At 70.6% G+C, this 49,381-nt stretch carries 43 protein-coding genes; 12 read left to right on the top strand and 31 right to left on the bottom strand.

Annotated features, from left to right (window positions below; genetic code table 11):
• Positions 1 to 110: 110 nt before the first annotated feature.
• On the top strand, positions 111 to 536 hold the full coding sequence (locus JLI01S_RS10590; RefSeq protein ID WP_068264249.1) for a DUF4870 domain-containing protein: 426 nt from the start codon (positions 111 to 113) through the stop codon (positions 534 to 536).
• Positions 533 to 985 (top strand): hypothetical protein, encoded by a 453-nt coding sequence (locus JLI01S_RS10585; RefSeq protein ID WP_068264247.1) that lies wholly within the window; start codon positions 533 to 535, stop codon positions 983 to 985. The genes JLI01S_RS10590 and JLI01S_RS10585 overlap by 4 nt, the downstream gene beginning before the upstream one ends.
• Here the strand turns inward: JLI01S_RS10585 and JLI01S_RS10580 are convergent.
• From JLI01S_RS10580 to JLI01S_RS10560, 5 genes are read right to left on the bottom strand one after another with little or no spacing between them, the layout of a single operon-like run.
• Positions 975 to 1,625, bottom strand: a complete 651-nt coding sequence (locus JLI01S_RS10580) for a biliverdin-producing heme oxygenase (RefSeq protein WP_068264245.1) — start codon at positions 1,623 to 1,625, stop codon at positions 975 to 977. The genes JLI01S_RS10585 and JLI01S_RS10580 overlap by 11 nt on opposite strands.
• Complete coding sequence (locus JLI01S_RS10575) at positions 1,622 to 2,422, bottom strand: heme ABC transporter ATP-binding protein (RefSeq protein ID WP_068264243.1); 801 nt, start codon at positions 2,420 to 2,422, stop codon at positions 1,622 to 1,624. Before JLI01S_RS10575 ends, JLI01S_RS10580 begins: the two co-directional genes overlap by 4 nt.
• Positions 2,419 to 3,447, bottom strand: coding sequence for a FecCD family ABC transporter permease (locus JLI01S_RS10570; protein WP_068264241.1), 1,029 nt, complete (start codon positions 3,445 to 3,447; stop codon positions 2,419 to 2,421). Before JLI01S_RS10570 ends, JLI01S_RS10575 begins: the two co-directional genes overlap by 4 nt.
• Positions 3,447 to 4,571: a heme/hemin ABC transporter substrate-binding protein gene (locus JLI01S_RS10565; protein WP_245634588.1), complete on the bottom strand. Its 1,125-nt coding sequence runs from the start codon at positions 4,569 to 4,571 to the stop codon at positions 3,447 to 3,449. Before JLI01S_RS10565 ends, JLI01S_RS10570 begins: the two co-directional genes overlap by 1 nt.
• Entirely contained in the window at positions 4,568 to 7,273 is a 2,706-nt protein-coding gene (locus tag JLI01S_RS10560; RefSeq protein WP_157074914.1) for an HtaA domain-containing protein, read from the bottom strand. The genes JLI01S_RS10565 and JLI01S_RS10560 overlap by 4 nt, the downstream gene beginning before the upstream one ends.
• Positions 7,274 to 7,406: 133 nt before the next feature.
• On the opposite strand from JLI01S_RS10560, the gene JLI01S_RS10555 reads away from it, so the two are divergent.
• The 3 genes from JLI01S_RS10555 (at position 7,407) to JLI01S_RS10545 (ending at position 11,928) form a co-directional block, all read left to right on the top strand.
• Positions 7,407 to 8,756: an HtaA domain-containing protein gene (locus JLI01S_RS10555; protein ID WP_068264235.1), complete on the top strand. Its 1,350-nt coding sequence runs from the start codon at positions 7,407 to 7,409 to the stop codon at positions 8,754 to 8,756.
• Between the two features lie 193 nt (positions 8,757 to 8,949).
• A complete protein-coding gene (locus JLI01S_RS10550) occupies positions 8,950 to 10,821 on the top strand; it encodes a 2-oxoacid:acceptor oxidoreductase subunit alpha (protein ID WP_157074913.1) in 1,872 nt (623 codons plus the stop codon).
• A gap of 3 nt (positions 10,822 to 10,824) precedes the next feature.
• The gene (locus JLI01S_RS10545; RefSeq protein ID WP_068264231.1) at positions 10,825 to 11,928 is read left to right on the top strand and encodes a 2-oxoacid:ferredoxin oxidoreductase subunit beta; all 1,104 of its coding nucleotides are present in this window, start codon (positions 10,825 to 10,827) and stop codon (positions 11,926 to 11,928) included.
• A 78-nt stretch (positions 11,929 to 12,006) separates the two neighbouring features.
• On the opposite strand, the gene JLI01S_RS10540 is transcribed toward JLI01S_RS10545, so the two are convergent.
• Both JLI01S_RS10540 and JLI01S_RS10535 read right to left on the bottom strand, forming a co-directional pair.
• A complete protein-coding gene (locus JLI01S_RS10540) occupies positions 12,007 to 13,296 on the bottom strand; it encodes a D-arabinono-1,4-lactone oxidase (protein ID WP_068264229.1) in 1,290 nt (429 codons plus the stop codon).
• Positions 13,297 to 13,584: 288 nt separating this feature from the next.
• Positions 13,585 to 14,742, bottom strand: a complete 1,158-nt coding sequence (locus JLI01S_RS10535; protein WP_245634587.1) for an alanine racemase — start codon at positions 14,740 to 14,742, stop codon at positions 13,585 to 13,587.
• A gap of 159 nt (positions 14,743 to 14,901) precedes the next feature.
• Here JLI01S_RS10535 and JLI01S_RS10530 point away from each other — a divergent pair, with 159 nt between their 5' ends.
• The 3 genes from JLI01S_RS10530 (at position 14,902) to rarD (ending at position 18,805) form a co-directional block, all read left to right on the top strand.
• A complete protein-coding gene (locus JLI01S_RS10530) occupies positions 14,902 to 17,013 on the top strand; it encodes a PhoX family protein (RefSeq protein WP_245634586.1) in 2,112 nt (703 codons plus the stop codon).
• 67 nt (positions 17,014 to 17,080) lie between these two features.
• Positions 17,081 to 17,836, top strand: coding sequence for a class F sortase (locus JLI01S_RS10525; protein WP_068264225.1), 756 nt, complete (start codon positions 17,081 to 17,083; stop codon positions 17,834 to 17,836).
• A gap of 30 nt (positions 17,837 to 17,866) precedes the next feature.
• Positions 17,867 to 18,805 (top strand): EamA family transporter RarD, encoded by a 939-nt coding sequence (gene rarD, locus JLI01S_RS10520; protein WP_068264223.1) that lies wholly within the window; start codon positions 17,867 to 17,869, stop codon positions 18,803 to 18,805.
• 34 nt (positions 18,806 to 18,839) lie between these two features.
• On the opposite strand, the gene JLI01S_RS10515 is transcribed toward rarD, so the two are convergent.
• The 17 genes from JLI01S_RS10515 to JLI01S_RS10435 form a co-directional block, all read right to left on the bottom strand.
• Complete coding sequence (locus JLI01S_RS10515) at positions 18,840 to 19,844, bottom strand: polyprenyl synthetase family protein (protein WP_068264221.1); 1,005 nt, start codon at positions 19,842 to 19,844, stop codon at positions 18,840 to 18,842.
• A 4-nt stretch (positions 19,845 to 19,848) separates the two neighbouring features.
• On the bottom strand, positions 19,849 to 21,414 hold the full coding sequence (nuoN, locus tag JLI01S_RS10510) for an NADH-quinone oxidoreductase subunit NuoN (protein WP_068264219.1): 1,566 nt from the start codon (positions 21,412 to 21,414) through the stop codon (positions 19,849 to 19,851).
• Positions 21,414 to 23,066 (bottom strand): NADH-quinone oxidoreductase subunit M, encoded by a 1,653-nt coding sequence (locus tag JLI01S_RS10505; protein WP_068264217.1) that lies wholly within the window; start codon positions 23,064 to 23,066, stop codon positions 21,414 to 21,416. The genes nuoN and JLI01S_RS10505 overlap by 1 nt, the downstream gene beginning before the upstream one ends.
• Complete coding sequence (nuoL, locus tag JLI01S_RS10500; RefSeq protein WP_068264215.1) at positions 23,066 to 24,949, bottom strand: NADH-quinone oxidoreductase subunit L; 1,884 nt, start codon at positions 24,947 to 24,949, stop codon at positions 23,066 to 23,068. The genes JLI01S_RS10505 and nuoL overlap by 1 nt, the downstream gene beginning before the upstream one ends.
• Positions 24,950 to 24,958: 9 nt before the next feature.
• Positions 24,959 to 25,258, bottom strand: a complete 300-nt coding sequence (gene nuoK, locus JLI01S_RS10495; protein ID WP_068264214.1) for an NADH-quinone oxidoreductase subunit NuoK — start codon at positions 25,256 to 25,258, stop codon at positions 24,959 to 24,961.
• Positions 25,255 to 26,022, bottom strand: a complete 768-nt coding sequence (locus JLI01S_RS10490) for an NADH-quinone oxidoreductase subunit J (protein WP_068264212.1) — start codon at positions 26,020 to 26,022, stop codon at positions 25,255 to 25,257. The genes nuoK and JLI01S_RS10490 overlap by 4 nt, the downstream gene beginning before the upstream one ends.
• Positions 26,019 to 26,642 (bottom strand): NADH-quinone oxidoreductase subunit NuoI, encoded by a 624-nt coding sequence (nuoI, locus tag JLI01S_RS10485; RefSeq protein ID WP_068264210.1) that lies wholly within the window; start codon positions 26,640 to 26,642, stop codon positions 26,019 to 26,021. The genes JLI01S_RS10490 and nuoI overlap by 4 nt, the downstream gene beginning before the upstream one ends.
• Positions 26,635 to 28,032: an NADH-quinone oxidoreductase subunit NuoH gene (nuoH, locus tag JLI01S_RS10480; RefSeq protein WP_068264208.1), complete on the bottom strand. Its 1,398-nt coding sequence runs from the start codon at positions 28,030 to 28,032 to the stop codon at positions 26,635 to 26,637. The genes nuoI and nuoH overlap by 8 nt, the downstream gene beginning before the upstream one ends.
• Positions 28,029 to 30,407 carry an NADH-quinone oxidoreductase subunit G gene (locus JLI01S_RS10475; protein ID WP_068264206.1) on the bottom strand — a complete coding sequence of 793 codons (2,379 nt, stop codon included), beginning with the start codon at positions 30,405 to 30,407 and terminating at the stop codon, positions 28,029 to 28,031. The genes nuoH and JLI01S_RS10475 overlap by 4 nt, the downstream gene beginning before the upstream one ends.
• On the bottom strand, positions 30,404 to 31,669 hold the full coding sequence (gene nuoF, locus JLI01S_RS10470) for an NADH-quinone oxidoreductase subunit NuoF (protein ID WP_068264256.1): 1,266 nt from the start codon (positions 31,667 to 31,669) through the stop codon (positions 30,404 to 30,406). Before nuoF ends, JLI01S_RS10475 begins: the two co-directional genes overlap by 4 nt.
• Positions 31,670 to 31,722: 53 nt before the next feature.
• Entirely contained in the window at positions 31,723 to 32,592 is an 870-nt protein-coding gene (nuoE, locus tag JLI01S_RS10465; protein WP_068264204.1) for an NADH-quinone oxidoreductase subunit NuoE, read from the bottom strand.
• On the bottom strand, positions 32,589 to 33,944 hold the full coding sequence (locus tag JLI01S_RS10460; protein WP_068264202.1) for an NADH-quinone oxidoreductase subunit D: 1,356 nt from the start codon (positions 33,942 to 33,944) through the stop codon (positions 32,589 to 32,591). Before JLI01S_RS10460 ends, nuoE begins: the two co-directional genes overlap by 4 nt.
• Positions 33,944 to 34,774 (bottom strand): NADH-quinone oxidoreductase subunit C, encoded by an 831-nt coding sequence (locus tag JLI01S_RS10455; protein ID WP_157074912.1) that lies wholly within the window; start codon positions 34,772 to 34,774, stop codon positions 33,944 to 33,946. Before JLI01S_RS10455 ends, JLI01S_RS10460 begins: the two co-directional genes overlap by 1 nt.
• The gene (locus tag JLI01S_RS10450) at positions 34,771 to 35,358 is read right to left on the bottom strand and encodes a NuoB/complex I 20 kDa subunit family protein (RefSeq protein ID WP_068264200.1); all 588 of its coding nucleotides are present in this window, start codon (positions 35,356 to 35,358) and stop codon (positions 34,771 to 34,773) included. The genes JLI01S_RS10455 and JLI01S_RS10450 overlap by 4 nt, the downstream gene beginning before the upstream one ends.
• Positions 35,359 to 35,374: 16 nt before the next feature.
• On the bottom strand, positions 35,375 to 35,737 hold the full coding sequence (locus tag JLI01S_RS10445; protein ID WP_068264198.1) for an NADH-quinone oxidoreductase subunit A: 363 nt from the start codon (positions 35,735 to 35,737) through the stop codon (positions 35,375 to 35,377).
• Positions 35,738 to 35,821: 84 nt separating this feature from the next.
• Positions 35,822 to 37,132 (bottom strand): geranylgeranyl reductase family protein, encoded by a 1,311-nt coding sequence (locus JLI01S_RS10440; RefSeq protein WP_068264196.1) that lies wholly within the window; start codon positions 37,130 to 37,132, stop codon positions 35,822 to 35,824.
• A gap of 111 nt (positions 37,133 to 37,243) precedes the next feature.
• Positions 37,244 to 37,939, bottom strand: a complete 696-nt coding sequence (locus JLI01S_RS10435; protein ID WP_068264194.1) for a demethylmenaquinone methyltransferase — start codon at positions 37,937 to 37,939, stop codon at positions 37,244 to 37,246.
• Between the two features lie 41 nt (positions 37,940 to 37,980).
• Here JLI01S_RS10435 and JLI01S_RS10430 point away from each other — a divergent pair, with 41 nt between their 5' ends.
• Positions 37,981 to 39,282, top strand: coding sequence for an isochorismate synthase (locus tag JLI01S_RS10430; RefSeq protein ID WP_068264192.1), 1,302 nt, complete (start codon positions 37,981 to 37,983; stop codon positions 39,280 to 39,282).
• Between the two features lie 13 nt (positions 39,283 to 39,295).
• On the opposite strand, the gene menD is transcribed toward JLI01S_RS10430, so the two are convergent.
• From menD to JLI01S_RS10395, 7 genes are all read right to left on the bottom strand, one after another.
• A complete protein-coding gene (gene menD, locus JLI01S_RS10425) occupies positions 39,296 to 41,005 on the bottom strand; it encodes a 2-succinyl-5-enolpyruvyl-6-hydroxy-3-cyclohexene-1-carboxylic-acid synthase (RefSeq protein WP_068264190.1) in 1,710 nt (569 codons plus the stop codon).
• 29 nt (positions 41,006 to 41,034) lie between these two features.
• A complete protein-coding gene (locus JLI01S_RS10420; RefSeq protein WP_068264188.1) occupies positions 41,035 to 42,486 on the bottom strand; it encodes a hypothetical protein in 1,452 nt (483 codons plus the stop codon).
• Positions 42,483 to 42,779 carry a hypothetical protein gene (locus tag JLI01S_RS10415; protein WP_157074911.1) on the bottom strand — a complete coding sequence of 99 codons (297 nt, stop codon included), beginning with the start codon at positions 42,777 to 42,779 and terminating at the stop codon, positions 42,483 to 42,485. The genes JLI01S_RS10420 and JLI01S_RS10415 overlap by 4 nt, the downstream gene beginning before the upstream one ends.
• Positions 42,780 to 42,871: 92 nt before the next feature.
• Complete coding sequence (locus JLI01S_RS10410) at positions 42,872 to 43,879, bottom strand: o-succinylbenzoate synthase (protein ID WP_439645569.1); 1,008 nt, start codon at positions 43,877 to 43,879, stop codon at positions 42,872 to 42,874.
• Positions 43,876 to 44,280 carry a VOC family protein gene (locus JLI01S_RS10405; protein ID WP_068264184.1) on the bottom strand — a complete coding sequence of 135 codons (405 nt, stop codon included), beginning with the start codon at positions 44,278 to 44,280 and terminating at the stop codon, positions 43,876 to 43,878. Before JLI01S_RS10405 ends, JLI01S_RS10410 begins: the two co-directional genes overlap by 4 nt.
• Before the next feature lie 33 nt (positions 44,281 to 44,313).
• Entirely contained in the window at positions 44,314 to 45,306 is a 993-nt protein-coding gene (locus JLI01S_RS10400; protein WP_068264182.1) for a GTP pyrophosphokinase, read from the bottom strand.
• 39 nt (positions 45,307 to 45,345) lie between these two features.
• The gene (locus JLI01S_RS10395; RefSeq protein ID WP_157074910.1) at positions 45,346 to 46,152 is read right to left on the bottom strand and encodes a hypothetical protein; all 807 of its coding nucleotides are present in this window, start codon (positions 46,150 to 46,152) and stop codon (positions 45,346 to 45,348) included.
• Between the two features lie 171 nt (positions 46,153 to 46,323).
• On the opposite strand from JLI01S_RS10395, the gene JLI01S_RS10390 reads away from it, so the two are divergent.
• The 3 genes from JLI01S_RS10390 to JLI01S_RS10380 all read left to right on the top strand — a co-directional run.
• Positions 46,324 to 47,748: a GntP family permease gene (locus JLI01S_RS10390; RefSeq protein ID WP_068264178.1), complete on the top strand. Its 1,425-nt coding sequence runs from the start codon at positions 46,324 to 46,326 to the stop codon at positions 47,746 to 47,748.
• Positions 47,749 to 47,791: 43 nt separating this feature from the next.
• Positions 47,792 to 48,748 (top strand): 1,4-dihydroxy-2-naphthoyl-CoA synthase, encoded by a 957-nt coding sequence (locus tag JLI01S_RS10385; RefSeq protein ID WP_068264176.1) that lies wholly within the window; start codon positions 47,792 to 47,794, stop codon positions 48,746 to 48,748.
• 342 nt (positions 48,749 to 49,090) lie between these two features.
• Positions 49,091 to 49,381: AMP-binding protein (locus JLI01S_RS10380; RefSeq protein ID WP_157074909.1), on the top strand; the 291-nt coding region annotated here is incomplete at its 3' end.

Below are 49,381 nucleotides of genomic sequence, written 5' to 3'. Positions count from 1 at the left end.
CCCCGCCGGGTCGAAGGGGGGGATGTCCCCCCTTCGACCCGGCGGGGTCCCGCATTGGCCCGGCGGCGCAGACAGGGCAGAGTCGTGGCAGGACCTGAGGAGGACCCACCATGACCGAGCACCCACAGCTCCCGCCCGACACCCAGCAGACCGGTAGCGCGCTGCCGCCCGGCTACACGCCGGCATCGCTCTCCCCCACCGAGGAGCGCAACCTCGGGACCATCGCCCACGTCGTCCCCGCGATCCTGCTGCCGCTGAGCGCCGGGACCCTGGGCTTCGTCGGGTCGCTGGTCATCTATCTCATGTACAAGGACCGCGGGCCCTTCGTGCGCCAGCACGCGGCCAACAGCCTCAACGTGCAGATCATCACCGCGATCCTGCTGCTGGTCTCGAGCGTGCTGATGCTCGTGCTCATCGGCTTCCTCGCCTACCCGCTCGTCATCGTCGTCGCGACGGTCATCCACATCCTGGGGGCGGTCAAGGCCAACAACGGTGAGTGGTGGACCCCGCCGCTCACCCCGCAGATCGTCCGGTGAGCACGAGGGCGCAGGGGGTCGTCGTCGCCGGCCACGGGGTCGCCTCGGGCCGGGCGAGCGCCTCCCCCTTCGCCGCGGGGACGATCGCTCTGCAGGCCCCGCACTTCGCGGCCCGCGGACTGGACCTGGCCCCCTTCGTCATGGCGACGGTCAACCTCGACATTGCTCCGCTGACCCTCGTGCTGCGGGCGCCGCGGTGGACCTTCGTCGACGTCGAGTGGACGGACGTGCACGGGCCGGAGACCTTTTCCTTCGTCGAGTGCACGCTCGCCCGAGGCGACGAGGAGGTCACCGGACTCGTCTACCGGCCGCACCCGGAGACCAAGCCGATGCACCACCAGCCCTCGACGGTGATCGAGCTGCTGCTGCCGCGTCTGGCGGGCCTGGCCCCGGGCGACCGGCTCGATCTCCGGGTCGCCGAAGGCCAGGCCGAGCTGCTCAGGTCCTGACGAGCGCCTCCGTCAGCTCGGCGAAGAGCGCGCCGTTGAGCGCGAAGACGTCCTTGACCTCCGCGAGCACCGCTGCCCGCTCGGCCTCGTCGAGCGGCAGCGCGTCCAGGCGTGCCCGGTAGTCGTCCTTGTACGGCTTGGGCTTGGGGATCGCGACGAAGTCGTAGAACTGCACGCCCTGCGGCTGCTCCAGGGCGTAGGTGCGCGCGAGGATCCGGCCGATGGCCTGGCCGCCGGAGAGGTCCCCGAGGTAGCGCGTGTAGTGGTGCGCGACAAACAGCTTGGGGTCTGCCCGGGTGGCTTCGATGCGGGCGACGTAGGCGTCGGCGGCGGGGCTGATCACGGCCAGGCCCGCCCCCTTCGTCCAGAAGGCGAGGTCCGCGTCGAGGGCTGCCAGGCGCTCGAGGTCCGGGTCGACGAGACCGCCGGCGATGGGGTCGTCGGCGAGCTCGCGCCCCACTGCTTCGAGGGCGACGTACACGGGACGCAGGACGGCGAGGTAGTGCGCGTAACCGGCGGCGTCGATCCGGCCGGCGAGCAGCTCGCTCATGAAGCTCGAGCCCTCGGCGGCCTCGTGCTCTGCCTTGGACCCGTCTCGGACGAGGGTGGACAGCGGGGTGTCCGGGGCGATGGTGGTCATGGGATGTCCTCCGGTGTGGTGGTGGCGGTGCTGGGGCGAAGGGGGACGACGACCCGGTGGCCGTCGGGTGTGGTGAGCAGGTGCGTCTCGACGCCGTAGACGGCGCGGACCATCTCGGGAGTGAGGACCCGGTCGGGCGGGCCGAGGGCACCGAGCGTGCCGTCGGCGATGACGGCGATCTCGTCGGCGTAGGCGGCGGCGAGCGAGAGGTCGTGGAGGACCACGACGACCGCTCGTCCGGCGTGGGCCAGCGAGCGCGCGACGGTCATGACCTCCTCCTGGTGGCGCAGGTCCAGCGCTGCGGTCGGCTCGTCGAGCAGGACGACCGGGGTGCGCTGGGCGAGCACGCGCGCGAGCGAGACCCGGGCGCGTTCGCCCCCGGACAGCGCGGAGTAGGGACGGTCGGCGAGATGCGTGACATCGGCGACGCGCAGCGCATCGGCGACCGCGCTCTCGTCGTCGTCGGACTCGGGCCGGCCCGACCACGGGTTGCGGCCCATCTCGACGACCTCGCGAGCGGTGAAGCTGAAGCTCACCTCGTTGCTCTGCAGGAGCACCGAGCGCACCCGCGAGAGGTCCCCTGGCGACCACTGCTGCAGGGGGGTCCCGTCGACGAGCACCTCACCGCGGGCGAGCGGCAGGTCACCGCACATCAGTGACAGGAGGGTCGACTTGCCGGCTCCGTTGGGCCCGACGAGGGCGAGCAGGCGACCGGGCCGCACGGAGAGCGAGACATCGGTGAGCACCCGCCGGCCACCCCGGACACACCCGACGCCCGTGATCGTGATGGCGCTCATGCCCAGCCTCCGGACCGACGACGCGAGCGGAGGATCAGGTGGAGGAAGAAGGGACCACCGATGAGCGAGGTGAGCATGCCGATCGGCAGGTCGGCACCGCTCACGACGGTCCGGGCCACCGTGTCCGCCCAGGTGAGCAGCACCGCGCCACCGAGCATGCTCGCGGGGACGAGCAGGCGGTGCCCCGGGCCGAGGACCATGCGCAGCAGGTGCGGCACCACGAGGCCGACGAAGGCGATGATCCCGGCGAAGGCCACGCCCACCGCGGTGAGCAGCGCGACGAGGACGATCGAGATGCCGCGCAGGCGCTCGACGCGCACCCCGAGGTGGGCAGCGGTGCGCTCACCGAGAGCGAGCAGGTCGTACTGACGGGCCATCGCCCAGCACCCGAGGACTGCCGGCACGGTGACGACGAGCACGGCGAGGACCTCGGGCCACCGCGACCCGTTGAGGGAGCCGAGCTGGAAGAAGACGATCTGCTCGCGGCTGGCGGTGCTGCCGGCGAACATCACCAGGGCCATGCCTGCCCCGGCGAAGGCGTTGACGGCGATGCCGGTGAGCAGCAGGGTGACGACCTCGGTGCGTCCCTGGCTGCGGGAGACGAGGTAGACGAGCAGGGTCGAGGTGAAGCCCCCGGCGAAGGCCGCCGCGGCAATCCCCCACACGCCGAGGAAGGTCGCGCCCGTCGCGATGGCGATGGCGGCGCCGAGGGCAGCACCGGCGGAGACCCCGACGACGCCGGGCTCCGCGAGCGGGTTGCCGAAGATCGCCTGCATGACCGTGCCGGCCACGGCCAGGCCGGCACCGACGAGCACACTCATCACGGCGCGCGGGAAGCGGATCTGCTGCATCGAGGCGTTGAGGATCTCGGGCTGCGGGGTCCACGAGGTCTGCAGACCGACCGCGTCGAGCAGGCTGCCGATGGCTCCCTTCGGTCCCACCCCGAGCTGTCCGACCGACACCGAGACCAGGACTCCGGCGGCGAGCAGCAGGAGCAGGACGAAGGGGGTCGACACCCGGCTCATCACCCGGTCTCCTCGGGTGCATAGACGGCCCGCGCGAGGGCCTCGAGGATCCGGGCGCTGCGCGGACCGAAGGACAGGACGTCCCCGTCGGCCATGTCGACGAAGCGACGCTGCTGGCCCGCGGTGGTCAGCCCGAGCGCCGGCTTGTCACGGAGCAGCTGGTCGATGCCCCCGGCCGACTCGAGGCCACCGGTCATGACGATGACGAGGTCCGGGTTGGCCGAGGTGATCGCCTCGTCGGTCATCGGCTGCTGGCCCTTCCAGCCCTGCTCCGAGGCGACGTCGACGCCACCGAGCGCGTCGATGAGGTCGTCCGCGCCCGACTCCTTGCCGAAGAGGTAGTAGACGCCCGAGCTGCCACGCACGTAGAGGAAGATCATCCGGACCCTGTCCCCCTTCGCGGTGGGGGCGAGGCGGGCGATCTGCGCCGTGGTCTCGGAGATCTCGGAGCTGATCCGCTCGGAGAGCTGCGTGCCCGCCGCGGGCGCGCCGTAGACGGCCGCGACGTCGGTGGCCAGCTGCGCTGCTCCGTCGAAGGACGCCTCGTTGTCGACGAAGACGACGCTCACCTCGGCGTCGCGCAGCTGCTCGACGACGTCACGCGGACCGATCGACCCGTCGGTGATGACGAGGGTCGGCTCGAGCGCGAGGAGCGCCTCGGCGTTGACGGAGTGACCGCCGGAGGTGACCAGGGGCAGGTCCTGCGCCTCCGGGAAGGTCGTCGACTGGTCCCGACCGACGAGGGTGTCCCCGAGCCCGAGCCCGTGGATCGTCGCGGCGATCGAGCCGGAGAGGTCCATGGCGACGACCCGCGAGGTGTCGGTGATCTCGACCCTGCGGGGGCCGGCCTTGTCATGACTGGTCACGGTGGTGGGCAGCGACTGCTGCGGTGCCTCCCCGACCGGCTCGACGTGCGCGTCGGCGAGGGTCGCAGTGCTCGGTCCCTCGTGGGTGCGCGGGGCGTCGACCGCCTCGACCTGGGACAGGGGCACGACGGGAGCGCCGCCCGCCGTCGACGTCCCCGAGGCATGTCCGCTGCCTCCGCAGCCCGCGAGCCCGAGGACTGCGACGGTCAGCACGGCAGCCACCCGCGCCCGTGCGTCCCGGCCAGTCATGCCGCTCATGCCGTGACCTCGGGCCGGCGACGGCCGAGGAGCAGGATGGTGCCGGCCGCGGTGGCGGCGCCGAGACCGGCGCCCCCGATCCACGGCGTCCAGCCGGACAGGCTGTCCGAGCCGGACGGCCCCGACATCGCGGCGGCCGCGGTGTTGCTGCCCGAGGGTGCGCCGGTCGCGGTCTTCATCGGGGCCAGGCAGCTGGACTTCGCGGTGATCGTGAAGGAGACCGGGTCGAAGCTCGTGCCCGCGGTGTAGGTGGAGAAGGCGGCCTCGCCCTGGGAGGTGAGGGCCGTCGGGGCGTCGGTCGCCGTGATCGTCGTCCGTCCGCCCTTCGTCTCGACCGTCGCCTGGGAGAGGTCCACCTCGACGAAGGGGACGTCGGGGACGCTCTTCGAGTCGTCCCGGCCCTCCATGGCAGCGTCCATCGAGGCGCCCTCCACGTCGAGGACGATCAGGGCCCGGTCGCCCTCGATCTGGACCTGCGGGTCGCTGATCGTCGTGTTGAGCGCGCCGTCGTGACCGGAGAAGGCCACGGTGCCCGGGAAGTCGACCGAGCCCGTCCGGGTCCTCTCGTCGAAGCTGCCCGTGCCCTTGGCCCAGGTGAAGCTCGGCGTCGAGTAGCTCGCGCCACGGCTCGCCGACCAGTCGCCGCCCGCGATGCTCCCCGACACGTAGGAGCGGAAGGACTCCTTGAAGCCCCAGGTGAGGTTGCTCCCGGTCGCGACGCACGCGTCGGGGGCGACCTTGGCCCTGCGCGCCGTCGTGGACCGGCTCACGGCGGTCGACGCGCTCGACGAGGACGTGCCGGTCGCGGAGGCGACCGTCTGCGGGGCAGCCGAGGAGCCGCCGGCGGCCGCGGACGACGCCGAGCCGACGGTGAAGGACACCGGGTCCATCGCGGTACCCGCCGGGTAGAAGGAGCTGCCGTTGTAGACGAACATCGTCGAGCCCTGCGCGGTGAGCGTCGCCGGCACGGCCGAGTACGTCGTCGCCCCGCCCGACTGCGCCGTGGCGCTGGCGGCCAGGTTGAGCGTCGCGATCGTCATCCGCTGACCGGAGACCTGCGCGGTGAGCGCTGCGCTGCGCGTGGAGTCGATCCGGACCGAGGGGTTGGACAGCGACATGCTGAGGATGCCGCCGTGGCCGCGGAAGGTCACCGCTCCGCGGTAGTCGGCCCCGCCGTCCCCCTTCGCGCCGCCGGACTGGGGGAAGGTGAAGGCGCTGCCGGAGGAGCCGGCACCGCCCGAGACGGAGATCGAGCCGTGGGCGATCGGACCGGTGATGTAGTCACGGAAGGACGTGCGCACGCCCCAGGTGAGGGACCCGGCGCCGACCGAGCTGCCCGTCGTGGCCGGCGCCGCAGCACCCGCCGAGGGAGTGCCGGCGGACGTGGAACTGCCGTCGGTCGTGCCGGAGCTCGAGGTGGAGGACCCCTTGGGCTGCGTCGTCGAGGTGTCGCCCGACCCGGAGACCGTGGTGTCCGTGCCGACGGTGAAGGTCACCGGGTCCATCGCGGTCCCGGCCGGGTACATCGAGCTGCCGCCCCAGGAAAACAGCCGGGTGCCGGCCGGGCTCAGGGTGACGGGGACATCGCTGTGGGTGACCGCCCCCTGCGCGGAGGACTTCGCCCCCTTCGTCAGGTCGAGGGCGCTCACGGTCACCGTGCTGAAGCCGCTCGCCCCGGTCGGACGGGAGTCGACGACGAGGCGCGCGGAGGTCGAGGAGGTGACGACGACGCGCGGGTTGCGCAGGGTGAGGTCGAGGTCGCCGTGGTGGCCGGCGAAGCCGACCTGTCCCCGGTAGCTCGTCGTGCCCTGCGCCGACGGGGGCGCGGCGCTCGTGGAGCGCTGCGGGAAGACATAGCTGCCGTTGGCCGCGGTCCTCGCGTGACCGGAGGTCGTCACCGTGCCCTGCGCGACAGGCCCGCCGACGTAGGAGCGGAAGGAGGACTTCACGCCCCAGACGAGCTGGCCGGACGTGCCGGTGGGGGGCGTCGGCTTCGGCGTGGTCGGCGGCTCGACGGTCGGCGGGTCAGTGGGCTCTGTGGTCGGCGGGTCGGTCGGCTCCGGGTCGGTCGCGGCCGGGACCAGCGCGACCTCGATGGAGACCGGGTCGAGCTCTTCACCCGCGGTGTAGAAGCTGCTGCCGGCGGTGCCGTCCATGGAGAAGACCGCACGGCCCGCCTCCGTCAGGGTGACCGTCGCGTCCTGCAGGGTCGCGGTGTCGCCGTCGACGGCGATGTCGGCATCGGAGACGTCGGCGATGTCCACGGAGGTCGTCGTGCCCTCGAGGGTGTGCTGGACGACGAGGTGGCCCGCGCCGGTGGCGTCGAGAGTCAGCTCGGGGTCGGCGATGGTGACGTCGAGGTCGCCGTGGTGACCGGAGAAGGTGACGGACCCGTCGAAGGCGAGGTCGGCCCCACCGTCGGTGCGCACCGTGCCCGTACCCCCGGTGAAGGTGAAGGGACCGTTGTCGGCCGCTTGGCTCGCCCCGTCGGCCGGGGTGATCTCGCCCCGGGCGATGAACCCGGTGACGTAGGTGCGGAAGGACTCCTTGGCCCCCCACGTCAGGCTTCCGCCCTCGACCTGGCGGCCTGTGGCCGCCGCGGAGCTGCCCGCCGCGAGGGGCAGGAAGAGGATCGCGACGGCGACCAGGGCGATGGCCCATCGAGCGCCACTTCTGGACATGCGGACAACGGCTGACTGCACGGACGGACCTGCTCTTCCCCAACACACGACGCACTGTGAAATGCCACTACCACTTAGGTAAGGCTTGCCTTAATGTACACAGAGGTTGGCCCTTCGCCTACCCCCTGTCCACGTCTTTGCTGAGAGGCACCTCATGTCCCGATCGCCCTCGTCCACGCGGCACCGCGCCGCGCTGGCCGGCCTGCTGACGGCCGCCGTCCCCGCCGCACTCCTGCTGACCTCCCCCGGCGCCCATGCCGCACCGTCCGCACCCCCGACCTTCACGTGGAAGGTGTCGCAGCAGTTCGTCGACCACTTCGCCAAGGCCGGCTACAACCAGAACACCTTCGTGGCGAGCGACGGGGCGAGCCTCACCGCAGACTCCGCGACGGTCTTCGGCGACGGCGCCGGCTGGGCCAACCCGACGACGGGCGACGCGTCGCTGCAGTACGCCGGCACCATCACCGGCAGCTTCGTCGTCGGCGCTCCGCAGTACTCCATCGCCATCTCCGACCCGGCCATCACGATCAAGGACGGCGCCGGGCAGGTCACCGCGGACGTCGCGTGGACCGTCCCGAGCGACAGCGCGAACCCGAGCGGCGGGGCCGACGACGTCGTCGTCACGACCTTCAACGCGACGGCGAGCGACTGGAGCGACGGCGCGCTCACGGCGACCCCGGACTGGAGCACACAGTCCTTCGCCCCGGAGTTCATGGATGCCCTCAACCCGGGCCTGCAGCCGCACTTCCGCACCACCGGCGGCTCGTCGGACGCCAAGAAGGCACCCGCCCCCTTCACCGCGCTCGCCGCAGCCCCGGCCGCCACCACCACGGTCACGCAGGAGGACGACGGCGCCGCCGAGGTCGCGGTCGCCGGCACCGGCTACCAGCCCGGTGGGCTCGGCATCTACGTCGGCGTCACACAGGCCGGCCCGATCAACCCGGCCGACGCGGAGGCCTATCTGGGCACCCAGTGGGTCAATGGCTCGCAGATCGCTGCCGACGGCAGCTTCAGCACGACGCTCGCGCTCACGGCAGAGGAGGTCGCCGGGCTCGACCCGGAGGCCTCCTACGAGGTCCACACGATGAAGGCGCACGGTCAGGCCGCATCCGACCCCTCGCAGAACGTCCGCATTCCGATCGAGCTGGTCATCCCGGCCACCGACGAGCCCGGCACCGACGAGCCCGGCACCGACGAGCCGGTGACCGAGGAGCCGGTCACGGAGGAGCCCGTGACCGAAGAACCCGCCACGGAGGAACCCACCGTCGAGGAGCCGGCGACCGAGGAGCCCGTGAGCGAGGAGCCCGCCATCGAGACGCCGGCGACCACGACGCCGCCGACGCAGGCGCCCGCCGCCGCAGCCCCCGAGGTCCCCCAGGTCGTCCAGACCGACGGCATCGGCGGACCAGCCGGCAGCGCCACCCCCGCCCTCGGAGCAGTGCTCGTCGGGCTGCTCGTCGGGGCAGCCGTCGGCATCCGGCGTCGCCTGGCCGGTGAGCACTGAGTCACCACGCCGAAGGGGGTGTGGCCTCGGGACGACCCCGACCCACACCCCCTTCGTCCATTCCATAACGCGACGTTATTCATCTCATAACGTGACCGACTGGATCCAATGAATCAGGGCGACCTAACATGGAAGGACGCCCCGGGGGACTCCTCGCGGCACGACCGACCTGCAAGGGGCACGACCACCCATCATGAGCAGCACAGCGACGACCCAGGCCAAGGATCGCGTCATCATCCGCTTTGCCGGTGACTCCGGCGACGGCATGCAGATGACGGGCGACCGGTTCACCGCCGACAGCGCGGCGCTGGGCAATGACCTATCCACGCTGCCCAACTTCCCCGCGGAGATCCGCGCGCCCCAGGGCACGATGGCCGGCGTCAGCTCCTTCCAGCTGCACTTCGCCAGCTGGGACATCCTCACCCCCGGCGACGCCCCTGACGTGCTGGTCGCGATGAACCCTGCCGCGCTCAAGGCCAACCTGGCTGATGTGCCGCGCGGCGCGACGATCATCGTCAACACCGACGAGTTCACCACCCGCAGCCTGAAGAAGGTCGGGTGGACCAGCAACCCGGTCGAGGACGACACCCTCGAGTCCTGGCACGTGCACGCCCTCCCGTTGACCTCGATCACGGTTGCGGCGCTGGCGGAGTTCGACTCCTTGACCCGCAAGGAGAAGGAGCGGGCGAAGAACATGTTCGCCCTTGGTCTGCTGTCGTGGATGTACTCGCGCTCGACGACGTCCACCGAGGACTTCCTCACGTCGAAGTTCGGGGCGAAGCCCGACATCCTCGCGGCCAACCTCGCTGCGCTGCGCGCCGGCTGGAACTACGGGGAGACCACCGAGGACTTCGCGGTGCCCTTCACCGTCGCGGCTGCCAAGACCCCGCCGGGCACCTACCGCAACATCACGGGCAGCGCGGCCTTGGCCCTGGGCCTGGTCGCCGGCGCCCACCGCGCCACCCGCCCGCTGGTGCTCGGCTCGTACCCGATCACCCCGGCCAGTGACATCCTGCACGCCCTGTCCAACTACAAGCGCCACGGCGTGACGACGGTGCAGGCCGAGGACGAGATCGCGGCCATCGGTGTCGCACTCGGCGCCTCCTTCGGCGGGTCGGTCGGCGTGACCACCACCTCCGGTCCCGGCGTGGCGCTGAAGTCGGAGACGATCGGCCTGGCCGTCAGCCTCGAGCTGCCGCTGGTCATCGTCGACGTCCAGCGCGGCGGTCCGTCCACCGGTCTGCCGACCAAGACCGAGCAGTCCGACCTGCTGCAGGCGATGTTCGGCCGCAACGGCGAGTCCCCGGTGCCGATCATCGCGCCGCAGACCTCCGCCGATTGCTTCGACGCGGCCATGGAGGCCGTGCGGATCGCCACGACCTACCGCACCCCCGTCTTCCTGCTGTCCGACGGGTACCTGGCCAACGGCTCCGAGCCCTGGCAGGTCCCCTCCGTCGCCGACCTGCCGTCCTTCCCCGTGGAGCTGGCGAGCCAGACCAACGGCGTCGACGCCAAGGGCAACCCCGTCTTCCACCCCTATGTCCGCGACGAGGAGACCCTCGCCCGCCCCTGGGCGGTGCCCGGCACCCCCGGCCTGGAGCACCGCGTCGGCGGCATCGAGAAGGACGCGGTCACCGGCAACATCTCCTACGACCCGGACAACCACGACCACATGGTCCGCACCCGCCAGGCCAAGATCGACGGCGTCGCCAACACGATCGGTGACCTGCAGGTCGACGACCCGACCGGCGACGCCACGGTCCTCGTCCTGGGCTGGGGCTCGACCTACGGCCCCAACCTGGCCGCGGTCCGCCGCCTGCGCGCGGCCGGCAAGTCCGTCGCCCACGCACACCTGCGCCACGTCAACCCCTTCCCGAGCAACACCGGTGAGGTCCTGCGCCGCTACGACCGCGTCATCGTCCCCGAGATGAACCTCGGACAGCTGGCGATGCTGCTGCGCGCGAAGTACCTCGTCGACGTCCGCTCCCACACCTCGGTACGCGGTCTGCCCTTCAAGGTCGCGGACCTCACCGAGGTCATCGACACGGCCCTCCAGGAGGTCTGAAGCATGAGCATCGATCTCGGCATCCCCACGGTCGCCTCCGGCACCGACGGCGTCCCCACCCTCGACGAGGGTGAGAAGCACACTCGCAAGGACTTCGCCTCCGACCAGGAGGTGCGTTGGTGCCCCGGGTGCGGTGACTACGCCATCCTCGCCGCGGTCCAGGGCTTCCTGCCCGAGCTGGGGCTGCGCAAGGAAAACATCACCTTCATCTCCGGCATCGGGTGCTCCTCGCGCTTCCCGTACTACCTCGACACCTACGGCATGCACTCGATCCACGGGCGCGCCCCGGCGATCGCCACCGGCCTGGCGACCAGCCGCCCCGACCTGTCGGTGTGGGTCGTCACCGGCGACGGTGACGCGCTGTCGATCGGCGGCAACCACCTCATCCACGCGATGCGCCGCAACGTGAACATGACGATCCTGCTCTTCAACAACCGCATCTACGGCCTGACCAAGGGTCAGTACTCCCCGACGTCGCAGCCCGGTCTGGTCACCAAGTCCTCGCCGATGGGCAGCGTCGACGCCCCCTTCAACCCCGTCTCGCTGGCCTTGGGCGCCGAGGGCACCTTCGTCGCCCGCACGATGGACTCCGACCGCAAGCACCTCACCGAGGTGCTCAAGGCCGCTGCGACACACCGCGGTACGTCGATCGTCGAGATCTACCAGAACTGCCCCATCTTCAACGACGGCGCCTTCGAGCTGATCAAGGACATCGAGCAGCAAAAGGCTCGCTTGGTGCACCTGCGCGACGGTGAGCCCATCGCCATCGGCGAGGACGACGAGCGTGAGCTCCTCATCCGTGGCGAAGGGGGCTCCGTCCGCTTCGTCCCCGAGGGCGAGGTCACCGCGCAGGGCTTGGCCGACCAGGTCGTCGTCCACGACGTCACCCTCACCGACCCCAGCCAGGCCTTCTCCATCAGCCGTCTGGACTCCGAGTCGATGACCCACGTGCCCATGGGCATCTTCCGCGCCGTCGACCGCCCCACCTACGACGACCAGACCCGCGCGCAGGTCGATGCTGCGGTCGAGCTCGCCGGTGGCTCCGCCACCGACGAGGACCTGCAGGAGCTCCTCTACGGCAAGGACACCTGGACCGTCGAGGGCTGATCCACTCCTTCACGCGCCGAACCCGCATTCCCTCACAGGGGAGTGCGGGTTCGGTCGTGAGGTGGCGCTGGTGTCCGCTCAGGCGCCGAGGACCCGGTCGAGGTAGTCGTTGGTCAGGACCCGGTCGGGGTCCAGCCGGTCACGCAGGGCGACGAAGTCCGCGTGTCGCGGGTACAGGCCGGCGAGCTGCCCGGCATCGAGCGTGTGCAGCTTGCCCCAGTGCGGGCGGCCGGCGTGCGCGGCGACGATCTCCTCGAAGGCCGCGAAGTAGGCCCGGTGGTCCCCACGGTGGTACTGGTGCACGGCGATGTAGGCATTGGCACGCTCGTACCCGGTCGACAGCCACATGTCGTCGGGGGCGGCGACGCGCACCTCCACAGGGAAGCTGATCGGCTCGCGGCGACGCTCCACCCACGCGACGAGGTCGGTGAGCACATCGGTCACCGCCTCGCGCGGCACGGCGTACTCGGACTCGACGAAGCGCACCGTGCGAGGTGTCACGAAGACCTCGTGGGAGGGCGCCGTGTAGGACCGCTCGGTGAGTGCCCGTGCTGCGATCGCGTTGAAGGGCAACACTGCTCGCGGCGTCCTGGTCAGCAGCCGGTTGGCGGCACCGAAGACCGTGTTGGACAGCAGCTCGTCGTCCAACCGCCGCCGCCACGGCGCGAGCGGTTCGTGCACGTCGTCGGCGACGAGGTCGTTGGCCTTGGTCTGCACGCGGCGGGTCCCGGGGAACCAGTACATCTCGAAGTGCCGGTGCGCGTCGAAGTGCTCCTGGATGCGCGGCAGCACCTCGTCCAGCGAGTCCGGCCGCTCCACCGCGCGCAGCCGGTAGGCGGGGATGCACGCCAGCTCGACCTCGGTGATGACACCGAGCGCGCCGAGGCCCACCCGTGCCGCGCCGAAGAGCTCAGGGTCGCTCTCGTCGACCCACCGCTGGCTGCCGTCGGCCGTGACGAGTCGCAGCCCGACGATGCCCGCGGAGAGGCCAGCGAGCGCCACGCCGGTCCCGTGGGTACCGGTCGACGTCGCGCCGGCGACCGTCTGGGCATCGATGTCACCGAGGTTGGGCATGGCCAGACCGAGCAGGTCGAGGGCCTGGTTCAGGACACGAAGGGGTGTCCCCGCCAGCACGCGCACGCGGCCGGTCCCCCGGTCGGCGGAGACGATCCCGCTCAGGTGCGCCAGGTCCAGCCGCAGATCATCGGCCCGGGCGATCGCGGTGAAGGAGTGACCGCTGCCGACGGGACGGATGCGCCGCCCGTCGTCCGCCGCGGAGCGGACCAGCTCAGCCACCGCCTCCGGGGTGCGGGGCCGCCGCACCTGGGCCTCGTCGGTGACATTGCCCGCCCAGTTCGTCCACACCATCTCTGCCCTCTTTCGTGTCGGCCACCATGTTACTGGTGAGTCATCTGCAATGGGTGCGGCCGGTGAGCACGCCTGTCCACAGGTCCGTGCGACGACGTCCGGGAGCCCGGCACAGCCGTATGGTGGAGCCATGTCCTCCCCCGCCGATGTCAGCCACAAGGTCCGACAGCTCGACAACGACGTCCAGGCGACCTACGACATGATCAGCACCGTCCAGTCCACCCAGATGCGGCACACCAACCGCTTCGCCCAAGGTCAATCAGATCCTCGAGCTGCTGCGCCCCTGACTCAACCGAAGTTCTTTCCTTCGCCGCGATAGGTCGGCACCACGTCGACGATCTCGTCCCCGCTGATGACGACGTACTCGTCGAAGCGCTCGGCGAGCTCTCCCGCCTTGGCATGGCGGAACCACACCCGATCGCCGATGGCCAGATCACGAGCAGCCTTGCCCCGCAGGGGAGTCTGCACCTCGCCCGCGCCCTCGGTGCCGACCATCCGCAGCCCCTCGGGGTGGTGGATCGTGGGGACACGACTGTCGCCCGCCGGCCCTGAGGCGATGTAGCCCCCCGAGAAGCAGGTGACGATGTCCTTCGCCGGTCGGCGCACGACGGGCAGCGCGAAGGCGAGCGCCGGCTGCGGGCTGAAGTCGTCGTACCCGTCGAAGAGCGTCGGTCCGATCAGGCCCGACCCCGCCGCCAGCTCGGTGAGGGAGTGGTCCTGGCCGGTGAGGTGCAGAGACCCGGTCCCGCCGCCGTTGACGATCTCCAGCGGTCCGACGACGTCCTCGATGGCCGAGCGCACCGCGGTGCGGCGCCGACGCAGCGAGGCATCGCTGCGCGCCTTGACCAGACGGATGGCGCGCGAGCTGTCCGGCAGCCCGGCGATCTGGGCGTCGTAGAACATCAGGCCGACGACCCGCAGGCTCGCGTCACGAGCAGCCTTGGCCACGCTCGCTGCTCGTCGTGGGGACCGGGTCGGGCTGCGGCGCACGCCCAGGTGCGCCGGCCCGATGCGCAGCGAGGCGTCGATGTCGACGACCACCCGCACGGGCGCACCCGCGGGCAGCCACCGCCGCAGCGCGTCCACCTGCTCGACGGAGTCGACCGCGATGCTGACCTGCTCCAGCGCGAGCTCGTCCTGCGCGAGGGCGACGAGCGCCTCGCGATCGGTCGTCGGGTATGCGACGAAGACATCGCGCACTCCCTGCCCGACGAGCCAGAGCGCCTCGGGCAGCGAGTAGGCCATCACGCCCGCGTAGCCCCCGCGCGCCAGCGTCCGCTCGAGCAGGTGTCGTACCCGGACGGACTTGCTGGCGACCCGGATCGGGAGTCCGCCGGCCCTCCTCACGAGGTCCACGGCATTGGCGTCAAAGGCGTCGAGGTCCACCACGGCGAAGGGGGCGGACCTGCCCTGCGTCGCTCGGTCCCACACATCGGCTCTGTTCACCCACCCCACGTTACTCGCGAGTCACCTGAGGGTGACATTCGGACGCGCGTCACCTCCCGGACACCTCGTCGCCGCTCGGCGTGACCCTCGCCTCCTTAGGTTGCGAAGGTCCCTTGCGCCATCCAGCCCGTTCGATGGGCCCCTCGGAGGAAGAACGACATGACGCCACCCCGCAACGACCGCACCCTGCTGCCCCTGTCCACCGGCCACCGGGACGGCGGCCGCTCGGCCGCCACCTGCATGTGGAAGTGCAACGACGCCTGCAGCAAGCCGGTCCCCAACACCTCGGACAACGCATACTTCGGCGACGTCGTCGCGGCCTCGCGACGCTCCGTCCTCAAGGCCGGGGGCGCCGCCGCAGCGCTCGCTGGCCTGACCACCGTCGCCGCCACGTCCGTCGCCGAGCCGGCCGTCGCCGCCCCCGGGACGGGCAAGACCGCTCCCTTCGGCTTCACGGGCATCGACCCCGTCAAGGCCGGCACCGACCAGGTCGTCGTGCCCGACGGCTTCCAGTGGGCCCCGATCATCGCCTGGGGCGACCCGATCCTCGCCGACGCGCCGGCCTTCGACTTCGACAACCACACGGCAGCCGCCCAGGCCGGCCAGATGGGCTACAACTGCGACTACGTCGGCGTCCTGCGCAACGGCAGCGCCAACCAGGCCGTGCTCGTCGTCAACAACGAGTACACCAACAACGAGCTGATGTTCCACGGCTACACCGACGCTGCGTCCATGACCGACGACCAGGTGCAGCTGACGATGAACGCCCACGGGATGACGGTCGTGGAGATGACGCGCAAGAACCCGGGCAGCAGGTGGACCTACACCAAGGGTGCGCCGCTCAACCGTCGGATCACCGCTGAAACCCCCTTCGAGCTCGTCGGCCCGGTGCGCGGCAGCGACCTGGTCAGGACGAGCGCCGACCCGGCCGGCACGACGCCGCACGGCACCTTCGGCAACTGCGCCGGCGGGACCACCCCGTGGGGCACGATCCTGTCCGGAGAGGAAAACTTCAACGGCTACTTCACCCAGCCGGCCGCGCCGAGCGATGACCTGACCGGCGAGGCCGCAGCCCGCTACGGCCTCGCCGGCGGCAGCACCTCCCAGCACAACTGGGACCGCCTCGACGAGCGCTTCGACCTGACCGTCGAGCCCAACGAGGCGCACCGCCACGGCTGGGTCGTCGAGATCAACCCCTTCGACCCCGGCGCCGCCCCGCGCAAGCTCAGCGCGCTCGGTCGCCTCAAGCACGAGGGCGCCAATGTCGTCGTCGCCGGCGACGGCCGGGTCGTCGCCTACATGGGTGACGACGAGCGCTTCGACTACATGTACAAGTTCGTCTCCGCGGGCACCTACGTCGAGGGCGACCTGGCCAACAACCTCACGCTGCTCGAGGAGGGGGACCTGTACGTCGCCAAGTTCTCCGGCAACGGCACCGGCGACGGTGTGCACGACGGCACCGGCGAGTGGCTGCCGCTCGTCGTCGACGGCGCGTCCACGGTCGACGGCATGACGCTCGAGGAGGTCCTCGTCTTCACCCGTCTGGCCGCTGACAAGGTCGGGCCGACCAAGATGGACCGACCCGAGGACGTCGAGGTCAACCTCGTCAACGGTCGCGTCTACGCGGCGCTGACCAACAACTCCAAGCGCGCCCCGGCTCAGGTCGACGAGGCCAACCCCCGCGCGGAGAACAAGCACGGTCAGGTCCTGGAGATCACGCCGCGCTCGGGCGACCACACGGTGACCGGCTTCGACTGGAAGCTCGTGCTCGTCTGCGGTGACCCCAACGACCCCGAGACCTACTTCAACGGCTACGACAGGTCGCAGGTCAGCCCGATCTCGTGCCCGGACAATGTTGCCTTCGACGGCGCCGGCAACCTGTGGATCTCCACCGACGGCAATGCCCTGGGCCACTGCGACGGCATGTACCTCATGCCGCTTGAGGGTGAGCACAAGGGTCACCTGCAGCAGTTCCTGTCGGTCCCGGCCTTCTCCGAGTGCTGCGGCCCGCTCATCGAGTGGGACGACCGGGTCGTCTTCGCGGCCATCCAGCACCCCGGCGAGGAGGACGGCGCGAGCACGACCAAGGTGATGAGCCGCTTCCCCTACCAGGGCAACACCCAGCCGCGCCCCGCGGTCATCATGGTCTGGCCGACCTCCCCCGCCGGCCCGAAGCCCCCCAAGGAGCCCAAGCCTCCCAAGGGCGACCAGCCCACCGGTCCGAAGGACGACACCCCTCGCGGTCCGGTCATCGAGACCGACCGGGTCTGAGCACCATCCGTGATGGCCGCCCACGCTTCGGCGTGGGCGGCCCGTCCTCCATGACAAGGTGAACTCCATGCCGCTCCCCCGACGCACCCGCCACGGCCTCGTCGCCGCGAGCGCGCTGATCGCGCTCGCCCTCGCCGGGTGTGGCGGCTCCGGGGACGACACGACGACGGCGGGGACCTCCCCTTCGTCCTCGTCGACGGCCTCGACCACGACGCGCGGATCGGGCACGAGCTCGCCGTCCAGCAGCTCGTCCGACGACTCCTCGGCCAGCGCCACGACCAATGAGCCGGACCCCGAGGTCTCCGTCACGCCCGATACCGACCCGACCCAGTCGAGCGCCGAGCGCGCGGCCGGGATCGCGGCAGCCGACGCCAAGGACCCCGCGACGAGCCTGAGCATCCCGAGCGTCGGGCTGTCGACCACGATCGAGGGGCAGGGGCTGCGCGGAGGCAAGGTCAACCCCGCCGCCGGCCAGGTCATCTGGTTCACCGGGTACGACCGGGTGCGCCCCGGCGCCACCGGGACGACCGTCATCGCCGGGCACGTCGTCTCGGGCGGGCAGGCCGACTCCTTCGCCGCGCTCGAGCAGCTGGCGAAGGGAGACGGCGTGGTCCTCACCTACCCCGGCGGGGCCACGCTGCGCTTCGAGGTGACGAGCACCGACATCGTCGACAAGGACGAGCTGACCACCAGCGCGCAGGTCTGGGGGGCCAATGACGACACCCGACGGGTGGTCCTGGTGACCTGCGACGACGAGCTCGGCTTCCGCAAGGACGGCCACCGCACGGCCAATTTCGTCGCCGTTGCCGAACTGCCCTCCTGACCCGCCCTCGGTCCGGAGTAGCCTCGCGGCGTGACCCCTCAACGCGACGCCCGCGGCGTCCTGGCCGCCTGGTTCGCCTACGGCATCTGGGGGCTCTTCCCCCTGTACTTCCACGCGCTGCGCCCTGCCGGGGCGCTGGAGATCCTGGCGCACCGGGTCGTCTGGACCTTCGTGCTGTGCGTCCTCGTCCTGCTCCTGCGCACGGAGCTCGTGGCACTGCTGCGCCAGCTGCGAGGACGACTGGCCGTGGGCGTGTGCATCGCCGCCTATCTCATCGGCATCAACTGGTTCGTCTACGTCTACGCCGTCGGCACCGGGCGGACCAACGAGGCTGCGCTCGGCTACTTCCTCAACCCGATCGTCACCGTGGCGTTCGGCGTGCTCGTCCTCGGTGAGCGCCTGCGCGCCCTGCAATGGGTCGCCGTCGGGATCGGCGCGCTCGCTGCCGTCTACCTCACGCTCGCCGGAGGCGGCCTGCCGTGGATCTCGCTCGTCCTCGCGATGAGCTTCGGCGGCTACGGCCTGACCAAGAAAAAGCTCGGCGCCACGCTGCCGGCACTGCAGTCCCTGTCAGCGGAGACGATCTTCCTCCTTCCGCCGGCCCTGGGACTCGTGTGGTGGCTGACGGCGCAGAGCGACTCGACCTTCACCACGGATGCTCCGTGGCACCCGGTCCTGCTCGTGTCGGCAGGAGTGATCACCGCGATCCCGTTGCTCCTCTTCGCCGAGGCCGCGCGTCGCATCCCGCTGGTGACGATCGGGCTGATCCAGTTCATCACCCCGGTGATCCAGCTCGTCGTCAGCGTCACCCTGCTCGGCGAGCACGTCGACCCGGTCCGTTGGATCGGCTTCGGGATCGTGTGGGTGGCGCTCGTCTGCCTGACCGTCGACTCGCTGCGCACGGCCCGTCAGCGACGCCGCCCTGCCCAGGACCAGTGCGAGTCGCTGGAGCCGGTAGAGCCCGTCTGAGACTGAACCCTGTCTGAGGCTGAACCGTCCGGTCTCAGCCCACGCGGTGGACGACGCCCTCCATGAGGGCGATGAGAGCGGTCTTGGCGTCGCTGTCGGGCAGCATGGCCAGCGAGTCGACGGCCTGCCGACCCACGGCGAGGGTCTCCTCACGCGCGTCTGTCATGGCCTGGTGCGGCCGCAGCAGCTCCAGCGCCCGCTCCACCCGCTCGGGCTCCTTGAGCTCGGAGCGCAGCAGCTCCTGCAGCTCGGCGTCGGCGGGGTCGGTCGAGGCCAGGGCATTGAGCACCGGCAGGGTGCGCTTGCCCTCACGCAGGTCGGTGCCGGGCGTCTTGCCGGTCTCGTCGGACTCGCTCGAGATGTCGATGAGGTCATCAGCGAGCTGGAAGGCGACCCCGAGGTGCTCGCCGTACTCCGTCGCCATCTCGATGACCTCGGGGCTGCACCCGCTGTACATGGCGCCGTAGCGCGCTGCCGTGGCGACGAGGACACCCGTCTTGTCGGCGAGGACACCTCGGTAGTACTCACGGGCGTCCTGGCCCTGCGGGCAGGGCCGGTCATCGCGGATCTGGCCGGAGCACAGCCGGATGAAGGTCTGCGCCTGGATCCTGACCGCGTCGGCGCCGAGGTCGGCGATGATGTCCGACGCGGTGCCGAAGAGCAGGTCGCCCACGAGGATCGCGGTCGAGTTGTCGTACAGCGCGTTGGCGCTCGGGGCGCCTCGGCGCAGGTCCGCCTCGTCCATGACGTCGTCGTGGTACAGGCTCGCCAGGTGGGTCAGCTCGACACCGGCAGCGGCCGCCACGACCTGCTCGTTGATCCCTGAGCCGAGCTCTGCGACGAGCATCGTGAGCATCGGCCGGAACCGCTTGCCCCCGGCGTTGGCCAGGTGGAGGCTGGCCTCGCTGATGAAGTCGTCCTCGCTGCGGGTGCGCTCGATGATCAGCGCCTCCACCTGCTGCAGACCGGCCGTCAGGCGCGAGGTCAGGTCCTCGCTCGCCTGTGGCAGGGCGAGGACCGGCGGGGTCGAGCTGGTCACAGGGTCACCTCGTGATGAAGATGCTGGACTGCTCAGCGAGCTCGAGCAGCGGGCCCGGGAAGACACCGAGGGCGATCGTAACGATGACACCCACGACGATGACAGCCAGGGACAGCGTGGCCGGCGCGGCGACGGTGACATCGCCGGTCGGCTCGGTGAAGAACATCAGGACGATCAACCGGATGTAGACGAAGGCGGTGATCGCTGACATGAGCACGCCGATGACCACGAGCACGACGCCGGAGAGGCCGCCGTGCTCCAGAGCCGGCATGAATGCCGCGACCTTGGCCGTGAAGCCGGAGGTCAGCGGGATCCCCGCGAAGGCGAGCATGAGCAGCGCGAAGGCGCCGGACAGCCACGGGTGCTTGCGCCCCAGCCCAGCCCACTGGGAGAGGTGCGTCGCCTCCGCGTCGCGCTCACGCACGAGGTTGACGATCGCGAAGGCGGCGATCGTCGAGACGCCGTAGGCGACGACGTAGAAGAAGACGCCCTCGACCGCGCTGCGGTCGAAGCTGATGAGCGCCACGATGATGAACCCGGCGTGCGCGATCGAGCTGTAGGCCAGCAGCCGCTTGATGTCGGTCTGCGTGACGGACAGCACGGACCCGACGATCATGGTCAGGGCGGCGATGACGACGACCCCGATGTGCCACTCCCACCGCGTGGTCTCCAGCCCGACGTACATCAGGCGCAGCAGCGCACCGAAGGCAGCAGCCTTGGTGCAGGCCGCCATGAAGCCGGTGACCGGGGTCGGGGCGCCCTGGTAGACGTCCGGGGTCCAGGAGTGGAAGGGCACGGCGCCGACCTTGAAGAGCAGGCCGACGATGACCATGACGACACCCGGCAGGAGCAGGCCCTCGAACTCGCCGGTCGAGGTGCTGGCGGCCGCGGCGATCTCCGGCAGGCCGATGGAGCCCGCGTAGCCGTAGAGCAGCGCGGCACCGAAGAGGAAGAAGCCGGAGGAGAAGGCGCCGAGCAGGAAGTACTTGAGCGCAGCCTCCTGGGACAGCAGGCGCCGACGCCGGGCCAGGCCGGACATGAGGTACAGCGGCAGCGAGAGCAGCTCGAGTGCGACGAACATCGTGAGCAGGTCGTTGGACGCGGGGAAGAGCAGCATCCCGGCGAGGGCGAAGAGCGCCAGCGGGAAGGCCTCCGTCGTCGACCAGCCCTTGCGCGCTGCCTGTGCCTCGAGGTTGGACCCGGGGCTCGCGGCACCCATGGGGGTGAACGCGTCGGCGGTGTCACCGCCGAGACGGTCGGCCATGACGAGCAGGCCCAGCAGGCCGAGGACGAGCAGGGTGCCCTGCATGAAGCGGGTCGGACCGTCGACGGCGATGGTGCCGCCCACGGTGATCCCCGTCTCGGTCTCGGTCATGAAGACCAGCGCGGCCAGGGAGAGCACGATCGAGCCCGCGGCGACGACGACCTGGGCGAGATGCCGCGTGCCGCGCGGGACGAAGGCCTCGACGAGCACACCGACGAAGGCTCCGACGAGGAGCACGATCATCGGCGAGAGCGCCCAGTAGCTGATCTCGACGGCCTCGAAGGCCGCGGGGACGGTGGGGGGCATCAGTGGTCACTCCCTGAGGTCGAGCCTGCGTCAGCCGGGACCGACGGGGTCGTGTCGGAGACGCCGACGATCTGGAGCGTCCGCTCGACGGCCGGGTTGAGCGTGTCCAGCACGGGCTGGGGGAAGAAGCCGAGGCCGACGAGGATCGCGAGGATCGGGGCCACGACGAACTTTTCGCGCAGTCCCAGGTCGCGCAGCGGCGCGGCGAGGTGAAGGGGGCGACGCCCCTCGTCGATGTCGGCGCGGATGTACTGCGGCTCGCTGTCGGACGACGCGAGGTCACCCTCGTCAACCGTCTCGCCGACCGCCTCCATGACGGGCGGCGGGCCGGTGAAGATCCGCTTGTACATCAGCAGGATGTAGATCGCGGCGAGGACGACGCCCCAGACGGCGAAGGCCGTCGCGACGGGGTAGCGCGACCAGGTGCCCGCGATGACGAGGAACTCAGAGACGAAGGTCGACAGACCCGGCAGCGACAGGGTCGCCAGACCGGCCACGAGGAAGCTGCCGGCCAGGACCGGGGTCGCTCGCTGCCAGCCGCCGTAGTCGTCGATGCGCTTGCTGCCGCGGCGGGCGACGAGCATGCCCGCGATGAGGAAGAGCGCAGCCGTCGCGAACCCGTGGTTGACCATGTACAGGTTGCTGCCGGCCTGCGAGACCGAGGTGAAGGCGAAGATGCCCATCACGATGAAGCCGAAGTGGCTGATCGAGGTGAAGGCGATCAGGCGCATCATGTCGCGCTGACCGATCGCCAGGATCGCGCCGTAGAGGACCGAGACCACCGCGAGGGTGATGACGACCGGGGTCGCCCACTGGCTCGCCTCGGGGAAGAGCTGCAGGCAGAAGCGGATCATCCCGAAGGTGCCGACCTTGTCGAGCACGCCGACGAGCAGCGTGGCCACGGCGGGCCGGGCAGCGGTCGCGGCATCGGGCAGCCAGGTGTGGACCGGCCACATCGGCGCCTTGACCGCGAAGGCGATGAAGAAGGCCACGAAGAGCCAGCGCTCGGTGTTGCCGCCGATCTCGAGGCCGGTGAGGCGCTCGAGGAGGAAGCCGTCGGAGCCACCCGGGCCCTGCAGGTACAGCGCGATGACGCCGACGAGCATGATGAGCCCGCCCGCGAGGCTGAAGAGCAGGAACTTCACCGCAGCAGCCTGACGACGCTCGCCGCCGTACATCCCGATGAGGAAGTACACGGGGATGAGCATGGCCTCGAAGAAGACGTAGAAGAGGAAGACGTCCGTCGCGGCGAAGACTCCGACCATGAAGGGCAGGAGCACCAGGAGCAGGGCGAAGTAGCCCTTTTCGCGGCCGCCGCCCTCGGGCACGTCGTCCCAGGCCGCCAGCAGGCAGATCGGCATGAGGACGAGCGCCATGAGGATGAGCGAGAGGGCGATCCCGTCGACGCCGAGGGAGTAGCTGACCCCGAGCTGCGGGATCCACTCGTGCTGCTCGGTCATCTGGAACTGCTGGTCGCTGCCGCGAGTGAAGCTCGTGGCCGCGGCGACGACTCCGATCGCCAGCGTCAGGAGCGAGACGCCGAGCGCGATGGGCCGCGCGAGTGCGGAGCTGCGCGAAGGGAGCGCCGCCACCACGATCGAGCCGACCAGCGGTACGACCATGAGCAGGGTGAGCCAGGGCATGTTGTCCATCAGTTGATCACCCACAGGGCTGCGAGGAAGACGACGACGCCGGAGAGCATCGTCAGGGCGTAACTGCGCGCGTAGCCGTTCTGGGCACGGCGCAGCCAGGAGGAGGAGCGCTCGGTCCAGCGGGCGAGCCCACCGACACCGGCACCGTCGATGCCGTCGGTGTCGACGGAGACCAGCCCGCGGGTGAGGGCCATGCCCGGCCACTGCAGGAGGGTCGCGTTGAGCTCGTCCTGGTAGAGGTCGCGGCGGGCCGCGCGGGTCAGGGCGGAGCCCTCGGGGGCAACCTCCGGCACCTCACCACGGCCGTAGGTCAGCCAGGCCCAGACGGCACCGATGGCGACGACGACGAGCGTGGCGGCCATGAGCACCGGCACCGGCAGGACCGGCTCGTGGTGCTCGACGTGACCGAAGACCGGCTCGAGCCAGGTGCCGATCGGGGCGACGGTCGCGAGGACCAGGCCGAGGAAGGCCGAGCCGACGGCCAGCACCATCATCGGGATGGTCATCGTCAGCGGCGACTCGTGCGGGTGCACGTCCTCGGTCCAGCGCTTCTTGCCGTGGAAGGTCATGAAGAACAGGCGCGACATGTAGAAGGCGGTGATCCCGGCACCGATGAGGGCGGCCAGGCCGAAGACCCACGGACGCCAGCCCTCGCCGACGAAGGCGGCCTCGATGATCTTGTCCTTGCTCCAGAAGCCGGAGAAGGGGGGAACCCCCAGGATCGCGAGCCAGCCCAGGCCGAAGGTCACCCAGGTGATCTTCATGGCCGTGGACAGCCCACCGAAGCGGCGCATGTCGACCTGGTCGTCCATCCCGTGCATCACCGAACCGGCACCGAGGAACATGCCGGCCTTGAAGAAGCCGTGGGTGATGAGGTGGAAGATCGCGAAGGCGTAGCCGACCGGACCGAGGCCGGCGGCGAGCATCATGTAGCCGATCTGGCTCATGGTCGAGGCGGCCAGCGCCTTCTTCATGTCGTCCTTGGCGCAGCCGACGATGGCTCCGTAGACGAGCGTGATGGCACCGACGATGACGACGGCCAGCTGGGCATTGGGCGCCCCGTCGAAGATCGTGTGACTGCGCACGACGAGGTAGACGCCGGCGGTGACCATGGTCGCGGCGTGGATGAGCGCCGAGACGGGGGTCGGGCCGGCCATGGCGTCACCGAGCCAGGACTGCAGCGGGAACTGTGCCGACTTGCCGCAGGCGGCGAGCAGGAGCAGCAGGCCGATGGCCGTGAGCGTGCCCTCGCCGGCGCCCGCGATGGCGTCGTCGACCGCGGCGAAGTCCAATGTGCCGAAGGTCGCCAGCATGATCGACATCGCGAGCAGGAGTCCGACGTCACCGATCCGGTTGACGATGAAGGCCTTGTTGGCCGCGGTCGCGTAGGCGGGGTTGTGGTTCCAGAAGCCGATGAGCAGCCAGGAGGCCAGGCCCACGCCCTCCCAGCCGACGAAGAGCAGCAGGTAGGAGTCGGCGAGGACGAGCAGGAGCATCGACGCGACGAAGAGGTTCAGGTACGCGAAGAAGCGCCGCTTGTCGGGGTCGTGCTCCATGTACCCGAGCGAGTACACGTGGATGAGCGAGCCGACGAAGGTGACCAGCAGGACGAAGGCCATCGACAGCGGGTCGACGAGCAACCCTGCGGCGACGTCGAGGCTGCCTGCCGGGACCCAGTTCCACAGCTCGATGGAGGAGGTGCGCTCCCCCGGCTCGGAGCCGAGCATCGAGATGAAGATGGCGGCACCCACGAGGAAGGAACCCCAGGACAGGGCGGTGGCCAGCAGCGGTCCGAAGGAGTCGGTGAGGCGGCCGCCGAGGAGCAGCAGCGCGGCGCCGAGCAGTGGCAGGGCGACGAGCAGCCAAGCGAGATCCGTGAGCAAGGTGGCTCCTTACAGCTTCAGCAGGTTGGCGTCGTCGACCGAGGCCGACCGGCGGGCACGGAAGACGGCCATGATGATGGCGAGTCCGACGACGACCTCGGCGGCGGCCACCACCATGACGAACATGGCGATCACCTGCCCCTCGACCGACCCGTGCATACGGGAAAAGGTGACGAAGGCGAGCGAGGCGGCGTTGAGCATCAGCTCCACACCCATGAAGACGATGATCGCGTTGCGGCGCAGCAGGACGGCGGCGCTGCCGATCGTGAAGAGGATGATCGCGAGGTAGATGTAGTTCATCGGGTTCATCGCTCCAGCCCCCCTTCGGTCGTGGTCTCGGCGTCCTCGACCTGCACGTACCGGGTCGGGGTGGTGACCTGGTCGCGGGCCACGAGGACTCGGTTGAGGGAGAGCTCGGAGATGCTGCCGTCCGGCAGGAGCGCCGGGGTGTCGACCGCGTTGTGGCGGGCGTAGACGCCGGGGACGGGCAGGCCGGCGAGGTTCTTGCCCTCGCGGAAGCGCTTGGCCATCCACTCCTTCTGCGTCGGCTTGGCGATGATCCGCTCGCGGTGGGCGAAGACCATCGCGCCGAGCGCGGCCACCGTCAGCAGGGCGGCGGTGACCTCGAAGAGCCACACGTACTTGCCGAAGACGAGGTAGGCGATCGCTTCGACATTGCCCGGGTCGGCATTGACCTCCGCCAGCGACGGGTCGCCGGTGTAGGTGACCCGACCGATGGCGGCGAAGAGCAGCGCCATCCCGGCGAGCGAGAGCACGATGGTCATGACCCGCTGGCCCTTGAGCGGCTCGACGAGCGACGAGGAGTGGTCGACGCCGACGAGCATGACGACGAAGAGGAAGAGCATCATCACGGCGCCGGTGTAGACGAAAATGTGCACGACACCGAGGAAGTCCGCCTCCTGCAGGAGGTAGAAGACGCCGATGGTGATCATCGTCAGCACCATGCCGATGGCTGCGTGCACCGCCTTGCGGGCGAAGAGCAGGGCCAGCGCGCCGGGGACGGCGATGGCGCTGAGGACCCAGAAGACGACAGCTTCTCCGGTGCCTGTCATCGGGCCTCCTCCTGCGCCTGCGTGGCGTCATCGTCGTCAGCGGTCGAGTGCTGGTCGACCCACTGGCGCTGGGCGTCGGTGGCCGTGGCCACCTTGCCCTGGTAGTAGTCGCGCTCTTCCATGCCCTCGACCATCGGGTGGGGTGCCGGGAGCATCCCCTCTTGGAGGGGGGCGAGCAGCTGCTCCTTGGTGAAGATCAGGTCGGCGCGGTTGTTGTCGGCGAGCTCGTACTCGTTGGTCATCGTCAGCGCCCGCGTCGGGCAGGCCTCGATGCACAGTCCGCAGAAGATACAGCGCAGGTAGTTGATCTGGTAGATGTGCCCGTACCGCTCACCGGGGCTGAAGCGCAGGCCGCGCTCGTCGTCGTTGTCGCCGCCCTGGACGAGGATCGCGTCGGCCGGGCAGGCCCACGCGCACAGCTCGCAGCCGATGCACTTCTCCAGCCCGTCCGGGTGCCGATTGAGCTGGTGCCGGCCGTGGAAGCGCGGCTGGGTCGGCCACTTGACCTCGGGGTACTCCTGGGTGGCGACCTTGCGAAACATCGTCGCGAAGGTGACGCCGAACCCGGCTACGGGGGCGAAGAGGTCCGAGAAGAACCCGCCCTGGGAATCGTCAGCCACGGTGCTGCTCCTCCTCACGGGCCGGCGAGGTCGCCGCCCCGGTGGTCGCTGGCTTGGTGTCGATGGCGGTGGCGCCGCGGTTCTCGACGAGACGCTGGCCCGGCATCGGCGGGACGGGGTACCCCTCGGCCCAGGGATCGATCTCCTCGGGGATGACCGAGGCCTCCTCCTGCTCCTTGGCCTGTGCCTCGACCTTGCTCTCCCAGATCCACGTGGATCCCAGGACGATCACGGCCAGGACCGCGACGATGATCAGCGAGGAGATCGGGAAGTTCAGCCCGAAGAGGCCGACCGTCCCGTCGCCGAAGAACCCGGCGTCGGCTCCGCGGATGAAGGCCACCGCGATGACCCACGCGACGGTGACGGGGATGAGGAACTTCCAGCCGAAGCGCATGAACTGGTCGTACCGGGTACGAGGCAGCGTGCCGCGCAGCCAGACGAAGAAGTACATGAACATCCACAGCTTGACCGAGAACCACAGCAGGCCCCACCAGCCGGTGTTGAACATGCCGTCGCCGATCGCCGCGATGCCGGGAGGTGCCTGCCAGCCGCCGAGGAAGAGCGTCGTGGCCAGGGCCGAGACGGTGAACATGTTGATGTACTCACCGAGGAAGAACATCGCGAACCGCATGCCCGAGTACTCGGTGAAGTAGCCACCGACGATCTCGCCCTCGCCCTCGGCGAGGTCGAAGGGCAGACGGTTGGTCTCGCCGACCATGGTGATCACGTAGATGACGAAGGAGACGCAGGCCGGGATGATGAACCAGAGGTCGGCCTGGGCCGCGACGATCTCACTCGTGCTCATCGAGCCGGAGTACATGAAGACCGCGACCAGGGCCAGTCCCATCGCGATCTCGTAGGAGATCAGCTGGGCCGTGGCGCGCAGGCCACCGAGCAGCGGGTACGTGGAGCCGGCCGACCAACCACCGAGCACGATGCCGTAGGCGGCGACGCCCGCGACCGCGAGGACGAGGAGCGCGGCGACCGGCAGGTCGGTCAGCTGCAGCGGCGTGTGGTGACCAAACATCCAGACCATGCCGCCGAGCGGCATGATCGAGAAGGCGACGAAGGCCATCGACGCGAAGATGACCGGCGCGATCGTGAAGATCAACGCGTCGGCTCCCTTGGGGCGCACGTCCTCCTTGAGCATCGACTTCATGCCGTCGGCGAGGGTCTGCAGCAGACCGAAGGGGCCGGCGCGGTTGGGGCCGGGACGCTGCTGCATCCGACCGATCACGCGACGCTCGAACCAGATGACGAGCAGCACGGACACGAGCAGGTAGACGAAGAGGAAGAGCGCCTTGACCAGCGACAGCCAGACCGGCGTGTCACTGAAGTCCGCAGCCACCGGCTTGTCCGCAGCGGCGATCAGGAGCGAGATGCCGGTCATGCCGCACCACCCTTCGTGACGGAGACGATCGCTCCGGCTCGGCCGGAGAGGCCGCGCAGGTCGCAGCTCTCCGAGTTGGTCGGCAACCACACGACGTGGTCGACCATGTCCTGCACGCGCACGGGAACGGTCACCCGCACGTCGTCGCCCTGGACGGTGACGAGGTCTCCCTCGACCAGCCCGAAGGCCTGCGCGGTCGCCGGTGAGACGTGGGCGCGCGGCGCCTTGGCGGTGCCGGCGAGGAAGGGCTCACCCTCCTGGAGGGATCCCTTGTCGAGCATGAGACGCCACGTGGCGAGGACCAGCTCACCGGCGCCCGGCTCGGGGACCGGAGCCCGTCGCACCCGCGGCGGGTACCCCTTGGCCGACGGTGCGCTCGTGGCCTCCATCGAGGCGCGGGCCTCCGCCGTGGTGCGGGTCCCGAGGAACTCGCCCATCTCGTCGGCCAGCATGTGCAGGACCCGGTGGTCGGGCAGGGCATTGGTCGCCAGAGCCGCCTCGAAGGGACGCACGCGCCCCTCCCAGTTGACGAAGGCTCCCGCACGCTCGGCGTGGGGGGCGACCGGGAGCACGACGTCGGCGTGCTCGGTGACGCTGCTCGGGCGGATCTCGAGAGAGACGACGAAGGAACGCTCGAAGGCCTCGCTCGCCCCGGGCAGACCCAGGTCGTGCGCATCGACGCCACCGACGACGAGGGCGCCGAGCGTGCCGGAGGCGGCGCCGGCGACGATGCCGGCGGTGTCGAGGCCGTCCTCACCGGGCAGGCAGCCGGCCTCGACCGCACCGCGCTCACCCGCACGTCGCGGGATCCACGCCAGTCGGGCACCGCTCTCGCGGGCCAGCTCTGCAGCAGCGGCGAGGGCACCGGGCACGGTGGCCAGGCGTTCGCCGACGAGGATGATCGGCCGCTCGCCGCGCAGCGCGGCGTGGGCAGCGATGAGCGGGTCGGTGTCCGCGCCGGGACCGACCTCGCCGGTCAGCGCCGTGAGCACCTCGGTCTCGGTGCCCGGTGCGGAGGGGATGAGGGTGCCACCGAGCTTGTCGAGGCCGCGGGTGGCCAGCGGAGCGATGGAGTGGACCGCGGTCTTGGCCTCGCGGTAGGCCTTGCGCAGGCGCAGGAAGAGGATCGGGCTCTCCTCCTCGGGCTCCAGGCCGACGAGCAGGACCGAGCTGGCCCGCCCGACCTCCTCGAAGGTCACACCGGTCTCCGGCGTGGTCCCCGCGACATGCCGCAGCAGGAAGTCACGCTCGTCGGCGGAGTGCGGACGGGCGCGGTGGTCGATGTTGTCGGTGTGCAGCACCGAGCGGGCGAAGGCCGCATAGGCGTGGGCGTCCTCGACGCTCACCCGGCCGCCGACGAGCACTCCGTGGCCCTGCGCAGCGCGCAGCCCCTCCGCGGCAGCGACGAGAGCCTCCTGCCAGGAGACGACGCGCAGCTCACCGCTGGCGTCACGCACCATCGGGAACTCGAAGCGGTCCCCGAGGCTGGCGGAGTTGAAGGCCCAGCGGCCCTTGTCGCAGTTCCACTCCTCGTTGACCTGGGGGTCATTGCCCGCCATCCGTCGCAGGACCGTGCCGCGGCGGTGGTCGGTGCGGATCGAGCAGCCGTCGGCGCAGTGCTCGCAGACGTCGGAGGTGGAGACGAGGTCGAAGGGACGCGACCGGAAGCGGTAGGCCGCCCCCGTGAGCGCGCCCACGGGGCAGATCTGGACCGTGTTGCCCGAGAAGTAGGACTCGAAGGGCTGGTCCTCGTAGATGCCGACCTGCTGGAGGGCACCTCGCTCGACGAGCGCGATGAAGGGGTCGCCGGCGATCTGGTCGGAGAAGCGGGTGCAGCGTGCGCACAGCACGCACCGGTCACGGTCGAGGAGCACCTGGGAGGAGATGTTGATCGGCTTGGGGTAGGTGCGCTTGACGTCCTCGAAGCGCGAGGTGGCCCGGCCGTTGCTCATCGACTGGTTCTGCAGGGGGCACTCGCCGCCCTTGTCGCAGACCGGACAGTCGAGCGGGTGGTTGATGAGGAGCATCTCCATGATGCCCTGCTGCGCCTTGTCGGCGACTGGCGAGGAGTGCTGCGTGCGCACCTGCATGCCCTCACTGACCGTCATGGTGCAGCTCGCCTGCGGCTTGGGCATCGGCTTGACATTGCCCTCGCGGTCGGGCGTCGCCACCTCGACGAGGCACTGGCGGCAGGCGCCGACCGGCTCCAGGAGCGGGTGGTCGCAGAAGCGCGGGATCTCGATCCCCGCCTCCTCCGCGGCCCGGATGACCAAGGTGTTCTTGGGGACCGAGACGGCGATGCCGTCGATGGTCACGCCGATGAGGTCGGGCTTGACCTCGTCGGACGTCGGGTTCTTGTCGCTCGTGACGCTCATGCGGTCACCATCGTGTTCTGCTCCTTGGCGAAGAGCGTCGAGGCGGCGGGCGGGAAGAGCTCCGCGGCCGGGGTGTGGCACCCGGCCTCGAACTCCTCACGGAAGTACTTCACGGCAGAGGTGATCGGGCTGGTGGCGCCGTCACCGAGGGCGCAGAAGGCCCGTCCGAGGATGTTGTCGCAGATGTCGACGAGCTTGTCGATGTCCTCGGGGGTGCCCTGGCCGCGCTCGATCCGCTGCAGGATCTGGGCGAGCCACCACGTGCCCTCGCGGCACGGGGTGCACTTGCCGCAGGACTCGTGCATGTAGAAGTCGGTCCAGCGGCTCACGGCGCGCACGACCGAGACGGTGTCGTCGAAGATCTGCAGCGCACGCGTACCGAGCATCGAGCCGTTGGCCGCGACGGACTCGAAGTCCAGGGGCACGTCGAGGTGCTCGTCGGTGAAGATCGGCGTCGACGAGCCACCCGGGGTCCAGAACTTCAGCGGGTGACCCGGGTCGCGCATGCCACCGGCCATGTCGAGCAGCTCGCGCAGCGTGATGCCGAGCGGCGCCTCGTACTGGCCCGGGTTCTTGACGTGCCCGGACAGGGAAAAGATCCCGAAGCCCTGCGACTTCTCCGTCCCCATGTCGGAGAACCACTCGGCGCCCTGCTTGATGATCGCCGGGACCGAGGCGATGGACTCGACATTGTTGACGACCGTCGGGCGGGCGTAGAGACCGGCCACCGCGGGGAAGGGGGGCTTGAGACGCGGTTGGCCACGGCGCCCCTCGAGCGAGTCGAGCAGAGCCGTCTCCTCGCCGCAGATGTAGGCACCGGCACCGGCGTGGACGGTCACGTCCAGGTCGAAGCCGGTCCCGAGGATGTCCTTGCCCAGGTACCCGGCCGCGTAGGCCTCCTCAACCGCGCGCATGACGCGCCGGTAGACGTGGACGACCTCGCCGCGCAGGTAGATGAAGGCGTGGTTGCACCCGATCGCGAAGGAGGTGATCGCGATGCCCTCGACGAGGAAGTGCGGAGCCGCCATGAGCAGCGGGATGTCCTTGCAGGTGCCCGGCTCGGACTCGTCGGCGTTGACGACGAGGTAGCGGGGGCCACCGTCCGGAGGAGGCAGGAAGCCCCACTTCATGCCGGTGGGGAAGCCGGCGCCACCACGGCCGCGCAGACCGGAGTCCTTGGTCGCCTGGATGAGGTCGGCCGGGTCACTCTTCAGCGCCTGACGCAGGGCGGTGTAGCCCTCGTTGTCCTCGTAGGTGGCCATCGTCCAGGACTGCGGGTGGTCCCAGAACTTCGTGAGGATCGGGGTCAGCGTGGTCACTTGTCGTCCTCCTTGGCCTGCTCCTGGGCGTCCTGCCCACCGGGCCGCTCGTCCGGGGCATTGGCCGGGGTGTCGACCGAGCCCTGCTCGCCGACCGCGATGCCGTCGACGGACTCGCCGCGGGAGTCCGCGCTCGTGGCGTCCGACCCGTCACCGGGAGCGGTCCACCCTTCGCGTCTGGCCAGCTCCACCCCGCGAAGGGAGGCGGGCCCGGCGCCGATGCCCTCGTCGGCGAGCCCGTCGGGGAAGCCGGCGAGCACGCGGGAGACCTGCTTGAAGGTGCACACGCGGCTCGGGCCGCGGGTCGGGGCCACCGGGGCTCCGGAGCGCAGGTCGTCGACCAGCTGCACGGTCGAGTCGGGGGTCTGGTTGTCGAAGAACTCCCAGTTGGTCATGACGACCGGGGCGTAGTCGCACGCGGCATTGCACTCGATGCGCTCGAGGGTGACCTTGCCGTCCTCGGTCGTCTCGTCGTGGCCGATGCCCAGGTGCTCGCTGACGGTCTCCCAGATCTGGTCGCCGCCCATGACCGCGCACAGGGTGTTGGTGCAGACGCCGACGGTGTAGTCACCGTTGGGGTGGCGCTTGTACTGGGTGTAGAAGGTCGCGACGCCCGAGACCTCGGCCAGCGTCAGGTCGAGGGTGTGCGCGCAGAAGTCGATGCCACGGCCGGTGACGTACCCGTCGACGCTCTGCACGAGGTGCAGCAGCGGCAGCAGCGCCGAGCGCGGCTGCGGGTAACGGGCGATGACCTGCTCGGCATCGAGCGACAGTTGCTCGAGCACGTCCGCCGGGTACGGCTCCTTGCTCTCCGAGGGCACGTGCAGGTGCCCCGAGGCGCTCTGCCTCCCAAAGTGTCCTGTCATCGGTCCACTCCTCCCATCACGGGGTCGATGGAGGCGACGGCGACGATGACGTCGGCGAGCATGCCCCCTTCGCACATGGCCGCGACGGCCTGCAGGTTGTTGAAGCTCGGGTCCCGGAAGTGGGCCCGGTACGGGCGCGTGCCACCGTCGGCGACGACGTGGCAGCCCAGCTCGCCCTTGGGCGACTCGATCGCCACGTAGGCCTGGCCGGGCGGGACCCGGAAGCCCTCGGTGACGAGCTTGAAGTGGTGGATCAGGGACTCCATCGAGGTGCCCATGATCTCGCGGATGTGGTCCAGGCTGTTGCCCTGGCCATCGCCTCCGACAGCCAGCTTGGCCGGCCAGGCGATGCGCTTGTCGGCGACCATCGTCTCGCCGGGGTTGCGCTGCAGCTCGTCGATCACCTGCTCGATGATCTTCAGGCTCTCGCGCATCTCCTCGATGCGGATGACCAGCCGGTCATAGGCGTCGGCTCCCGTGCGGGTGATGACGTCGAAGTCGTACTTCTCATAACCGCAGTACGGGGACAGCTTGCGCAGGTCGTGCGGCAGACCCGTCGAGCGCAGGACCGGGCCGGTGATACCGAGCGCCGTGCACCCGGTGAGGGAGAGCACGCCGACGTTCTTGGTGCGGCCCTTGAGGATGGGGTTCTCGAGCAGCAGCTTGTCGAGCTCGAGGATGCCCTTGCGCACCTGCGGCACCATCTCGCGGATCTTGTCGATGGCGCCGTGGGGCAGGTCCTGGGCGACGCCGCCGGGACGGACGTAGGCGTTGTTCATCCGCAGACCGGTGATGTTCTCGATCACCGAGAGGATGCGCTCGCGCTCGCGGAAGCCGATCGTCATGATCGTCGTCGCGCCCATCTCCATGCCGCCGGTGCCGAGGCAGATGAGGTGGCTGGAGACGCGGGTCAGCTCCATCATGAGCACCCGGATCGCGCTGGCACGCTCCGGGATGTCCGCGGTGATGCCCAGCACCTTTTCGATGGCGAGGCAGTAGGCCGTCTCCTGGAACATCGGGGTCAGGTAGTCCATCCGGGTGCAGAAGGTGACCCCCTGCGTCCAGGTGCGGAACTCCATGTTCTTCTCGATGCCGGTGTGCAGGTACCCGATGCCCGCGCGGGCCTCGGTGACCGTCTCGCCGTCGAGCTCGAGGATGAGCCGGAGCACGCCGTGCGTCGAAGGGTGCTGGGGACCCATGTTGAGGACGATGCGCTCCTCGGGGTTCATCCCGAGCTCGCCCATCTCCTGGTCCCAGTCACCGCCCTGGACGTTGACGACGTGGCCCTCGGCGAGGTCGTCGGCTCCGGGGGTGGAGTGCACCCCTGCCGTGTGCGTGTGTGTGCGAGCCATCAGTTGTACGACCTCCGCTCGTCGGGCGGCGGGACGGTGCCGCCCTTGTACTCCACCGGGATGCCACCCAGCGGGTAGTCCTTGCGCTGCGGGTGCCCGGCCCAGTCGTCGGGCATCAGGATGCGGGTCAGCGACGGGTGCCCGTCGAAGATGACGCCGAACATGTCCCAGGTCTCGCGCTCGTGCCAGTCGGCGGCCGGGTAGGTCGCGACGACGCTCGGGATGTGCGGGTCGCTGTCGGGCGCGGTGACCTCCACGCGCAGGCGGCGGCCGCCGTGGGTGATCGACAGCAGGTGGTAGGCGACGTGCAGCTCGGCGCCCTCCTCCTGCGGGTAGTGCACCCCGGAGACGGACATGCACATCTCGAAGCGCAGGTCGGGCCGGTCGCGCAGGGCGCGCATGACGACCGGGAGGTCCTCACGGCGCACGTGCAGCGTCAGCTCGTCGGCGTGCACGACGACCCGCTCGACCAGGTCCGTCCCGGTCGCCTCGGCGAGCCGGTCGACGACCTCGTCGTACCAGCCGCCGTAGGGCCGGGGCGTGGCACCGGGGAAGGCGACCGTGCGCTTGAGGCCGCCGTAGCCGGAGGTGTCCTGACCGTCGGTGGCGCCGAACATGCCACGGCGCTCGTCACGCACGACGGGGGCCTGCTCGGGGTCGACCTCGCCGGTCGGCTCCCCCACGACATTGGAGTACTCGACGGGGCGGTTGCCCCCGGTCAGCCCCTCCGTGGAGGGGAAGCCCTTGTTGGCGGTGCCACCGAGGCCGGGGCCCTGGGGGTGCACGCCCTCGGGCTTGGCTGCGGCAACGTCCTTGTTGTCGTCGGTCATGCCAGCAGGTTCCTTCCGAGCAGCGCCTCGTGGTCGTGCGTCGGGGGCTGCAGCTCCGTCGGGGTGGCGCCGAGCGCTGCCTTTTCGGCAGCACGCGCGGCGGCGACCCGGTTGACACCCAAGGGTGTGCTCTGGATCTGCTCGTGCAGCGTGATGATCGCGTTGAGCAGCATCTCCGGCCGGGGCGGGCAGCCGGGCAGGTAGATGTCGACCGGGATGATGTGGTCTACGCCCTGGACGATCGCGTAGTTGTTGAACATGCCGCCGGAGCTGGCGCACACACCCATCGAGATGACCCACTTGGGGTTGGCCATCTGGTCGTAGACCTGGCGCACCACGGGAGCCATCTTGTTGCTCACCCGACCGGCGACGATCATCAGGTCCGCCTGGCGTGGGGTCGCCGCGAAGCGCTCCATGCCGAAGCGGGCGATGTCGTAGTGCGGCGTGCCGACGGCCATCATCTCGATGGCGCAGCAGGCCAGCCCGAAGGTGGCCGGCCACATCGACGACTTGCGCATGTAGCCCGCAAGATTCTCGACGGTGGTCAGTGCGATGCCCGAAGGCAGCTTTTCCTCGATACCCATGTCAGATCCGTCCTCGTCAGTCCCACTCGAACCCACCGCGACGCCAGACATAGGCATCAGCGATGAAGAACGCGTTGAACAGGAAAAGCACCACGGCACCGAGCGTGAAGGCCCCGAGCTCGTCGAAGGCGACGGCGAAGGGGTAGAGGAAGAGCGCCTCGATGTCGAAGATGATGAACAGCATCGCGGTCAGGTAGTACTTGACCGGGAAGCGGCCGCCCTCCGCGGCCTGCGGCGTCGGCTGGATGCCGCACTCGTAGGCCTGGGCCTTGGCCGCGTTGTACCGGGCGGGGCCCACGACCAGGCTCGTCCCCACGGAGACGAGCGCGAAGCCGAGGCCGAGCGCGAAGAGGATGAGCAGCGGGATGTACGGGTTCATCGCTGCACCTCGCTTTCTTCTTCAGTCATGTGATGCACGCCATGGTCGATCCTAGGGGTGACCTGCAGCACGTCGACGGCGGGCTCATGCATTGGGAGCGACCTTGGTCATGAGCTGGACGAGGCGGTCGTCGAGACCGCCGCCCTTCTCCTCCGGCAGGTTGGCCATGAGCTTGAGCATGAACTTCATCAGCGTCTGCCGCGGCAGGCCGTACTTGGTCGCCAGGCGCATGATCTCGGGCTTGCCGATGAGCTTGGCGAACTGCGCCCCGAGCGTGAAGTAGCCGCCGTGCATGTCCTTCATCCGGGCGATGTAGGAGACGAGCACGCGCTCGCGATCGGCTGCGGTCGGCCGGGCGAGGGCCTGGACGATCGTCTCGGCCGCAGCGAGGCCGGCCTCGAGGGCGTAGTCGATGCCCTCGCCGTTGAAGGGGTTGACCATGCCGCCGGAGTCACCGACGAGCATCAGCCCGTCGGCGTAGAGAGGCTGGCGGTTGAAGGCCATGGGCAGCGCGGCAGCCGTGATGTCGCCGGTGATGGTGCCCTCGTTGATGCCCCACTCGGGCGGCATCGTCTCGACCCAGCGACGCATGACGTCCTTGTAGTCGGTCCGGCCGAAGGCCTCCGAGGTGTTGAGCACGCCGAGCCCGATGTTGGAGCGGCCGTCCCCCAGACCGAAGAGCCAGCCGTAGCCCGGCATGAGGATGCGTCCCCCTTCGGGCGTCGTCGACCACAGCTCGAGGTGGCTCTCGAGGTACTCGTCGTCGTGGCGGGGGGTCTCGTAGTAGGCGCGCACGGCGACGGCCATCGGCCGGTCCTCGCGCTTCTCGCGGCCCATCTTCACCGACAGCCGCGAGGAGACCCCGTCGGCGGCGACGACGACGGGCGCCCGGTAGGTCTCGCGCTCGCCCGTGGCCCGACCGCGCTCGTCGACGACCTTGGCGACGACGCCGACGATGCGGCCGTCCTCGTCACGGATCGGCTCGGAGACATTGCGCCCCTCGAGCAGCTCGGCGCCGCAGGAGGCCGCGTGCCGGGCGAGGACCTCGTCGAGGTCCTGGCGGGCCCGGACCATGCCGTAGCCGGGGAAGGAGGTGACATCGGGCCAGTCCAGCTGCAGGCGCATGCCGCCGCCGATGATCCTCAGGCCCTTGTTGTGGGCCCAGCCGTCGGTCTCCGACAGGGGGATGCCGAGGTTGATCAGCTGGCGCACTGCGCGGGGCGTCAGCCCGTCGCCACAGATCTTGTCGCGCGGGAAGCGCGACTTCTCCAGCAGGACGACGTCCTTGCCGGCCTTCGCCAGCCACGCGGCGGTGGCGCTGCCACCGGGCCCGGCTCCGACGATGATGACGTCGACACTGCGGTCTCCGTCGGCCGCAGGCAGTGCACTGGTCACGAGATGTTCCTCAGCTGCTTGTGAATCTTTTCACGATCGGCGGGCAGCCTACTCGCTGGAAACAATCCGGGTGACACAGGCTGTCCTTACCCAGCGAGCGAAGGGGGCGTCTCAGCCCGCCTTCACGGCCCGGTGGAGCGCCACGACCCCACCCGTCAGGTTGTTCCACTCGACGTCGGCCCACCCGGCGCCGGCCACCATCCGGGCCAGCGGCTCCTGGGCCGGCCAGGACTGGATCGACTCGGCGAGGTAGACGTAGGAGTCCGGGTTGGAGCTCAGGCGGCGCGCCACGGGCGGGAAGGCGGCCATGAGGTACTCGGAGTACACGGTGCGGAAGACCTTGTTGACCGGCTGGCTGAACTCGCAGATGAGCAGTCGACCGCCGGGCCGGGTCACCCGCAGGAACTCGCGCAGGGCCACCTCGGGCTCCACGACATTGCGGAAGCCGAAGGACATCGTCACGACGTCGAAGGACTCGTCGGCGAAGGGCAGGCGGGTGGCGTCGGCCGCGGTGAAGTGCAGCTGAGGGCTCTGCTTGAGCCCCTGGCGCAGCATGCCGAGGGAGAAGTCGGCCGAGGCCACGTCCGCACCGGCCCGACGCAGCGGGAGGGACGAGGACCCGGGGCCCGCGGCGATGTCGAGGATGCGCTCGCCCGGTTGGGGATCGATGGCGCGCAGCACGGCCCGACGCCACAGCCGCGTCTGACCCAGCGACATCACGTCGTTCATCAGGTCGTACTTCGCGGCGGTCTCGTCGAACATCGCGGCGACGTCCTTGGGGTCCTTCTGCAGGGTGGCGCGGCTCATGTCCTCATCCTCCCATCTGCAGTCGTAGGCTGTTGCCCGCCATGACCTCACCATCGCCCGCCGACGTCCCCCACCCGCTCGGCAACCCGCACCCCGCTGTGGTCGTGCGCACCGTGGCCGTCCCGGCCACCCGGGTCGGCGACCTGCTGGCCCTGCTCCCCGAGCCCGAGGACGCAGGCGACGTCGTCTCCTGGGTCCGCAAGGGCGAGGGCTTCGTCGGCTGGGGCCGGGTGGCCACCTTCAGCGCGAGCGGGGCAGACCGCTTCGACCGGGCGCAGGAGTGGTGGCGCGGCGTCACCGCCGAGGCCATCGTGCGCGACGACGTCGACGAGCCGGGGACCGGACCGATCGCCTTCGGGTCGATGGCCTACTCCCCCGACTCCGGGACCGAGTCGGTGCTCGTCGTGCCCGAGGTCGTCGTCGGCCGCCGCGGCGCCCTCGCCTGGGTCACGACCACGACCACCGACGCCACCGTCCCGCCGGCCGACGAGCCGCTCACCGTCCAGCCGGAGCCCCTCGACCCCGGCGAGGTCACCTTCGCCGACCGTGACCTGACCGCTGTGTGCTGGGCGCAGGCCGTCGAGGAGGCGGTCGCCCGGATCAGCGCCGGCGAGCTCGACAAGGTCGTCCTGGCCCGCGCCGTCCAGGCGAGCGCCGAGCAGCGCATCGACCCCCGCTGGCTCCTCGCCCGTCTGGCCGAGGACTACGACACGACCTGGGTCTTCGCCGTCGACGGGCTCGTCGGGGCCACCCCCGAGATGCTCGTGCGGCTCGAGCGCGGGCTGGTCACCTCCCGGGTGCTCGCCGGCACGATCCGGCGCACCGGTGACGACAGCCACGACCTGGCCCTCGCCGGCTCGCTGGCCCGCAGCAGCAAGGACCTCGAGGAGCACGAGTACGCGGTGCGCTCGGTGGCCGACGCGCTGACGGAGCACACCTCCTCGATCAACGTGCCGGAGTCCCCCTTCGTCCTGCACCTCAACAACGTCATGCATCTCGCGACCGATGTCGCTGGCGTCGTGCGTGACGGGTCGACCTCGCTGGCCCTGGCCGCGTCCCTGCACCCCTCGGCCGCCGTGTGCGGCACCCCGACGCGCGACGCCGACGCTGTGATCGCCGAGCTGGAGCAGATGGACCGCGGCCGGTACGCCGGGCCGGTCGGTTGGATGGATGCGTCCGGCGACGGCGAGTGGGGCATCGCGCTGCGCTGCGGGTGGTACGACAACCCGCAGTCCCTGCGTCTGTACGCCGGCTGCGGCATCGTCGCGGGCTCGGTCGCCGCGGACGAGGTCGCCGAGTCGGTGGCCAAACTGCTGCCGATGCGCACCGCACTGGGCGGCTGAGGCACCCTCGGCGTCAGTCCGTGAGCGCCGCGACCACGGCTTCACGAGCCGCCTGACCCGCATCCCGCCGGGCACCGGCGTCGACCGGCACCCGGATGACCCGGATGCCGGTGCTCGGGCGGGACACCAGCTCGGCGAGCCCCTCCGTGCCGGACACGGTCGTGGCCGGCACGCCGTGCGCGGCGCAGAGCAGCTCGATGTCGGTGCCTGTCGGCGTGGTGAAGAGCCGCTGCATCGGGCCCGCGAGCTCGTCAGCGCCGTACTCCAGCGTGCTGAAGATGCTCCCCCCGTCGTCGTCCACGACAACGATCGTCAGGTCCGGTCGGGGTTCGTCCGGGCCGATGAGCAGGCCGTTGGCGTCGTGCAGGAAGGTCAGGTCACCCAGCAGCGCAACGGTGGGCCCGGTGCGCGACAGCGCCAGCCCCACCGCGGTGGAGACGCAGCCGTCGATCCCGGCCAGCCCACGACTGGTGACGATCTCCACGTCCTCACGGGGCCGGGCGATTCCGTGCGCGATGTCGCGGGCGACGCTGCTGCTGCCGAGGAAGAGCGCACTGCCCTCGGGGAGAGCATCGTGCACGGTCTGAGCGGTGGCCGGGCCGTCGAGGTCTGCCGCCGCGGTGGCCAGCGCCGCTGACATCCGCTCACCTGCAGCCAGCCACGTGCGAGCGAGGTCGCTGACCTCGCGCCCTGCGCCCTCGGTCGCGAGCGCTGCGAAGGGGTGGACCGCCGCAACGGTGTGGGTGGCGTCAGCCCAGCCGGCCGCGCCGGGCTCACCGGGGGTGACCACCTCCACCCGCAGTCCGGGGGTCCGCGTCAGTGACGGGACGGCCCGGCCCAGGGTCGGTCGGCCGATGACCACGACGCGCGAAGGGAGGCGCTCCCCCACCCAGTCCGCTGCCCCGAGGATGCGGTCACCGTGGGGCACGACGAGCGGGCTGCTCCCCGGGCCGGGCTCGGCGACGACGGGCGCACCGTGGTGGCCCGCCCACGCGAGGGCGGCTGCCCGGTGCTCGGCGGTCGGCAGCTCCCCGATGACGACGAGGGTGCCGGGGTCGTGCGCCAACGGTGCCGCTGCACCCGCGGTGACGGCGACGGGAGCAGGGAGCGTGACCCACGGCGCCCCCTCGGGACGGCCCCCCACCGGGTCGAGGGGATCTGCTCCGCTCGGGGCGAGGGGATCGCGGTAGGGCAGGTCGAGGTGCACGGGACCGGCCGCGCCCGGTCCGCTGAGCGCGCCGGTGGCAGCGGCCACGGCGCGAGCTGCCGCGGTGCGCCACGCCGGCGCCTGCCGTGCCGGGTCGGAGGGTGTCTCGAGCTCGAGGGCGAGGCGGACGTGCTCGCCGTAGACACCCACCTGGTCAGTGGCCTGGTTGGCGCCGATGCCGCGCAGCTCGGGCGGACGGTCGGCGGTGAGCAGCAGCAGCGGGACGGCGCCGTGGTGCGCCTCGAGCACGGCGGGATACAGGTTGGCCACGGCGGTGCCGCTCGTCGTGATGACGGCTGCGGGGCGCCGGGAGGTCTTGGCGAGCCCGAGGGCGAGGAAGGCGGCGCTGCGCTCGTCGACCCGCACGTGCAGACGGATCCGCCCGGCGGTCTCGAGGTCGTGCGCTGCATAGGCGAGGGGCGCCGAACGCGAGCCGGGGCAGAGCACCACCTCGCGCACCCCGTGGCGCGCGAGCTCGTCGAGGAGCACGCGGGCGCCGGTGGTCGAGGGGTTCACGGGACCGATCCTGCCACCCGCGCCCGGCCTCATCGGCGCTCGATGTCGTAGTCGATGGTCACGGTGGGGCCACCGGGGTCGCCGACATACGCCGCGGCGCCGTCTCGCCAGGCAGCGATCGACGGGGCATCGCTGGCGTCGACCATCCGGGCCGTGTCCGCATAGAGACCGTTGTCGTGCGCCTGCGTCGCTCTTCCGTCCGCTCCGAGCTCATCGGCGATGGAGCGCTCCACCGTCACCCAGCTCGCCCGGTCGGGGTTGTCCGCGCCCTCGAGTCCCGGGACGAGGTCCTGGGTGTGCTCCAGGCTGAGGACCGACACGTCCTGCGGGATGTCCAGGCGCGCCACCGGCGCCGCGGAGGTCACCACGTGGGTGACGCCGAGCCGCCGCCTGAGGCCCGGGTCGGCCGCGAGCGCTGCGGCCGTGAGACCACCCTGGCTGTGACCGGTGAGCATGACGCGTGGGGGCCCTGTGTCGCCCGTGCGGCGTCGAGCGTCCTCGAGGGCGTCGACGACCGCCTGCATGGTGCGGGTGCGCTCCCCCGCGACGAGCAGGACATTGCTCGTCATGTCGTAGGGGTCGCTGCCGGCTCGGGGGTCAAAGGACCGCGTCCCGGGCACGTCGACGACCCAGGCCCATCCCCCGTCCGGCTGCGGGATGCCGGTGACCCGGACGCGCGCCTCACCCGAGGTCGGTCCATCGCCCGCCACGAGATCGGCCACACCGCGCGGGGCTCGGCCGGCGCGAGGCGCGTGCGGGGTCAGGGTGACCTCGCGATCGGTCTCGTCCAGAGCGATCCCTCGACTCGCTGCGAGGATCACCGCGAGCGCCTCCTGCTGCGTGCGTGGTGGGTAGTGCGCTCCCGCCTGACCGCTGCGCCATCGCCACCACAGCCCGAGTGCAGGGACACCCTCGCCGAGCCCGAGGACCAGTCCGTCCAGCCCGTCTGCCGCGGCAGGGACGAGCCACGGGTGGTCGCAGAGGATCTCGTCCACCCCGCGTCCGAGGCCCAGTCCCACGGCCAGCGCGGCATCGCGACCGGCGGGGGTCGACAGCACGGCGACGGCGAGGGGCGCGAGAGCGAGGCCCGCGCCCAGGAGCACCGGACCCGCGGTGCGCCCCACCCAGCGCCCGGCGGCGGTCGCGATGCCGTCGGTGAGCGCCTCGACGGCGTCCTCGCCCGCCCGGTAGGTCCGCACGGCAGCCGTCGTGGCGAGCGAGGTGGAGATGACATCCGCCGCTGCGGTGGCCACCCCGCCCGGCCCGGTGCACCCCAGCAGGGCCAGCTCCACGGCCACGAGCTCGCGCGGTGCGAGCAGCCCGGCCAGCGTGAGCCGGGGGTCGGCGGCGACGGATGCCACCGACACGGCGATCGCGGTCAGCTCCGTCCCGATGTGTCTCAGCCGACCGGCGGAGTCCTCGAGCTCGATCAGGCCGACGGACAGCCCGGCCACGCCGCCGGAGACCTCGATGCCACTCACGGCAGCAGCCCGACGGTCAGGTCGACCTCGCCGATGAGGTCCAGTCGTGACTCGGCGACGGACTGCAGCTGCCGGACCAGCCGTGCGCTCTCGCGCACCCGACCCGCGAGGCTCGTGAGGTCAGCCGCGTGGTCGGCCACCCGCCCGCGGTGCAGGTCCGCGGCCCCGCCCTGCCAGCTCGTCGCGGTAGCGGTGCGCACCTGCGTCGCGCAGACCTCCAGCCGCACGGCGTACCGGTCGAGTCGGGCCGCGACCCCGCTCAGCTCCCCCGGAAGGAGTATCCCCATGTCCATGGGCCCAGCCCACCGTCTCGACGAGGTGAGCGGGGCTCCCTTCGCCGCGCTGTGCACGTCTGCCCACACACCCCGCGGGGTGTGGACGACGCTCAGTCGCGGGCTGCCCAAGCTGCGCGCACCCGGTCGCGCCACCACTGCTGCCGGGGGGCGGGCGACTCGTGCTGCGCCAGCAGCTCCTCGTCGGGGACCACGTCCCGCACGGGCAGGACACCGCCGACGGGCAGGAGCGGGTCGGTCGTCACGTCGGCAGCGAGCAATGCACCGGTGCCGAGGCCGCACGCGTGGTCCAGGTGCGGCAGCGCGGCGGCGAGGGCGACACCGGCCCGCAGCCCGACGCTCGAGTCGATGGCCGAGGAGACGACAGCCGGGAGACCGCACTCGTCGACGATGCGCAGAGCGGCTGCCACCCCACCGAGCGGCGCGACCTTGACGACGATGACATCGGCGGCGCGCAGACGGGCCACCTCGAGCGGGTCCTCCGCCTTGCGGATGGACTCGTCCGCGGCGACGGGGACCTCGACACCGTTGTGCGCCAGGTCGACGCGCAGGTGGGCGAGGTCCCGCACGTCGGCGCAGGGCTGCTCCGCGTACTCCAGGCCGAAGGGGGCCAACCTCGCCAGCATGTCGGCTGCCTGGGCGAGCGACCACCCGCCGTTGGCGTCGACGCGGATCCGCGCGTCCGGGCCCATGAGATCGCGGACGGCCGCGACCCGGTCGATGTCGTCCTGCTCGCTCTGGCCGCGCTCGGCCACCTTGATCTTGGCCGTGGTGCACCCGTCGTAGCGGGCCAGGACCTGGGCGACGCGCTCGGACGGCACCGCGGGCACCGTGGCGTTGACCGGCACCTCGGCGCGCACCGGGTCCGGCCAGCCGGCCCACGCGGCCTCGACCGCGGCCTCCAGCCAGCGCGCCGCCTCGGTCGGTCCGTACTCGACGAAGGGGGCGAACTCCCCCCAGCCGCAGGGCCCGTGGACGAGGGCGACCTCGCGCTCGTCGACGCCGCGGAACCGGGTGGTGAGGGGCAGGGTCACCACCCGCAGGTCATCGAGCAGCTCGTCGACGGAGTCCGGCCACTGCGCGCACTGCACGTGGCTCACCGGTCGCGGGAGGAGAGCACGCAGAACTCGTTGCCCTCCGGGTCGGCGAGCACTGTCCAGGTGACATCGGGGGTCTGGCCGACGTCGACGCGGGTGGCTCCCTTGGCCAGCAGCGCCTCGATCTCGGCGTCGCGGTCCTGGTCGATGTGCGGGGCCAGGTCGATGTGCAGGCGGTTCTTGATCGTCTTGCCCTCGGGCACGGGGACGAAGACGAGCGAGGTCCGGCCCGTCAGCCACGTCGCGGTGTCGTCGATCGGGTCCTCGGTGTGCTCGGGGGGCACGACATTGCACTCGTGCTCGTCCTCGAAGTCCACGCGCCACCCGAGCGCGTCGGCCCACCATCTCGCGAGGGCAGCATGGTCATGCGCGTCGATGGAGAGCTGGTACAGGTGCAGTGCCATGGGCAGACGGTAACCCGGTGCCCTCGGGGCTGATCAGTCGGCGAGCCGACCGAGGCGGGCCTCCAGCAGCGCGATCCGGTGCGCGTTGCCGTGCAGTGCGACGTACCGCTCCCCGTAGACGGACAGCAGCGCGTCGTCGAGGCGACGGACCGCACCGGGTGGGTAGCGGTAGCCCATGTGGCCCTCGATCGACTCGACGTCGACGTCCCGCAGGACCTCGCGCAGCTCGGAGAGCGAGCTGATCCCCAGCTCGAGGAGCAGCCCGCTGATCCAGACGTAGTGGTCGGTGCGTGACCACCCGGCGTCGGTGAACTGGCCGGCGAGGAAGGCCGCCAGGTCGGTCGGGCTGATCCGCGGGTCGTCGTCGGCGCCCTCGGCAGGTGAGGTGAGCTCCTCGCGGTGTCGGTCCCGGATGGCCGAGAACTGCTGGTCCGCCAGCTCGAGCAGACCGGCCGCGAGGGTGAAGCGACGGTCGAAGTCGGGGGCGTGCTCGGCCGAGACCGATCCCTTGTAGCGGACGTCGTGCTCGAACTCTGCCCAGGCGTGCTGCAGCACCGTGCGGATCTGCACCGAGGCCGGGCGGCTCGTCGGGATGCCCGGCTCCGCGCGCTCCTCGTCGAGCGCGACGAGGAGGTGACGGCTGGAGTAGCCGAAACGTCCTGCGTCGGCCGTCTCCTGACCCATGTCGCGGTCCTCGCGGACCACCAGCTGCGAGGCCAGCAGCTGCGCCACCGCGTCGACATCGGCGAGGACATAGGTCACCACGCGCACGCCGACCTGGTCAGTGATGTCGGTGAGGGGCTTGGGGTGGGCGAGACGCCCGCCCTGCAGCCGTCGCGCGGCCTTGCCGGCGAAGGACTCCACCGACTTGGTCCGCCCTGTCACCGCCAGGTAGTTGATACCGGCGTCGTCCAGCAGCCGGGTCACGAGCGCGACATAGGCATCGGTGACGCCGCGCAGCTCCTCGTGGCTCGCGGCGTACCGCTGGACAGCCCGGCGTATCCGGGTCGACTGCGTGCTCGCCATGGGGACATGGTGCACCACGGGCCGCCGGCGGCGGGTGCCTCAGTCCTCGCGGATCCTCACCGCCAGGTCCCGGTAGGTGATCAGCTCCCGGCGAAAGCGGCTGACGAGCAGGCGCGCGTCGCCGAGCACGTAGACATCGGGTGCCTCCGCGGGACGCTGCCCGTGCGACCACTGCCCGCCACCGATCGTCGTGGCGAGGGTCGCGGACCGGCTCGACGGTGCCGAGCTCGTCCCGAGGTCACGCAGCCAGTGCGCCACGGTGAAGGGCGCACCAGAACCCACCAGCGCGTTGGCCTTGGCGATGCAGTGCACGACGATGGCGGCGATCCGCTCGGGCTCGAGGTCCCGCCACACCCGCAGCATGCCGGCGTCGGCCGCGGCAGTGAGCAGGCCACGGCAGGCGCTGAGCGCCTCGTCGACGATGGGCCACCCCACCGAGGCTCTCTCGAGCTGTTCGTCGACGGCCTGCGCCAGCTCGCGCTGCGGATCCGGCAGCGAGCGCGCATCGACCGGCGAGGCGACCGGCAACGGCCGAGCGTCCAGGGCAGCAAGGGTCTCCACGCCCCCGACGACCCGCTCGAGCCAACCGACCATCGCCTCGTGCGGGGGCTCGCGGACAGTCATCCCCTCCCCTCTCGGCGCCAGCGCTGGGCGCGGATACTCCATCTCGAGCGCCGCGCACTCATACCCGCTGCCGCTCACCGGCTCGTGCCGGACGTCGATGACCTGCCCCCGCAAGACGACGATCTGGAGCAGCTCGCCCCTCCCCTGGGTCTCGAGCAGGGCACCCTCGCGCCGGTCGTCCCACATCAGGTCCTCCACCAGACCCATCCATCGATCTGTCATGTCGCTCCGCCTCTCCGGGCCGATCCGGGTGAGCGGCCGTGCACCCACCCCACCGTCCGCGGGAGGCGAGAGGGACCCCCCTTCGCTCGCTGTGGACCGACGAGGGATCGGGGCCGTGGCTGGGGATCATGCCGGGGTGTGAGGTCGGTCACGAGCGCGTAAGGTCGGCGCGTGACCATTGCGCTGACCCTCATCGCGATCGCCCTGGCGATCCTGCTCATCATCCGGTTCAAGGTCGACCCGGTGATCTCGCTGATCATCGCCTCGGTCTTCCTCGGACTGTCCGCAGGCGTGGGCCTGGAAAAGACGGTCACGGAGATCACCGGCGGCTTCGGCGAGATCATGGGCGAGGTCGGCCTGCTCATCGGCTTCGGCGTGCTCATCGGCTCGCTGCTGCAGGCCACCGGGACCTTCCGCGCGCTTGTCGAGATCATCGCGCGCCGGGTCGGCGGCAAGCTCCCGTACGCCATGGCGGCAGCGCTGGCCACGATCTTCCCCTCGATCTACGTCGACGTGCAGGTCGTCCTCGCCTCCCCGATGGCCCGCCAGGCCGCACCGGTCGTCGACCGCAAGAAGGGCCTGCCGTGGCTCGCTGGCGCCATCGGGATCGGCATCTTCTCGGGCTATGTCTTCGTCGTCCCCGGTCTGGCTGCCGTCGCGGTCGCCGGGCTCCTGGAGATCCCCCTCGGTCGCTATCTCGTCTTCGGCGCCCCCATCGGCCTGGCCACGGCCCTGGTGACGACGCTCCTCTTCCGCCTCCTGCTGCGCGCCGGGCTGTGGGACGAGCTGACCGACATCGACCCCGACGAGGAGGAGCACCCCGAGAACCCGGGCCACCACACCTACCTCGCCCGCGCTGACGTCGAGTCCTCACCGCGTGACGCCGAGCACCTGGACACCGACGTCGAGGACCCGGACGCCGTCCCCGAGCGCGCGCTCCGGCTCCCGCTGCTGGCACGCCTCTCCCCCATCCTCGTGCCGCTGGTGCTCATCGCCTTCGGTGCCTTCATGGACCTCTTCAAGCACAGCAACGACGTCATCGCCTTCTTCGGCAATGCCAACATCGCGCTCTTCATCGGTCTGCTCATCGCCTTCCTCATCGGTCGGGCCACGCTCGGCAACGACGGCACCGAAAACGCCCTGTCCAGCGGTTTCCGCACCACCGGCGAGATCCTGCTCATCACCGGCATCGGCGGCTCGCTCGGCGCGGTCATCACGGCGACCGGTCTCGGCGACACGCTCAAGGGCCTCTTCTCCGCGGACGCCGGCGCCCCGGTGCTCATCAGCGTGCTGCTCGCGTGGTTCATCGCGGCGCTGCTGCACTTCGCCATCGGCTCGGTGTCGGTCGGCGCGATCACGGCCGCCGGCATCATCGGCCCGGTCGTCGCATCCACCGGTGTCGACCCGGTCGTCATCGGGCTGTCGATCGCCTCCGGCGCGATGTTCGCCCTGCACGTCAACAGCAACTTCTTCTGGATGTTCAAGAGCCTGCTGGGGCTGTCGACCAAGGGCGCGCTCAAGACACTCACCCTGGCGACCTCGCTGGGTGCCGTCGTCTCGTTGCCGATGGTCCTGCTCATCAGCCTCGTCGCCTGAGGCGCGCCTCCGTCGCCTCGGACCGGTCAGTAGGCTCACCCCCGTGAGCGCACTGGACAACGTCAGCGAGACCTTCGACCCGCAGGCCTGGGAGGTGGTCCCCGGCTTCGAGGACCTCACCGACCTCACGTACCACCGGGCCAAGGACGTGGGGTGCGTCCGGATCGCCTTCGACCGGCCGGAGATCCTCAACGCCTTCCGCCCGCACACGGTCGACGAGCTCTACCGCACCCTCGACCACGCGCGCCGCACCCCCGACGTGGGCGTCGTCCTGCTCACCGGCAACGGCCCGACCCCGCGTGAGGGCAGCAGCGCCACCACCGAGGGCTGGTCCTTCTGCACCGGCGGCGACCAGCGCATCCGCGGCCGCTCCGGCTACCAGTACGCGGCCGACCCGACCGGTGACGACAGCGTCGCGGGGATCGACGAGCGTCGCGTCAAGGCCGAAGGGGGGCGCCTGCACATCCTCGAGGTCCAGCGCCTCATCCGCACCATGCCCAAGGTCGTCATCGCCCTCGTGGGCGGGTGGGCGGCCGGTGGCGGTCACTCGCTGCACGTCGTCTGCGACATGACCCTGGCCAGCCAGCACGCGCGCTTCAAGCAGACCGACGCCGACGTGGGGTCCTTCGACGGCGGGTACGGCAGCGCCTACCTCGCCAAGATGGTGGGGCAGAAGCGTGCCCGCGAGATCTTCTTCCTCGGTCGCACCTACACCGGCCACGAGATGTACGAGATGGGCGCGGTCAACGCTGTCGTCGACCACGCCGAGCTCGAGGTCGAGGCTCTGACGATGGCCCGCGAGATCATGGCCAAGTCGCCCACCGCGATCCGGATGCTCAAGTTCGCCTTCAACCTCACCGATGACGGGCTCATGGGCCAGCAGGTCTTCGCCGGCGAGGCGACGCGTCTGGCCTACATGACCGACGAGGCCGTCGAGGGCCGCGACCAGTTCCTCGAGAAGCGCGAGCCCGACTGGTCGCCCTTCCCCTGGTACTTCTGATCACGAGTCCACGCGAACTCGCCTGCGAGTCGCCTCGCCGAGGCTCGGACCTGACACCGGGCTCCAGGTCGTGAGGGCGCATCCGCACACAGGCGCGGCCCCGGCAGGGGTCGCGGTCGGACATCGCCGGGCCCGGTCGTTCGCGGCTGACGACGAGCCTGTCGTCGTTGGTGGCGGTTGGATGCTCGTCTCGGGGCCACCGAGTACCCACAACGACGACGGGCGCGCACAACGACACCGAATCGCCCCGGGGCATGGGCACCTGTCGTGGTCCGAGAGCCCGATGCGGCAGCCTGTGGATGGCCTCCCCCCAGTCCGCGGTCCATCAGCCAAGATGGGCAGGTGCTCATCACCACGCTCCCCTTGCCCACCGGACCTGCGGTCCTCGAGTCACTCCCTTCGCTCGAGGGCGCGCTGACCGGCACCGCGCCGATCCACCCACACGCGCCGGACGCGGCGCCGCAGCTGCCCGACGGTGCGCTGCCGGACGACCTGGCGGTCGCCATCGCGACCTCCGGCTCGACCGGCACGCCCAAGCTCTCGCTGCTCACTGCGGCCGGACTCATTGCAAGCGCCGACGCGACCGCGGAGCGGCTCGGCGGGCACGGCCAGTGGTTGCTCGCCCTCCCGCCG

The organism is Janibacter limosus NBRC 16128, assembly GCF_001570985.1.
Classification (GTDB): Bacteria; Actinomycetota; Actinomycetes; order Actinomycetales; family Dermatophilaceae; genus Janibacter; species Janibacter limosus.
The sequence above is the reverse complement of the archived record's forward strand: the minus strand, read 5'-3'. Positions and strand labels throughout refer to the sequence as shown.

Bases quoted from the DNA above. Each gene is read 5' to 3' on its own strand.
- JLI01S_RS10590 (WP_068264249.1), top strand. From the start codon at position 111: ATGACCGAGCACCCACAGCTCCCGCCCGACACCCAGCAGACCGGTAGC.
- JLI01S_RS10580 (WP_068264245.1), bottom strand. From the start codon at position 1,625: ATGACCACCATCGCCCCGGACACCCCGCTGTCCACCCTCGTCCGAGAC.
- JLI01S_RS10575 (WP_068264243.1), bottom strand. From the start codon at position 2,422: ATGAGCGCCATCACGATCACGGGCGTCGGGTGTGTCCGGGGTGGCCGG.
- JLI01S_RS10570 (WP_068264241.1), bottom strand. From the start codon at position 3,447: ATGAGCCGGGTGTCGACCCCCTTCGTCCTGCTCCTGCTGCTCGCCGCC.
- JLI01S_RS10565 (WP_245634588.1), bottom strand. From the start codon at position 4,571: ATGAGCGGCATGACTGGCCGGGACGCACGGGCGCGGGTGGCTGCCGTG.
- JLI01S_RS10555 (WP_068264235.1), top strand. From the start codon at position 7,407: ATGTCCCGATCGCCCTCGTCCACGCGGCACCGCGCCGCGCTGGCCGGC.
- JLI01S_RS10550 (WP_157074913.1), top strand. From the start codon at position 8,950: ATGAGCAGCACAGCGACGACCCAGGCCAAGGATCGCGTCATCATCCGC.
- JLI01S_RS10545 (WP_068264231.1), top strand. From the start codon at position 10,825: ATGAGCATCGATCTCGGCATCCCCACGGTCGCCTCCGGCACCGACGGC.
- JLI01S_RS10540 (WP_068264229.1), bottom strand. From the start codon at position 13,296: ATGGTGTGGACGAACTGGGCGGGCAATGTCACCGACGAGGCCCAGGTG.
- JLI01S_RS10530 (WP_245634586.1), top strand. From the start codon at position 14,902: ATGACGCCACCCCGCAACGACCGCACCCTGCTGCCCCTGTCCACCGGC.
- JLI01S_RS10525 (WP_068264225.1), top strand. From the start codon at position 17,081: ATGCCGCTCCCCCGACGCACCCGCCACGGCCTCGTCGCCGCGAGCGCG.
- nuoN (WP_068264219.1), bottom strand. From the start codon at position 21,414: ATGCCCCCCACCGTCCCCGCGGCCTTCGAGGCCGTCGAGATCAGCTAC.
- JLI01S_RS10505 (WP_068264217.1), bottom strand. From the start codon at position 23,066: ATGGACAACATGCCCTGGCTCACCCTGCTCATGGTCGTACCGCTGGTC.
- nuoK (WP_068264214.1), bottom strand. From the start codon at position 25,258: ATGAACCCGATGAACTACATCTACCTCGCGATCATCCTCTTCACGATC.
- JLI01S_RS10490 (WP_068264212.1), bottom strand. From the start codon at position 26,022: ATGACAGGCACCGGAGAAGCTGTCGTCTTCTGGGTCCTCAGCGCCATC.
- nuoH (WP_068264208.1), bottom strand. From the start codon at position 28,032: ATGACCGGCATCTCGCTCCTGATCGCCGCTGCGGACAAGCCGGTGGCT.
- JLI01S_RS10475 (WP_068264206.1), bottom strand. From the start codon at position 30,407: ATGAGCGTCACGAGCGACAAGAACCCGACGTCCGACGAGGTCAAGCCC.
- nuoF (WP_068264256.1), bottom strand. From the start codon at position 31,669: ATGGCCACCTACGAGGACAACGAGGGCTACACCGCCCTGCGTCAGGCG.
- nuoE (WP_068264204.1), bottom strand. From the start codon at position 32,592: ATGACAGGACACTTTGGGAGGCAGAGCGCCTCGGGGCACCTGCACGTG.
- JLI01S_RS10460 (WP_068264202.1), bottom strand. From the start codon at position 33,944: ATGGCTCGCACACACACGCACACGGCAGGGGTGCACTCCACCCCCGGA.
- JLI01S_RS10455 (WP_157074912.1), bottom strand. From the start codon at position 34,774: ATGACCGACGACAACAAGGACGTTGCCGCAGCCAAGCCCGAGGGCGTG.
- JLI01S_RS10450 (WP_068264200.1), bottom strand. From the start codon at position 35,358: ATGGGTATCGAGGAAAAGCTGCCTTCGGGCATCGCACTGACCACCGTC.
- JLI01S_RS10445 (WP_068264198.1), bottom strand. From the start codon at position 35,737: ATGAACCCGTACATCCCGCTGCTCATCCTCTTCGCGCTCGGCCTCGGC.
- JLI01S_RS10435 (WP_068264194.1), bottom strand. From the start codon at position 37,939: ATGAGCCGCGCCACCCTGCAGAAGGACCCCAAGGACGTCGCCGCGATG.
- JLI01S_RS10430 (WP_068264192.1), top strand. From the start codon at position 37,981: ATGACCTCACCATCGCCCGCCGACGTCCCCCACCCGCTCGGCAACCCG.
- JLI01S_RS10415 (WP_157074911.1), bottom strand. From the start codon at position 42,779: ATGGACATGGGGATACTCCTTCCGGGGGAGCTGAGCGGGGTCGCGGCC.
- JLI01S_RS10405 (WP_068264184.1), bottom strand. From the start codon at position 44,280: ATGGCACTGCACCTGTACCAGCTCTCCATCGACGCGCATGACCATGCT.
- JLI01S_RS10400 (WP_068264182.1), bottom strand. From the start codon at position 45,306: ATGGCGAGCACGCAGTCGACCCGGATACGCCGGGCTGTCCAGCGGTAC.
- JLI01S_RS10395 (WP_157074910.1), bottom strand. From the start codon at position 46,152: ATGACAGATCGATGGATGGGTCTGGTGGAGGACCTGATGTGGGACGAC.